Origin of the sequence: Actinophytocola sp. (assembly GCF_036378875.1) — a bacterium.
Lineage (GTDB): Bacteria > Actinomycetota > Actinomycetes > Mycobacteriales > Pseudonocardiaceae > Actinophytocola.
Map to the genome: position 1 here is coordinate 56090 of NZ_DASUVO010000171.1, position 54630 is coordinate 110719.

Below are 54630 nucleotides of genomic sequence, written 5' to 3' on the forward strand. Positions count from 1 at the left end.
ACATCAAGCAGCGCGAGCGGACCAGGCACATCCCGATCATCTTCCTGACCGCACTCGACTACGACGCCCGACTCGCCTTCCGCGGCTACCAGATCGGCGCGGTCGACTTCATCACCAAGCCGTTCGACCCGTGGGTCCTGCGTTCGAAGGTCGCGGTGTTCATCGACCTGTGGCAGAAGAGCGCGGAACTGACCGCCCAGGTCGCCGACCACATGGCCATGCAGGACGCGGTGAAGAAGGCACTCGCCCTGCTGGGCTCCAACGAGATCGACGGCGCGGCGTCGGTGCTGAGAGCAGCAGAGGCAAAACACGCCGTGCCCCGGATGCGGTAACCCCGCGAGTCGCGCGTTCAGCCCCTGCGAGTTGCGTTTTCGTGTACGCCCGGTGTTCCCCAAAACGAAACTCATAGGGGCCGAAAACGAGACTCGCAGGGGCCAGAAGCGAGACTCGCGATGGTCTTGGTTGCATAGAATCTCGCCATGGGATCGGCCGACATCAAGGTCAGCAACTCCGAGCGGGACGAGGCCGTCTCGACTCTGGGCATGCACCTGTCCACCGGGCGCCTGGAGCTGGTGGAGTACGAAGAACGCTGCGGACAGGCCATGATCGCACGCACCAGGGGTGAGCTGGAGGCGTTGTTCACCGACCTGCCGGCGCCGCACCCGGATCTCAGCTCCGCGATCCCGCCGAGCCAGCTGATCCAGAAGGCCGGCCAGCTCGTCAGCCCGCCGACCAGGGGCAAGAAGACCGAACTGGTCGAGACACCCGCCAGCAACGCACTGGAAGTCGTCGCCGGGCTGGCCCTTCTCTTCGGCGTCCCCGCCGCCATCCTGCTGACCATCTTCCTCGGCCAGTGGTGGGTGTTCATCCCGGTCGGGGTCGTCCTGTTCGTGGCGGGCGGGTTGTCGGAGGCGGTCAAGCAACCACACACGAAGCCGTAGTCGCCACTTAGCGCCTGTCACGTCCGGTGAGCGAGACCCCACTGTCGCGCACGCGCGCGGCCGGGCAAGATACGGCCCATGCCCAACGCTCCGCTGCCCCCGGGCGACCAGTTCGGCGTCTCGGTCGACGTCGAGCAGCACGGCGACGCCGTCGTCCTGCACGTCGCCGGAGAGCTGGACCTGCTCACCACCCCGACCTTCGCCGAGGCGTGCTCGCAGGAGCTGCGGAGGCGACCGCCTGTGCTCGTGATCGACCTGACCGGCGTGACTTTCCTTGCGTCCGTTGGCATGTCGGCGATCGTGGCCGCGCACGAGGCGGCAGGCGAGCACACGAAGGTCCGCGTGGTGGGCGGTAACCGCGACACCCTCCGGCCCATCCGGGTGACCGGCCTGGACAACCTCCTGTCCGTCTACCCGGAACTGTCCGCCGCGCTCGAAGACGCGTAACCGACCAACTCCGCCACCGCGCCACCGGGCAGCCGAAGCTCGGCCGCGGGGTTCTTGCTGTCCCGAATCGCGTCGCGCGCGCCGTTGATCTCCACGCACATCGACTGGTCGTTGCTGAACGTGCTCTTGCGCCAGGTGCTCATCGGTCTCTCTCAACCCGTGCTCTTGCCGCCTCGATCACGGTGATCGACTCGTCGGCCGGCAAGGCCATCCGGTGCGCGCCGTCCCACACGGCGGACAGCATGGCCACGTCCTCGTCCTTCTCCACTACGTGTCCCCCCAGCAGACTCTCGACATACGCCGAGTCTGGCTCATCGTCCTCGGGAAAACCCAGCAGAAACAGTGGACCCGACATGGCACCGTAAGGTCCGGCGTGCTTCGGCAAGATCTGGATGTCGACGTTGCCGCGCTCGGCCATCGCGACGAGGTGGTGGAACTGCTCGATCATCACGTCCGGCCCGCCGACCATGAGGTCCAGCACCCGCTCGTCCAGCAACGCGTGCAGCCGCAGCGGGTTCGTCGGGCGCAGGAGCAGCGACTGCCGGTTCTTCCGCTCCGCCGCCGACGTCTCGGCGTCCCACCGCCCCTTCCAGGCCGGCCGGTTGGCGAGCGCGAGAGCCTTCGCGTACGCCTCCGTCTGGAGCAGCCCGGTGATCACGACCGCGTCGATGACGCGCTCCACCGCCGCTTCGCTCTCGTCCAGCCGGAAACGCCGATACTTCGGTTGCAGACTGCCGGCATGCTCGATCGTGGAGATGTCCGCGTCGGCGACCTCGTAGAGTTCCAGCGCCCGCAGTTTGTCGCCGTTGGACAGTCGGAGCGCGGCCAGAACCGCGCTGAACAGGTGGAAGCCCGGGAGGTTGTCGCCTTTCAGCAGGCGCTTGACCGTTTGCGGCGACGTGCGGACCGTGGCCGCCAGTTGGTCCGGGGTCAGGCCCGACGCTTCCACGAATGGCCTCAGGTAGCGGCCTAACCTGCGCTTCCCCCGCGTGGTCCCGATTGCCATGGGCGCACTCTAGTGACCTTGTCGGCTTTGGAGATTTTCTCTTTTACGCGCGCTTGCGCTAGGCCGGCATGCCCATGCTTCTCTGGAGGACCACGGTCGTGCCGTCGGACGTGCCGTCGATCGTCAGGTGTTCCACGCAGGCGCGCATCAGCCGGATGCCCTGCCCGCGGTTGGAGTGCCCGTCGACGGTCGGGGGCACCCATGAGCCGGTGTCCCGCACGGAGATCTCCACGTGGCGGATGCCGTCGGCCGCACGGCTGATCGTGCCGTCGACCTCGATCGTCTGTTGGCCGGGTGGGTCCTCCTGCCCGATCTGGTAGCCGTGCTCGATGCTGTTGCTGACCGCCTCGTTGACCGCGAGCACCAGGTCGTCGGTGTGGGCCGGGGACCACTGGTTGGCTCTCAGCCAGGCACGTACCCGGTCACGCGCGACCGAGGGGGAGATCCAGTCGGCTGCGAGGACCAGGGCCAGGGTCGGCACGCCAGGGGCGCGGGTGGGGTCGTTACCCAGCTGACGCTCGGAGCTTGGCGGCACGGTCGCTATTGTCCCAGCTTCCGGCGCTACCGCAGATCGCCGGCGGCGATCGCGTCCTCGACGGTGTGGTAGAGCGCGAGAATCTGGTCCAGGCCAACGATTTCGATGGGCCGGATCACGGGTCGCTGCTGATCCACCACGATGCGCAGCGGGCCTGGGCCCTGGGCGGTTTCCCGCAGCGTGCGCAGGCCGGTGGAGCCCAGGAACTGCACGTTCGACAGGTCCAGGACCAGCGGCCGGCCGGCGAGGGCGCGATAGGCGCCCGAGATCGCCGCGGCCAGCCGAGGTGAGGTGAGACCGTCGACGTCCCCCTCGACTGTGAGGATGAGCACGTCCTCCCGGTCGTCGGTCCGGACCGTCATGAGTTGTTCCTGGTCAGGCCGAGCGCCGAGGCCACCATCCGGGGTTCGCTCGTCACTTGCGGGTTTCACGAGATCAAACATTACCCGGGGCATACTGCCGGCATGCGGATCGACGCGTTGGTGTTCGACTTCGACGGGCTGCTGATGGACACGGAGACCACTTCGTTGCGGGTGTGGCAGTACCTGTGGGAGTGGCACGGGCTGGAGCTTGACCTGGGGACCTTCTTCGCGCCGCACGGGGGAGACGTCACCGCCGAGCGCTACGCCGCGCTGGCCGCCGCCGTCGGGCCGGACTACGACCAGGCCGCGAGCCATGCCGCACGCATGGCCTACCGGGACGAGGTGCACGCCGCTCTCGAGCTGTGCGCCGGCATCGGCGAGTGGCTCGACGAGGCCCGTGACCTGGGCTTACGCCTCGCGGTGGCCAGCAGTTCGCCCCGCGACTGGATCACCGACCACCTGTCCCGCATCGGCTACCTCGACCGCTTCGAGTTCCTGGCCTGCGGCGACGAGGTGGAGTCGGTGAAACCCGAGCCGGACGTCTACCTGCTGGCTCTGGCACGGCTCGGCGTGCCCGCCGACCGCGCGCTGGCGTTCGAGGACACGGTGCACGGCGTCGCCGCGGCCAAGGCGGCCGGACTTCGCTGCGTCGCCATCCCGCACCCGCACGCGGAACCGGCCCTCTTCACGGCCGCGGACGTGCTGCTGACCAGCGCCGCCGACCGTCCACTTGCCTCGGTGATCGCTCCACCACGGTGAGGTGAGGTTCGTTCTCGTTTGGCCGGCGGCCCTGCCGGGTACTGCTCAGATGCTGACGACACAGGAGGTTTTCCTATGATCGGCTTCATCGTCGCCGGGCTGATAATCGGCGCCCTCGCGCGTCTGATCAAGCCGGGTAAGCAGAACCTCGGCATCATCGCCACGCTGCTGCTCGGTCTGGTCGGTTCCGTCATCGGCGGAACGATCGCCAACCTGCTCGGCACGGGCGACATCATGGAGCTCAACGTCCTCGGCTTCATCGTCGCCGTGATCGCGTCCGTGCTACTCATCGGCGTGGCCGAGTCCGTCGCGGGCTCGCGGCACAAGGTCACCCGCTAACCAGGACGGTTCGGAGTTCGCGCGTCCCGGCCACGTGGTCTGCCCACGCGGCCGGGACTTCTGCTGGTGTGACCGTCTCGTGTGGCACGGTCAGCGCGCCTTCCGCGACCCTGGCCGCGACCACGCCCATGGCGTCCGCGCGTTGCTGTCGCGTCAGCTCGTTGTTGGTGTAACCCAGGAGCCGCAACGACTTGCTCCGCAGCAGCGCCGACGTGACCGGGCTGGTCTCCCCGGCCGAACCACCCAGGTTCACCCAGCGACCACCGGCCCGCAGCGACCGGGCGGCCGCCGCCGCCGGTACCCCGAACAGCGGGTCCAGCAACAGGTCGGCCGGTCCGTCCACGGCGGACGCGAATCTGGCCGCCAGCTCGTCCACATCGGACGTGTCGAGTGCGACCACGGCGTCCGCGCCCGCCTTCGCCGCCCTGGCCTGGCCGTTCGCCGAACGCGCCGCGGCCACCACGCGCCGGGCACCCGCCACGCGGGCCAGTTGGACCGCCGACTGGCCGACGACGCCCCCCGCGCCGAGCACGATCACCTGCTCGCCCTCGGTCAGCTCACCACGCCACGTCATCGCCATCTGCGCGGCCACGGCCGAGAACCCGAGCGCGGCGACGAGCACCGGATCGATGCCCTCGGGCAGCGGCACCACATCGTCCTCCGCCACCGCGACGGTGGCCGCCATGCTGCCGTTGCCGGGCCGCATCCCCGCCGTGGTGGAGAACCAGACCGTCCGCCCGGCCACCGTGCCGACGCCCTGCACGCCCGGCACGTACGGGGTGGCCGGCACCCCGAAGTACGACGTCCCCGACGCGCAGAGCAGGTCGAGCGCCGAGATCGGCGCGGCCGTCACGTGCACCAGTACCTCGCCGGGACCCGGAGCCGGCTCGTCCCACCCGACGACTTTCGGCAGCTCACCGGGAGTGTGGAGGGACAGTGCCCAGGTCATGACGCCGCCGCTCCCGCTCCGTGGCACCGGAACGCTCCGCAGGCTCCGCTACTCCGGCGCCCTCCGCGGGCTCGGCGCCGTCCTGATTGCTGATGATTCGCTCCGCAAGCTCCGCTCATGTCGCGATGTCCGGGTACGGCAGGGACAGGTGGGCGAGCTTGCGGGCGTACTCCAGCTGGAACCCCAGCGGCTCCTCGTGGTCCCGCTCGAACATCGCGATGAACAGCGTCAGCGTCAGGAACGGGTGCGCGCCCATCTCGAACAGCTTCGGATAGTCGTGACTGGACAGTGCGGTGCGCTCGTCGTCGTCGAACCGCAGCCACGTCGACGACTCACCGGTGTGGCAGGCGAGGATCCGGTTGGCCTCGTTCGCCTCCCACCACTCGACCGTCCCCTGTGGATCCTCGCGGTAGCGCTCCACGAGTGCAGGGTCGCGGTCGACCGTGAACAGGAACTTGTTCAGCAAGTACTTGCTCACGACGGAACTCCCTTCGGGTACCAGGTGAAGTAGGCCTCCATGGTGTGGAACAGGTCGTAGGTGTCGACGTAGTCCGCCTTCTGACCTTCGCCGGCCACGCCCATCATCAGCATGAAGTCCATGAACCCGTGCGTTGCGTTGCCTGGCAGGTGCAGGCTGTCGAGCGTCACCTCGCCGCAGCAACCCTCGATGTCGCCCCGCGAGATCCATTCCACGGCCCTGCGGTCGAACTCAGGATCCGGTCCGTGCGCCCCGAACTGGCGCGGACCACCCAGCTCCAGCGACAGGTGACCGGTCCCGATCACCGCGACCCGCTGGTCGGACGGCCACGACTCGACCAGCTGCCGGATGGTCCGTCCCAACTGGACGAACCGCTTCGGCTGCGGCAGCGGAGGGGCGAAGATGTTGGTGTAGACGGGAACGATCGGCAGGTCGTTCTGCGGCCGCAACGTGATGATCGGGCACGTGATCGAGTGGTCGATGCGCAGCTCGTTGGAGAACGCGAGGTCGAAGCCCGCGTCGAGGCCCTCCCGCAACAGGTAGGACGACAGGTCCTCCTGCCCACGCATCACCATGCGAGGCAGGCCGAACTCGCGTTCCTCGTTGTACCAGTTGGCGTCGTAGAACGGCGCCTTCCCGATGAGGAACTGCGGCATGTTGTCCAGCCACAGCTGGTGGAAGTGATCGGAGCCGACCATCACCAGCACGTCCGGTCGCGCCTTCGTGAGCGTCTCCCGGAACGCCTCCACCTTCCGCACCCACTCGTCGGCGAACGGCGGCCGCTCCTCGTCGCTGGCCGTGCTTGCCTTGTAGTAGAAGGGATGGTGCGTGGACGCGATCACGGCGACCAGTTCAGCCATGTGCACCTCCATAAGGTTCGGGTGGGACGGACACGTTGTTCAAATCCACCGACAGGAAGATCTCGTTCGCGACCGGGTTGCGTAGTTCCTCGGCGAGCTGTCCGATCAGCCCGGCCGTGCGGGCCAGCAGCGCGAAGCCGCGGAGCAGTTCGAGCGGCAGACCGAGATCGGCGAGCGCGGCACCGCACACCCCGGCGCCGTTGAGCGGCAGCGTCTTGCCGAGCACCCGCGCGTGCACCCGCCCGATCGCCGCGAACAGCGACAGGTGCGGGCCGAACAGGTTCTCCTCCTGTGCGATCTGGAAGAGCCGTGGCGTGCGCGGGTCGCCGTCCTTGTGCACGTGGTGACCGAGTCCGGGAATGCGCCTTCCCCGGTGCATGGTGAGCACCTTCAGCGCGAGCAGGTCCCAGCCGTCGTCGTCGAGCGGCAGTTGGGTCTCCCTGAGCTGTTCGTGCAGGAACCGGCCGCAGTCCTCTGTCACCCCGAGGAACCGCGACCCACCGCCGAGCAGCCCCGCCGCGAGTGCGCCCTGCACGGAGTCCGGCGCCGACAGGTAGGTCAGCCGGGTGACGATCGCGGTCGGGGTGAAGCCGTGGTCGGCGAGCGCGGCCAGCACTGCCTCGAACACCCTGGTCTCGCCGCTGCTGGGCCGGCGCTGCGTGGCGAGCCAGAACGCGAGCTCACCGAACCCGACCTCGCCCATGACGTCCTCGGCGAGGTCCTTGCCAAGCAACGTGATCTTGTCGCGCGACGAGGCCCCGAGGGCGGTCGGGTAGTCAACCATCCTTTTCCCCCAACCATTTCCGGATCTCGTCCCCGTGCTCGTCCAACTCGGGCGGGGGTAACGCGTAGCTCACCGGTGTCCGGGAGAACCGGATCGGGTGGCGGGTCGTCGGCACCGCGCGCTCGCCCTCCCCGACGGTCACGATCGGCTCCAGCTCGAACCGCTCCGCCATCGCGAACCCGCCGTCGATCGTGTTGATCGGCCCGCACGGCACCCCGGCCGCGACGAGCAGGTCGAACCACTCGACGGCCGACCTCGTGCTCAGCTTCTCGGTGAGCAGCGGGCGCAGCTCCTCCCGGTTGGCCGTGCGGTCCGCGTTGGTGGCGAAACGGGCGTCGTCGGCGATCTCGGGGATGCCGAGCACCTCGCACAGCTTGCGGAACTGCCCGTCGTTGGCCGCGGAGACGATGAGGTCGTTGTCCTTGGTGGGCAACGGTTCGTACGGGAAGACACTCGGGTGCGCGTTGCCCATGCGGTAGGGGACCACGTCGCCGGCCACGTACGCGGAACTGTGGTTCACCAGTCCCGTGAGGGCGGAGGAGAGCAGGTTGACCTCGACCCGCTGGCCCTCACCGGTCGCGTCGCGGTGCCGGAGCGCGGCGAGGATCCCGATCACCGCGTGGTTGCCGGCCATCACGTCGAACACCGAGATGCCGGCACGGTAGGGCGGTCCGTCGGGGTCGCCGGTCAGGCTCATGAGCCCCGAGATGGCCTGGACCATGAGGTCGTAACCGGGCACGTCCCGCCCGGCGCCGGTGCCGAACCCGGTGATGGAGGAGTAGATGACCCCGGGGTTGGCCGTGCGGACGTCGTCGTATCCGAGCCCGAAGCGGTCGAGACCGCCGGGTTTGAAGTTCTCGATGACGACGTCCGCGCGCCTGGCCAGCTCCCGTGCGGCCTCGGCGTCGCCCTCGTCCCGTAGGTCGAGCGCGATCGACCGCTTACCCCGGTTGATGCCGAGGTAGTAGGTGGAGGTCCCGTCCCGCACCGGCGGCATCCAGGTCCGGGTGTCATCGCCCCTCGGCCCCTCGACCTTGATCACGTCCGCCCCCATGTCAGCCAGGAGCATGGTGGCGTACGGCCCGGCGAGAATCCGGGAGAAATCAGCAACGAGCACCCCGTCCAGCGGACCCTTCATGAGCCTCCGTCCGTTCAGCGGACACTTGTCCGTGATCCTGGGCGGGGTCGGGGCCGCTGTCAAGTGCGCTGCGCGCGTCGCTCACTCGGTCATGCGGGATTCGAGCAGCTCGGTGATGCGATCCCAGGCCGGTGAGGACGCGTCGTCCTGGGAGCTCGCGATCAGCCGGGCGACCGCCGGGTCCGGGGCCGGGACCAAACCGGACTCGCGTTGCGTGAGCCACCTCAGGGTGCGGTCGGCCAGGGCGACGAGCCGGGGATCGTCGGGAGACCACCAGTAGGCCGCGTCGTACTCGAGGTAGATGGCGCGGAACTCCGGGTCCTCGATCGCGTCCTGGCGGTCGGCGAGCCACGTCGCCGCCTCCTTCGGGGAGACCGACTGCAACAGGATCCACAGGTCGCGTTCCACCAGGACCGCGCGTTCGCTGACGCCCATCGCGCTCAGCCGCTCGAGGTGGTCGGCCGCCTCCGGGGTGACGAACAGCTGGTCGCCGCCGCGCAGCTGGGTCAACCGCTTGCGTGTGCGGCGAATCTCCTCGGCCTTCGCCCGCAGGTCCCGGTCGATCTCCGCGATCGCGGCGTCGAAGCGTTCCGGGGAGGCGGCGAGCAGCTCCTTCACCCGCGCCAGCGGCACACCGGCGTCGGCCAAGGTCTTGATCTTGACCAGGTCGATGGCGTGCTGGGCGTTGTACCGGCGGTAGCCCGACGAGTCGCGCGGCGGCTCCGGGAGCAACCCACGCGAGTGGTAGTGGCGGACAGCCTTGATCGTCACGCCCGCGTAGCCGGCGAGCTGGCCGATGGTGATCACCGGACCATTCTCACGTCCACGCGACCGGCAGGCGGTGCACGCCGTGGATGTCGTTGCCATGCCGCAGCGGCACCTCCTCCGGCGACACGGCGAGGCGCAGCGTCGGGAAGCGGCTGAGCAGCGCCGGGAACGCCACCCGCATCTCGATACGCGCCAGCTGCTGGCCAAGGCACTGGTGGACGCCGTGACCGAAAGCCAGGTGCCCGGTGGCCTGTCGCCGCACGTCCAGTCGGTCCGGGTCGGGGAACCTCGCGGGATCCCGGTTGGCCGCGCCGATCGCGAGCGTGACGGTCTCCCCGGCCCTGACGAGCTGACCGTCCAGCTCGACGTCCTCCAGCGCCGCGCGTGCGCCGGTGTGCGCGATGGTCAGGTACCGCAGAAGTTCCTCGACGGCACCGTCGATCAGGGCCGGTTCCGCGCGCAGGGCGCTGAGCTGGTCGGGGTGGCTCAGCAGCGCGAACGTGCCGAGGGCGAGCATGTTCGCGGTCGTGTCCAGGCCGGCGCCGAGCAGGAAGCTGGCCACCCCGGCGAGCTCGTCGTCGGTGAGGTCGCTCGTGGTCAGGTCGCTGAGGAGGTCGTCGGTGGGGGCCGCGCGCTTGGCCTTGACCAGCCCACGCAGGTACTCCGCGATGGCGCCGAACGCCGCGTACTGCTCCTCCGGCGTCACGTCCACCCCACTCAGGGTCGCCGCGTCACGCTGGAACGACTCGCGGTCCGCGTACGGGACGCCGAGCAGCTCACAGATCGTCACCGCCGGCACCGGCTGGGCGAACGCCGACACCAGGTCGACCGGCGAACCCAGCGCGGCCATGGCGTCCAGCTGTACCGCGGTGATCTCCTCGAGCCGCTCGGTGAGCTGACGCATCCGGCGAACGGTGAACTTGCCGGCCAGCAGCTTGCGGTAGCGGGTGTGCTCGGGCGGGTCCATCGCGGTGAGCGTGCCGACCGGTGCGGGCGGCATCTCGCCGACGTCGGCGAGCGGGTAGTGCATCAGCTCGTGCCGCGAACTGAACCGCGAGTCGGCGAGCACGGCACGGGCCTGCGCATGACCCGTGACCAGCCAACCTTCGTGCTTGTCCGGGAAGGTCATCCGACGCACCGGCCGCGCGCGCAGCTCGGCCAGCTCACTGGGCGGATCGAAGGGGCAACCCGTCGGGCGGGTGGTGGGAAGTGAAACGGCGTCCATGCACCCATGCTCGGACCCTGCCCCAGGGTCAAGGTCAAGCCCCAAAGGTCAGGACTGCTCAGGAGGCCGCAGTGCGGGTCACGTGGGGGACCTGTGCCAGGCGGGCGTAGTCCGCGCTGATCTCGCCCGCGGCCTTGAGCAGCAGGGGGAGATGGTGGCCGAGCAGGTGGTCGAGTGGGGTCTCGGCGGCGTGGGTGTTCACGTTCAGCGCACCGACCACGCGGCCCGCGCCGTCGCGCAGTGGGGCGGCCACCGAGCGGATTCCCAGCGTCAGCTGCTCGTCCGTGAGTGCCCAGCCGCGGGCCCGGACCTCCCGTAACTCCGCGTCCCGTTCGGCGCGGTCCGGTTGCCAGCGTGGCGTGAGCCCCGAGCGGCTCGGTTCCGCCAGCACCTCGTCCACCGCGGGCGGATCGAGGGCCGCCAGCAGGACCTTCCCGAGTGAGGTCTGCAGTGCGGGGAACCGGGTGCCGATCTGCACGGCCAGCGCCACGATCTTCGGCACCGCCACCCGCGCCACGTACACGATGTCCGAGCCGTCCAGCTGCGCGATCGAGCACGACTCGTTCGTCGCCGTCGACAGCTCTTCCATGTGGGGTCTGGCGATGTCCCACAGGCCCTGCGAGCGGACGTACGCGACGCCGAGGTCCAGCACCCGCGGCGTCAGCGCGTATCCCGCGCCCTCCGCGCGCACGTAACCCAGCTCGGTCAGCGTGAGCAGGATTCGCCGGGCCGTCGGCCTGGCCAGGCCCGTCGCGGACGCCACCTCGGTCAGGGCCATGACCGGACGGTTCGGCTCGAACGCGGCGATGACCTCGAGGCCGCGTGCCAACGCCTCGATGAAGTCCGGTCCGGTGCCTTCTCTCGGCATGTGCGCTCCTTGACTTCCCGGTGGTGCGGGATCAGAGTAACGCCCATAGACAGCCGGCATACGGACAATTGTCCGATGAGGAGTTCGATGATGAACGAGTCAAGGCCTGTGCTCATGCGTGGCGGTACGGTGCTGCCGATGGACGACGCCCACTCGGTGCTCACGAACACCGACGTGCTGGTGCTGGGGGACAGGATCGCCGAGGTGGGGCCGAACCTCACCGCGCCGGACGGCGCGCAGGTGGTCGACGCCACGGACGGCATCGTCATGCCGGGGATGATCGACACGCACCGGCACATGTGGCAGACCGCCATGCGGGCCTACGGCGCGGACTGGACCCTCACCCAGTACTTCGTCTGGTACTACCTCGACCACGGCAAGCTGTTCCGCCCGGAGGACATCCACGCTGGCAACCTCCTCTCGGCGATCGAGGCCATCGACGCGGGAGTCACCACCGTCGTCGACTGGTCGCACGGCCTCCAGACCACCGACCACGCCGACGCCGCGGTGGACGCGCTCGAGTCGGTGCCCGGCCGGTTCGTGCTTGCCTACGGCAACATCCAGCAGCCGCCAGCGGAGTGGTCGGCGGCGCCCGAGTTCCGCGACTTCGTGAACAGACGCATCACCGGCAGCGACATGCTGGGCTTCCAGATGGCGTTCGACGTGCTCGGCGAGCCGGGCTTCCCGGAGAAACCGGCGTTCGAGGTGGCCCGCGACCTCGGCGTCGCGGTCACCACCCACGCCGGCGTGTGGGGCGCGACCAACGACGAGGGCATCCGGCAGATGTACGAGAACGGCTTCATGACCCCGGAGACGGTCTACGTGCACGCGTCGACGCTGTCCACCGACTCCTACCAGCGGATCGCGGCGACCGGCGGCTCGGTCTCGGTGGCGACGGAGAGCGAGCAGAGCGCGGGGCAGGGCTACCCGACCACGTGGGCGATCCGTGCGTTCGGCATCCCGGTGTCACTGTCGATGGACACGAGCGTCTGGTGGAGCGGCGACCTGTTCAGCGCCATGCGCACCACGCTCGGCGCGGACCGGTCGCGGGCACACCTGGAGGCCCACGCCAAGAACGAGACGGTCACCCACCACGCCCTGCGCGCCGAGCACGTCGTGGCGTGGGCGACCCGTGGCGGCGCGGACGCGATCGGTCGCTCGGACCTCGGCTCGTTGGAGCCGGGCAAGAAGGCCGACGTGGTCCTGATCAAGAACGAGCACTCGCCGGTGTCGTTCCCGCTGCTCAACCCGTACGGCCAGGTCGCGTTCCAGGCCCAGCGCGGCGACGTGCACACGGTGCTGGTGAACGGCCGCGTCGTCAAGCACGAACACCGCCTGGTGGACGTCGACCTGGCCGCTGCCCGCACCGCCGTCGAACGCACCGTGGAGCACCTGCGCTCCTCGATGGGCGACGAGGCGTGGCAGCAGGGCATGAACCCGGAGATCCCGGAGTCCACGGTCCTGGAAAACCCGTACCAGTACAGCGACTACCGCAGCGAGGCGACGCACACGAGTTGACCGAGGCGCGGCTTGGTCCCGGCGTCAGTCGGCCGGGATCTCGTAGACGAGTTCGAAACGGTCGGCGACCATCACCATGTCGTTGACCTCGACCGCCGCGCCGGTCGTCGTGTAGGCGACCCTGGTCACCGTGATGACCGGCGTGCCGGTCGCGAGCCGCAAGGCGGAGGTTTCGTCGGGTGTCGGCATGCGCGCGCTGACCGTCTCGGTGAAGTGCGCGAACCGGTGCCCGGCCTCCTCCAGCCGCGCGTAGACGCCGCCTGGCCCAGGGTTCTCCTGTTCGATCGCGGTACCCGTCGTCAGGCTGCGGGGTAGACGTGACACGGCGAGCTGGACCGGCATGTCGTTCCTGTTCATCACGCGGTCGCGTACGCAGACCTCGGTGCCCGGTTCGACTCCCAGGACGTCGGCAATGCGGGCGACGGCGGGCTCGAAGTAGACCCTGGTGGCACTGGTCGCCTTGAACCCGCCTGTGGCGGCATCGCCCAAGAAGGCTGCCTGGTTGGCTTCTCGACTGGCGCGGGACAGCCGCTCCGTGCTGAGCCTGGTCACGGGCGGCAACCGCCTGACGAACACACCCTTGCCGTGCTCGGCGGTGACGATGCCCTGACTGCGGAGCAGGCCGATCGCGTCCCGAACGGTCGGGCGGCTCACGCCGTAGGCGTCCACCATCTCTCGCTCTGACGGGAGCTTGTCGCCAGGGCCGTACTCACCAGAGTTGATCCTCGCGCGGATGTCGTCGGCAACCTGCCGATAGGCGGGCACACCGCTGTAGCGATTGATCAATGCGGGCACCTCCGCGCGCTGGTCAGCACGTCTTGACGAGAGTTCCGAGGCTACCCGCTGCGTGACCGATCGAGTGATCCTCCCAAGCTGGTATTGACCAGCTAACTGACCTGCTGAAACATGGACAGATAACTGGTAAGGACGAGTTATCCAGTGATGATCGACTGAGCTCGGTGAACGGCAAAGGGTGGCGGAGATGGAAGCTCTGCGAGGTCGGCCAGGAACGCGCCCTCCACACCCAGGCGAACGGTGCGCCTGCGGAGAGGCCGCCAGAGTGGTGTTGATCAAGGCTATGGGTGATGTGCCGACCTGTCGGGGACCGGCCGACTACGCGGAGGCTGTCGCACACGACGCGTCCGTGACTCGCCAGGTCGTGCTTCGGGCATTCCGGCAGTAGCCCGGGCGGGCCCCGCGTGATCGTTGGCCTAGTGGCCGCCGGTGGTGGCGCCGCCGTGGCCCGCCATCTCCTCGTCCTGTTCGACGGTGCCGCCCAGTTCGCCCTGGAGCTTGGTGATCTCGTCGTTGGAGGAGCTGGTGAGGATCCACCGCTCACCCACCAGGTAGGGGGAGCCGTAGAGGATCGCGTACTCGAACCAGCCGTCCTGGGCCTCGGCGGTGGTGAAGTCGAGGAGCATGTACTTGGTGTCGCCCGTCTTGCAGGCCGCCTGCCGGAAGTCGGTGGTCGTGCCCTGGAACTCCGGGGTGCAGCCGATGGTCGCGGCGAGTTCCTCGACCGTGTACGGCTTGGTGGGTTTCGGGGCGGGCCAGGACGACGTGGTGGCCACCGGTGCCGTCTGGGCGGGCACCGAGCAGCCGGCGGCGGCCACCAGCGCGCACAGGGCAGCGGCGAACCCGAGCAGACGCGTGGTCATACCCTTCTACACGGACAGGAGCCGCCGAGCGTTCATTCGAAGTCGCAGCCGGGGTTGGCGGCGTCGCGGGAGAGCGGGCTGCCGGCTGGGTTGACGTACAGCACCAGGAGCACGACCGGGGTGCCGCCGAGGTTACGTCCGATGTGGACGTGCGCCGGGTCCTCGACCAGCGCGGTCCCGGTGGGATGCGTGAAGGTGGTCGTGCAGTCGGACATCGTCCGGGTGAGCGTGCCTTCCTTCACCGCCCCGTAGAGAGTGCCGTCGTGGAAGTGCCAGCCTGTGCTCCCGCCCGGCTCCACGGTGATCTCCCGCAGCACGTAGTCGGTGTCGCCGATCGTCCACCGGGCGAGGATCGTGCCGGTCACCCCGCGCGGCGGCGTCGCGGTCGCGGTGCCGGGCACGAGAACGAGCAGGACGGCTGCCACCAGTCCGATGGCTGCTCTGCGCAACATGGCAATCCTCCAGGGCTCGCGGGTATCGCCACGTTACCCTCTGCGATGTGGCGACCATCACGCTGGTGATCGAGATCGACGCGCCGGCCGAGCGGGTGTTCGAGGCGCTCGTCGACCTGCCCGGGTACGGCCGGTGGCTTTCGGACTCCACTGACTACGCCGGCACGACCAAGATCAGCACAGACCCGGTCACCGTCGGCACGACGTACGTGGAGCGCAGCCGCACGGGTGTCCGGCGCGGCACGGTCACCGAGCTGGCCGCGCCGACTCGCGTGACGTTCCACCAGCCGATGACGATGAGGCCCCGACTGCTGGGGGTGATCGACATCCGGGTGACCTACACGCTCTCGCCCGTCGACGGCGGGGTACGGGTCGAGCGCGTCGTCACGGCCGACCTGCCGTGGCAGCTCAAGCCGGTCGAACCGTTGGTGCTGTCCCGTTTCCGTCGCGAGAGCCGGCGGACCATCGACGCGTTGAAGGCCTTCGCGGAGTGAGCTACTGGTACGGTGCCGCCATGGTCGCAGGTGCGGTGGTGTGGCGCGGTCCGTCTGACTGACGGCCCAACCGAACCGGGCCGTCTTCGGACGGTCCGCTGATCCTGCCGAAGACGGCTCCCCCGTATCTGGGAGTCCTTGTGGCACACCATGTTCACTGGTTGTCCAACCGCCATCCCCGCCCCGCCCACCTCGTCGTTGCCGGCGACGACCTCCGTGCCGACCGCGCGCTCACGCTCGTGCGGCGCGGCAGGGCCGTGTTGTGGCGCGGCGACTACCGCAACGCGCGCCAGCTGCTCGCCGCGATGAGGCGGCGCCTCGACCGGCGCCCGGTCCCGCCCGGCGACACGCCGGCCGAGACCTTCCACCGCCACCGCGCGGTCACCGCGGACCGGGCGCGCCTGCTCAACCGGCTCGTGCTCGAGCTGGGGCCCGGCTACCGAATCGACCTCCCACACGCGCCCGACGTGTCGCTGGCGTGCCGGCAGGCGTACGGCCCGGATCCCGGTCCCGCCCTCGTCCCGCTCGCCGAGCTCCTCGGTGTGCTCGGCGCACACCAGTGGCGCGCGCGGGGTGTCCTGGTGCCCGCGCTGGACGCCACGATCCACCCGCACTACGGCGTGTTCGCGCCCACCCGCCAGGACTACGTCCAGCTGGTGGCCGACGCGCCGTGGCCGGGGGCGACGACGGCCTTCGACGTCGGGACCGGCACCGGCGTGCTGGCCGCCCTGCTCGCCCGCCGTGGCGCGGGACGGGTGGTGGCCACGGACATCGAGCCCCGCGCGGTCGCCTGCGCCCGCGACAACACGCGCCGGCTCGGCCTGACCGGCCGAATCGAGGTGCGGCTGGCCGACCTGTTCCCTGCCGGGCGCGCGGACCTGGTCGTGTGCAATCCGCCGTGGCTGCCGGCCACCCCGGCCGCACCGCTCGACGCCGCGGTCTACGACCCCGAATCCCGCGTGCTGCGGCGTTTCCTGCACGAGGTGTCGGCACGGTTGACGCCCGGCGGGGAGGCCTGGCTGGTCCTCTCCGACCTGGCGGAGCGGCTCGGGCTGCGCCGCCGCGGCGAGCTGACCGGCATGTTCGCCGACGCGCGACTCACCGTGGTCGACCGCCTCGACACCCGCCCTCGGCCCCGCCGGCGAGCGGACTCGCTGTCGGTCTACCGGGCGGCGGAGATCACGTCGCTGTGGCGGCTCTCGGCGGCCTCCTCGGTCTGACGGGCCCGGCCGGGGATGAACGCGGCGATCGCGAGTGCCGCGAGCGCCGCGCCGCTGCCCAGGGCCATGATCAGGCGGAAACCGCCCTGGGACGGCACCTCGGCCGGGCCGAACGGGATCGTCAGGTGCGCCAGGATCACGCCGGCCACCGCGCTGGAGATCGACGTGCCGATGGCTCGCATGAGCGTGTTGAGGCTGTTGGCCGCCGCCGTCTCCGAGATCGGCACGGCCCCCATGATCAGCGCCGGCATCGACCCGTACGCCAGACCGATGCCGGCGCCGATCAACGCGGACACGATCAACAGCTGCCAGATGGCCGACATGAACACGGCCCCGAGCCCGTACCCGGCGGCGACCACGACCGCGCCCACCATCAGCGTCGTCTTGGGGCCGCGTGCCCGGGAGATCCGCGCGGACACCGGCGAGGTCGCCATCATCACCAGGCCGGCCGGCACCAACACGAGTCCCGTGACCAGCAGCGACTGGCCCAGTCCGTAACCGGTCGCCGCTGGCAGCTGCAGGAGCTGCGGCAGGACCAGCGACATCGCGAACATGGCGAACGCGAACACGACCGACGCCAGGTTCGTGACGAGCACCTGCCGGCGCGCGGACGTCCGCAGGTCGACCAGTGGCATGCGGGTCCGCAGCTCGAACCAACCCCACAGCAGCAGCACGAGCACGGCCGCGCCGAACAGGCCGAGGGTCAGCCCGTCGGTCCAGCCCCAGTCGGCGCCCTTGGAGATCGCCAGCAGCAGGCAGACCAGTGCCGTGGAAAGACCGAGCGCGCCCACCACGTCGAACCGGCCGCCGGTCCGCACGCTCGACTCCGGCACGAAGGTCAGTACGAACCCGATCACCACGACACCGAGCCCGGCCGCGGTCCAGAACAGCACGTGCCAGTCGGTGTTCTCGATCAGCAAAGCCGACGCCGGCAGGCCGAGCGCGCCGCCGACACCCAGCGACGAGCTCATCATCGCGGTCGCCGAGCCGAGCTTCTCGGCCGGCAGTTCGTCACGCATGATGCTGATCCCCAAGGGAATGACGCCGGACGCGAGGCCCTGCAGCACCCGGCCGGCGAGCATCGGCACCAGGCTGTCCGACAGCGCGGCGACGGTGGAGCCGGCCACCAGCAGGCACAGGCTGAGCAGGAGCATGGCTCGCTTGCCGTACATGTCGCCGAGCCGTCCGACGACCGGGGTCGCGACGGCGCTGGCGAGCAGCGTCGCGGTGATCACCCACGTCGTGTCGGCCGGTGAGGCGTGCAGCAGCCCCGGCAGCATCGGGATGAGCGGGATGACCAGCGTCTGCATCAGCGACACCGTGATGCCGCCGAGAGCGAGCACCGCCACGACGACATTGGGCCGCGGCGCGGCGCCGGCTAACGACATGTGAAGCCTCCCCAGAGTCGGTACTCAGAGATTAAGTCAGCTGATTGACTTACTCTAGATCACATGGGCAGACTGTGAGTGACCGAACACCGACTGCTGCGAAATGGAGAACTCCGGTGACCCAAGAGGCGTTGCGGTACCCGATCCCGGCCGAGGCCGCCCTGGAACCGCCGGCCGAGTGGGCGAGGCTGCGGGACGAGTGCCCGGTGGCGCGGGTGACGCTGCCCAGTGGCGACGAGGCGATGCTCGTGACCCGGTACGACGACGTCAAAGCCGTGCTGTCCGACCCGAGGTTCACGCGGACGGGACCGGGGCGGGGCGCGCGGGTGTCCGCCGCCGAGGAAGGCGGGGTGTTCAACAGCGAGATGGCGTCCGTGCTGCCCCAGCACGGCGAGGAGCACCTTCGCTGGCGGCGGATGATCGGCAAGTGGTTCACCGCCAAGCGGATGAACGCGCTGCGGCCGGGCATCGAGGCCATGGCAGAGCAGCTCATCGACGACATGGTGGCCAAGGGCGCGCCGGCGGATCTCAAGGCGGCACTGGGTTTCCCGCTGCCCGTGTGGGTCATCTGCGACATGCTCGGCGTGCCGGACACCGACCGCGAGCGGTTCGCGCGCTGGTCGGACATGTTGCTGAGTATGACCCGCTTCACCCAGGAGGAGATGGCCGCGGCGCAGCTGGAGTTCGGCGGCTACATGTTCGCCCACATCAACGCCAAGCGGGAGCAACCGGGTGACGACCTGCTCAGCGCTCTGCTGCGGGAGACCGACGTCAACGGTGAGCCGCTGTCCGACATCGTCCTGATCTCCACGGGCATCGGTCTGCTGGTCGCCGGCCACGAGACCACCGCCAACATGATCGGCAAGATGGTCGGCATGCTGTTGGCCGACCGGAGCCGGTGGGAGGAACTGCTTGCCGACCGGTCCCTGGTGCGCACCGCTGTCGAGGAGACGCTGCGCATGGACGCCAACTCGGGCTTCGGCATGGTGCGGTACTTCGACGAGGAGGTCGAGATCGCCGGGACGACGCTGCCGAGCGGCACCACCGCGGTGTGCAGCATGGCCGCCGCGAACCGCGACGAGCGCCAGTTCGCCAACGCCGATCAGCTGGACCTGCACCGCGGCCCGAACCCGCACCTGTCGTTCGGCGCGGGCGCGCACGCCTGCATCGGCCAGCCGCTGGCACGCACCGAGCTGCAGGCCGTGCTCGACGTGCTGCTGCGCAAGCTCCCGTCGCTCGAACTCGCGGTCGACGTGGATGATCTACGTCGAGTCGAGGGGCTCGTCGTGGGCGGGCTCAGGGAACTACCAGTGCGGTGGTGAGATGTGGGCACAGTCAACGACGCCACGACCCAGTCGACACGGGCCAGTGCGACCCGTGAGCTGATCCTGACCGCGGCGGAGCGGCTGTTCGCCGAGCACGGCGTGCTCGCCGTGTCCAACCGGCAGGTCAGCGAGGCCGCCGGGCAGGGCAACAACACGGCGGTCGGCTACCACTTCGGCACCAAGGCCGATCTGGTGCGGGCGATCGCCCGCAAGCACTCCGCGCCGATCGAGGAGCTCCGCCAGCGCATGGTGGCGGAGATCGCTGACAGCACGGACGTGCGGGACTGGATCGGCTGCCTGATCCGGCCCGTCACAGAGCATCTGGCGGCGGTGGGCAGCCCGACCTGGTTCGCCCGGTTCGGTGCGCAGGTGATGACCGACCCGTCGTTGCGGCAGATCATGGTCGACGAGTCCCTGTCGTCACCGTCGCTGGTGCGGATCGTCGAGGGGCTGTACCGGTGCCTGCCCGACCTGCCGGACGACGTCCGTGCCGAACGCGCCGACATGGCCCGCCAGCTGCTGGTGCACATGGTCGCCGAACGCGAACGCGCACTGGCCGACGGCACGCCGACCCCGAGGGCCACGTGGGCCGAGGCGGCGGACGGGATCGTCGACGCGCTCGTCGGCATGTGGCAGGCGCCGATCACCACGTACAAGCGAGAAGGGGATGAACCATGAAGGTAAGCGTGGACCAGGACAAGTGCTGCGGCGCCGGCACGTGTGTGCTGCTCGCGCCGGACGTGTTCGACCAGCGGGACGAGGACGGCATCGTGGTCCTGCTCGACGAGACGCCGGGCGAGGACCTGCACGACATCGTCCGTGAGGCGGCCAGCGTGTGTCCTGGTGTCGCCATCACGGTGAACGAGTGAGTACTCCGGACGGCGTGCTTGTCGTGGGGGCTTCCGCGGCGGGTCTCGCTGCCGCGGAAGCCTTGCGCCGCAAGGGGTACCAGGGCCGTCTGACCGTGCTCGGCGCTGAGCGGCACCTGCCGTACGACCGGCCGCCACTGTCCAAACAGGTCCTTTCCGGTTCCTGGCAGTCCGACAAGGCGCAGCTGCGGCAACCGGACGCGCTGTCCAAACTGGACGCCGAGTTCGTCCTCGGCGACCCTGCGGTCGGGCTGGACACGGCGGCCCGCGCGGTCGCCACGGCGTCGGGGCGGGTGTTGAACGCGGAGGCCGTCGTGCTGGCCACCGGGTTGCGGCCGCGGACCCTGCCAGGGCAGGACGGGCTGGCCGGGGTCCACGTGCTCCGCACGCTCGACGACGCCCTCGCGTTGCGGGCGGATCTGCTGTCCTGTTCGCGCGTCGTGGTCGTCGGGGACGGGGTGCTCGGCGCCGAGATCGCCGCCACCGCACGGGGTATGGGTCTGGCGGTCACCATGGCCGGCCCGCAGGAGGCGCCGCTGGCCTACCAGTTCGGTCCGCTGGTCGCGGACCTGCTGGCCGATCTGCACGTCACGAACGGGGTCGAGCTGCGGCTCGGCTCGGGTGTCACCGGCCTGTCCGGAAAGGACGGTCGGGTCGCCGGCGTGTGCCTCGAGAACGGCGAGGTGCTGCCAGCCGACGTGGTCGTGGTGGCGTTCGGCGCGGCGCCGGTGACGGACTGGCTGTCGGGCAGCGGCTTGTTGTGCGACAACGGGATCGTGTGCGACTCCCGGTGTCGCGCGGCCGACGGGATCTATGCCGCCGGTGATGTGGCGCGTTGGCACCACGAGCCGTTCGACGCGTTGCTGCGCCTGGAGAACCGGACCAATGCCACCGAGCAGGGAGTCGCCGTCGCCGGGAACATCCTCGGCGCCGACCAGCCGTACGCGCCCGTGCCGTACTTCTGGACCGACCAGTTCGACGTGAAGATCCATGTCCACGGCACGCTGTCCGCCGACGCCGATGTGACCATTGTGGACGGTGACCCGGCGGACCGCCGCTTCGTCGCGACCTTCCGGCAGGGCGGCATGGTCACCGGCGTGCTCGGTTGGAACATGCCCAAGCAGGCCCGACTCCGCCGCCAGGAAGTCGTCGCGGCCTCAGCACTCGTTGGAGGGAAGCCATGACACCCCTTACGTCAACCTCGAGATCAACTCAGGCCGAGTGCTTCGCAACCGCACCTCAGGGGAACGTGACGCAAGCCAGCCACAGGTGCGTGACCAAACAGGACCGTTCGTCCTCGACGAGGCCAACACATTGAACTCCGGGAGGCGGGTCCGATCATGACCACCATCGAGGTGTTTCCGGGTGCGCGGGCGGACACGTGCCCGTTCGACCCGCCGCCGGCCATCCGGTCGTTGCAGGAGCAGGCGCCGCTGGTGCGCGTCCAGTTGCGCAACGGCGTCCCGGCGTGGCTCGTGACCCGGTACGCGGAACAGAAGGCGCTGCTGTCCGACCCGAGGGTCAGCTCGGACGTCACGCGGGCCGGCTACCCGATCGAGATCAGTCCCTCGGCGGGCGGTGGAGACGCGCCGGTGAGCTTCATCCTCATGGACGACCCCGAGCACGCCCGGCTGCGCCGGATGGTGACCGCGCCGTTCATGATCAAGCGGATCGAGGCCATGCGGCCGGGCGTGCAGAAGATCGTGGACGAGCTGATCGACGACATGCTGGCCGGCCCGAAGCCGGTGGATCTGGTGGCCGCGTTCGCGCTGCCGGTGCCGTCGCTGGTGATCTGCCAGTTGCTCGGCGTGCCGTACGCCGACCACGACTTCTTCCAGGAGAACAGCAAGACCCTCATCAACCGCGACGCGACCGGTGAGGAGCGGATGGCCGCCGGTGGCCGGCTGTTGGGCTACCTGGACGCGCTGCTCGGCGAGAAGATCGCCAACCCCGGCGACGACCTGCTGTCCGGCCTGGTCGAGCGGATCGGGAAGGGTGAGCTGACCCGGCCGGAGGCGGCGCAGATGGGCGTCCTCATGCTGCTGGCCGGCCACGAGACGACCGCGAACATGATCGCGCTGGGCACGTTGGCGCTGCTCGAACACCCCGACCAGCTGGCGCTGCTGCGGGATTCGGACGACCCGGAGCTGGTCGCGTCCGCGGTCGAGGAGTTGTTGCGGTACCTGAACATCACGCACAACGGCCGGCGGCGGGTGGCCACGGCGGACATCGAGATCGCGGGCCAGGTGATCCGCGCCGGCGAGGGCGTCATCATGGCCAACGACATCGCCAACCGCGACCCGTCGGCGTTCCCCGACCCGGACCGCCTCGACCTCACCCGGCGGGCCCGACACCACGTGGCGTTCGGCTTCGGCGTGCACCAGTGCCTGGGACAGCCACTGGCGCGCATGGAACTGCAGGTCGTGTACAGCACCCTGTACCGCCGCGTCCCCACCCTGAGCCTGGCCACCGAGATCGACGCCCTGCCGTTCAAACACGATGGCTCGGTCTACGGCGTCTACGAACTCCCAGTGACCTGGTAACCCGCGCGAGTCCAACACTCAGGACCCGCGAGTTCAACGAAACCTTGGGCGAGTGCCCAACGTTTTGTTGAACTCAGCGGTCTGTCGCGTTGGACACGCGGGTCTGGGGTGTTGGACACGCGCGGGTTAGACGGCGGACCAGCCGTTGTCTACTGGGAGGACTACGCCGTTGATGTTGCTCGCGGCGTCCGAGGCCAGGAACACGATCGCGGCCGCCTGTTCGTCCGCTTCCGCGATTCGGCCCACGTTCGGCATGTACGGGCCAAGGGTCTGCGGGCCGTAGCCCTCCGGCATGCCGCCCATGCTGGCCGAGATGTTGGTCATGGTCCCGCCGGGGGCGATCGCGTTGACGCGGATCCCGGAGTTCCGGTACATGATCGCGGTCGACCGGGTCAGGCCGACGATGCCGTGCTTGGACACCGTGTAGGCGGTGCCGGACGCGCTGCCGCGCAGGCCCGCCTCGGACGCCGTGTAGACGATCGCGCCCTTGCCCTTGGCCAGCATGTGCGGCAGCACGGCGCGGGTCAGCTGGAAGGGCGCGGTCAGGTTGACCCGGATCAGCCGCTCCCACTCCTCGTCCGTCACGTCGGCGGTCGCGGTCATCCGGTCCATGATGCCCGCGTTGTTGACCAGCACGTCCAGGCCGCCGAAGGTGTCCACGGCCGTCGACACGACCTGCTCGACCATCGCCGGGTCGCTCAGGTCGCCGGTCACCGCCACCGCGGTGCCACCCGCCGCCTCGATCTCCGCGACGACCGCCTTGGCGCCGTCCACGTTCAGGTCGGCGACCACGACTCGGGCGCCCTCCTCGGCGAACCGCAACGCGGCCGCGCGGCCGATACCCGAACCCGCGCCGGTCACGACGACGCTGCTCCCACTCAGTCCAGTCATGGCCCGGCCCACCTCTTCTGTCGCGTTGCGCCTTCTTGTCGCAGTGTGCCATAAACTTGTGACATGACAAGATGGCGCCATGTCTGGGGATGACGTGGCGCGGGTCGGCAGGCCACCACTCACGGAACGTCGCAAGGCGGCTACCCGCCTGGAGGTGGCCCGCGAGGCCGTGCGCCTGTTCACAAGCAAGGGGGTCGCCGGGACGTCGGCGGAGGAGGTCGCGACGGCGGCCGGCATCTCGGTCCGCACGCTCTGGCGGTATTTCCCCAGCAAGGAGGCCTGCGTCTGGCCGTTGCTGGCCGCCGGCATCCAGACCCTGACGCGGTCGCTGCGCGAGTGGCCGCCCGGACGGGGCATCGCCGACGCCTTCGAGGAACGGGCCGCCGACGAGACGACCGCCGACCTGCCCGCAGTACTGGCGCTGGTCCGCCTGACCAGGACCGAACCGGGCCTGCGCGCGGTGTGGCTACAGGCTCACGACGACGCCGAGTCGGTGATCGTCGCCGCGCTGGCCCGGCGCAGCGGCCTGCCGGAGGACGACCTGGGTGTCAAGGTCCGCGCGGCACTGGTCAACAGCGCGCTTCGGGCGGCGGTGGAACACCACGCGCTGCGACCAGAAGCCGACGAGAAAGACCTGGTAGAAGCCGTGCACGAGGCATTGCGGATCGCCGCGGGCGGAGTACCGGACTGACGTCCTCTGTAGACGGACGAGCTACTCGACGACGCTCTTCATGAAGTCGACGATCGCCCCGAGCCCGTCGCCGATCCAGCCGAGGATCTGCTGGACGCCGTCGCCGAGCACGGTCGGGTGCGCGAGCAGGGTGTAGATCAGGACGGCGGTCGCCGCGAGAAGGAGGACTTTTTTGGCCTTCATGCGAGCCCGCACCTGATGTCGCCGGCGGAGGTGGACATGCGGTTCCTTCCCATTCGGTTGCATCGACGGTAAGGGATGGTGCCCACAAGTGATCAATCGCCCCATCAGGTGACAACGACGATAACCCATAAGCTAGTGCGCCGTGGCACGCGAACCGGCGATCACCTTCCGCGGCGCGCTGCGGATCCTGGGGCACTACGACCGGCCGTGGCTCGACCGCCTCGACCGCCTGCTCGGCGGCGTGATCCTGGCATCGGGGTTGACGCCGCTCAGCGCGCTGTGGGGCTGGGTCGACCAGAAGAACGAGGCCACGGGCCTACTCCGAAAGGCACTGGACACGGTGTCCGGCCGCCTGACGAAGACCGGCGGCCTCGCCCGCCACGAACTGGTCATCGCGGCACATACCACCCTCGTGCTGGCCGCGTTCTTCGAAACCCTGCGCGAGATCGACGATGAGGCCAAGTTCACCAAGACCGAGAAGGTCACGCTCGGCACGGGGGAGTCGCCGGTGGCGGACGAGCCGCTCGTCCGCCACCTGTTCACGGCTCCCGTGCCGACACCGTCCGCGTTGGTGGCGTTCGAGGAGAACGTGCACGATGTTGGGGCTTGGGCGGGCGTGAAGGCTCGCGAGCTCGGCCTGACAGTCGGCAACGAGCTTCTTTGCCGCAGGGCGGTCGCAGAGCGGTACCGGTCGGACTACCTGAGGCTCCTGACCGCCGTGCCGGAGTTCAAGATGTGGGCCGACCTGGTTGAACACACCGCCACTCGAACAGCGCTCACCCGGCTGGAGGAACTACTCACGCAGTCCGTGCAGTCGTCCATGCCCAGGGACGTGCGCGCCCTGATCGGTGAGGTCAACCGCGCGGAGTTGGACCGTCCGGTGATCGACGTCGATACCGATGGCTACGGCGTCGACGCCGTCTTCCCGACCGTGGAGCGCATCTTCCTCATCCCGCGCTTCCGCAAGGCCTCTGCGAACCAGATCGACAGGATCGGCGAGGAGCACAGATGGAGGTACTTCGAACAGCAACATGACCTCGATGATGTGCTGGCCCGCCACTTCAGCACTCCCGACTCGACGCGGCTCCCGCTGTTGCTGCTCGGCCATCCCGGCGCCGGGAAGTCGTTGCTGACCAAGGTGCTCGCCGCCCGGCTGCCGGATGCCACCTACACGGTCGTGCGGGTGCCGTTGCGCCGGGTGGATGCTGACGCCCATGTCTCCACCCAGATCAACGAGGCGCTCGTCGAGGCCACCCATGGGCGGGTGAACTGGCCGGATCTCGCCGAACAGAGCGCCGACACGATACGCGTGGTCCTGCTCGACGGCCTGGACGAGTTGCTCCAGGCCACGACCAACGACCGGGGCGGATACCTCACCGACATCGTGGAGTTCCAGCGTGTCGAGGCCGCGATGGGCAAGCCGGTCGCGGTCGTGGTCACGTCGCGGACGCTGGTCGCCGACCGTGTGCGGATCCCGCACGACACCACGGTGCTGAAGCTGGACGAGTTCGGCGACGACCAGATCCGTGAGTGGCTGCGCGTGTGGCACGAGGTCAACCCGCGGATGCGGCGCGTCGCGTCGGAAACCGTACTGGCGCAGGGAGAACTGGCAAGACAGCCGTTGCTGCTGCTCATGCTCACGCTCTACTTCGCCGACCCGGACGTGGTACCGGGCATCGATCTGTCCACTGTGGAGCTTTATCGACGGCTCTTCGACACGTACGCCCGCCGTGAGGTGACCAAGCAGGCTGGCCGGGTGCTGCCGGACACGGAGCTGGCGGACGCCGTGCGTACCCAGCTGGACCGGCTGGCGACGGCCGCGCTGGGCATGTTCAACCGCGGCCACCAGTGGCTCACCGAGGCCGAGCTGAGCGCGGACCTCGCCGGGCTCGGCGAACCCGCGCCAGTGGGAAAGCGCCTGCTCGGCGAGTTCTTCTTCGTCCACGCCCCGGAGGCCGCCGCGAGCGAGGTGCGGCGAAGCTACGAGTTCCTCCACGCCACGTTCGCCGAGTACCTCGTCGCCACCAAGGTGGTGGAGGTGCTTGCCGAGGTCGCGGAAGGTGCCTTCGGCCGGCGGCGGGTCCACGACCCGGACGACGAGCTGTTGTTCGCGCTGCTGTCGCACCAACCGCTGGCCGTGCAGCGGCCCATCATCGACTTCGTCCGCGATCACCTGGACGCCATGGCCGCTGAGGACCGGGCGGACGTCGTGCGGACGCTGGACCTGCTGATCCCGGCCTACCGGCACCGACGGCCCGCGACCCGGTACCTCGACTACCGCCCCCAACGCCCGGACACAGTGCGAGCCTTGGCCGCGTACTCGGCGAACCTCGTGCTCCTGCGCGTGCTCACGGACCCGGACGGGCTGGAGCCGGCGACACTGTGGCCCGACGAGCCGGGTGCGTGGCCGGCGATGGTGAACCTCTGGACGGCGGGCCTTGACGCCGAAGGCTGTCGCGCCATGCTCACCACCGTCGTTCGGGTCGATGGCCGGATTCGCCAGGAATCCTCGTGGCGAGAGCTTCTGGTGTTCGACGAGCTGAACGCCGCGCACCTGCGTGGCGACACCGAGACAGAACGGCGGCTCCGGTTCGGTCATGCCGCGCTCGGCGAGCTGGTCTACTTCGACGAGGTCGAACCGACAACCTGGGTGGACAGTGCACTCAGCAACCTGCTGAGCATCGCGCTGGGCAGCTGGAATGCCCCCGTCGACGTGCCGGAGTCCGCGACGATCCAGGCGACGGCCGCGGTGGCGGAGGTCGCGTGTGGTGTGCTCGCGGTCCACGGCACGCGGTGGAGCCGCGACCAGATGGAAGCCTTCCTCCGCTGGATGATGCGGCTCGGCACGCCGGTCGTCCCCTCCCCGCTGCCTCTGGCGCTCGCTGAGCACACACATCCCGGACTGCTCAACGACCTCCGGTCCGACCCGGACGACAACTGGAGAACGGAATGGCGTGTCGTATTGCGGGCCGCCGCGCCGGAGAGCCTCCAGCAGGTTCCGATCGCCGAACCGGCCGCGTATCTGGACGAGGTCGTGCCGAAGCGGTGGCCGTTGAAGCGAGGGCATCCGCCGATCACCTGGTGAGGAGGCTGTCTCCCGAGTCCGTGTGCGTTGGTTGCAGGATGGCTTGGGCGTCGGCGCCGGCGAACCACAGGCCGATCGCGAAGGCGGCTGTCGACTCCAGCAGTGCGGCGCGCTCGGGGCCGCCGGCGTCGAGTGGTGTGCAGCCCAGGTCGGTGACCAGTGGCGCCACGACCTCCTTCGCTGATGCGGGCCCGCACATCGGCACCGCCAGTGGCCGGCCGCCGAACACACGGGACGGTTGACGCCACACGCTGTCGTGGCACAGGTTGAAGGCCTTGACCACACGCAAATCCGGGCGGGCGGCCGTGATCGCGGCGTACGGGTGCTCGACGCCGAAGCCGGGGGTCACCGCGTTCGTGCAGTCGATGACGACCGTGTCCGGTGCGATGTGTGCCAGGACCTCGACCGCTGCCGTGGCCGGCACCGCGAGCAGTACGACCGGGCCGAACCGGCCCGCGTCCGCCAACGAGCCAGAGCGGCCGCTGGCCATTACGTCGTGGCCGGCCGCTCGCCAGCCCGCGCCCAGCGCCGTGGCCATGTTGCCCGCGCCCAGGATCCCGATCCGCATTTTCGTCCTCCTCCGTGCTAGACAAACGGCACGGTAGGGAAGTCGATGCCTACCAACCGGTGCCCAACGGGGGAGCTATGGACTACCTGGCCGACTGCCGGGCGCGCATCGCGTTCGACGTACTCGCGCACACCTGGAGCGGGGTGGTGCTGTGGGCGCTGCGTCACGGGCCACAGCGGCCGGTCAGTCTGCGCAAGCGGATCGGCGGCATCAGTGCCAAGGCGCTCAACGAGACGTTGCGGCGCCTGGAACACAGCGGCCTCGTCGCGCGTCAGGCCTACCGGGAGGCGCCGCCGCGCGTCGAGTATCACCTGACCGAGCTTGGCGCGACGCTCATCGGTCCGATCGGGGCACTCGGCGAGTGGGCCCACCGCCACGGCGACGAGGTCACCGTGGCGCGGGAAGAGCCGTGAGAACCGAACTCGCGCCGCGTCCGTCTCCAACGGTGAGGAGTGCTCACTGGGGAGAGGAACCCGCCATGGCCAGCCGATTCGCCACCAGCCAACCACTCGCCGCCCGACCGGTCGCGGTCGCCTTCGACGTTCTGATGTGGACGGTTCAGGTGCTGCTGGCCGCCTACTTCGTCTACAGCGCCTCACTGCTGTTCGGTGACGGTCTCGTCGGCAAGTTCCACGAGATCGGCTTCGGTCAGTGGCTGCGGTATCTCACCGGCACCCTTGAGCTCGCGGGCGCCATCGGCCTCGTGATCCCGTTCCTGTCCGGACTGGCCGGCCTCGGCCTGGCGGGCGTCATGGCGGGCGCGGTCGGCACCGAGCTCTTCCTGCTGCCGAACGGCGACGCGTTCCTGCCCGCACTGCTGGGTGGACTGGCCCTGACGGTCGCGGTTGTCCGCCGCAAGTCGGTACGCACCGCGCTGACCAGGGCCGCCGGTCTCGTCAAGCGCTAGCGGGGCGGCTGGATGAGGCCGGTCACGGCGGCCACCACCGCGTCCCTGCGCCCGGCGCTGGACTGGCAACCGAACTCCGGTCGCAGCGCCTTCAACGACGCGGTGGCGGCGTCCCAACTGATCACCAGCGCGATCACCATGGCCATCAGTTCCGCCGCCGGGATGTCGGCGCGGATCTGGCCCGCTTCCTGAGCCTCCGCGATCGCGGAGAGCCTCTTCCGGTACTGCTCGACCTCGACGTCGACGGGCTGCTCTCGCTCCAGACCCGCCCACAGGTACAGCCGCCGGATGTACGGCCACTGTTCCAACCGGTCGAACAGTCTGCCGGCGTAGCCGGGTAGGTGATCGGAGTCGAACGGGATCGACTCCGCCACCTTGAGCAAGCTGTCGGCGACGACCATGTCGAACAGCTCTTCCTTGGTCCCGAAGTGCATGTAGATCGACCGCTTGTTGGCCGTGGCGTTCTCGGCGATGCGGTCGACCCGGGCACCGGCCAGGCCGTGCGTGGCGAACTCGTCGACCGCCGCCTGCATGATTCGCCGCTTGGTCTCGGTGGCGTCGGGTGGCATGCGTTCATCGTACATAACCATCCAGATATTTACATGGCGAAAAAATCTGTACCCGACTCAACTTTGAGTCCGGTATGGTTCCGCATGGCGTCCTTGCGTGAGCGGAAGAAGGCCGAGACGCGGCAGCGCATTGCCGACGTGGCCACGGTGATGTTCATCCAGCGCGGGTTCGACAACGTCACGATCACCGAGATCGCCGAGGCGGCCGACGTGTCGAAGGTGACCGTGTTCAACTACTTCCCACGCAAGGAAGACATCTTCTTCGACCGGTTTCCGCAGGTCCGCGAGCTGCTCACGGCGGCGGTCGACGGGCGTGCCGATGGCGAGTCGCCGGTGGTCGCGCTGCGGCGGCTGTTCGTCGACCTCGCCGAGCAGGGCCACCCGATCGGCGGGTTCCGGGACCGGTACCTCCCGTTCTGGCGGACGGTGCTCGGCTCGGCCGCGCTGCGTGCTCGTGCCCGCGAGGCGGTCGAGGAGTTCGAGGCGCACCTGGCCGGGCTGCTCACGGGCATCGACCCGCACCCCCGGCTGACGGCGGCGTTGGCGATCGCCGCGTTCCGCACCGTCTTCACACACACCGCCGCCCGCATGCTCGCCGACGCGACCGCCGACGAGGTGATCACCGACCACATCGCCGCGGTCGAGCACGCGTTCGACACCCTGGCTGGAGGCCTGACATGACCACGATCCGAACCGACGGCGCGTCGCTGTACCACGAGCGCCGGGGCAGTGGTCCGGCGTTGCTGATGATCTCCGGTGGTGGCGGCGACGCCGGCTACTACAGCGAGGTCGCGGAGCGGCTCGCGGACACCTACACCGTGCTCACCTACGACCGGCGCGGCAACTCCCGCAGCACGGTCGACGACCCGGCGAGCCCGCTCGACATGGCGGAGCAGACCGCGGACGCGCTGGCTGTGTTGCGGCACAACGACTTCACGTCTGCGCTCGTGTTCGGTGGCAGCGGCGGCGCGCTCATCGCACTCGACCTGGCCGCCCGGCACCGCACCGTCGTCGAGGGGCTCATCGCACACGAGCCGCCGGTGTTCGCGCTGATGTCCGATGTGGAGCATGACCTGTTCGCCGAGATCGCGGAGATCACCCGGAGCGAAGGCGCCTGGCCGGCGTACGTCCGGTTCATCGCCACGATCGACCGGGTGGACAAGCCCGGCCTGCTGCACCGCCCACTCGGGCGCAGGTTGGTCGGTGGGCTCGCACGGACGGCCGTGCGCGTGGCCGGACTGGGTCCGAGGTCGCTGCGGGAGATGAGCCGGGTCATGGGCAACGCCGAGTACCTGATGTCCAACGAGGTGGCCCCGTTCCTGGCGCACACGACGGACTTCGCGGCGCTGGCGGGCATTCCGATCGTGATCGGGGTCGGTGCCGAGAGCCGGCAGTACTACATGGCCCGCGCGGGTGAGGCGGTGGCCGAGCGCCTCGGGGTGCCGGTGGTGGAGTTTCCCGGCAAGCACGCCGGTTACGTCGCGTCCCCGGAGGTGTTCGCCGTCCGGTTGCGGGAGGTGCTGGCCGGGTTGCGCCAGCCCGCCTGATTGGATGCGCGGATGGAGTGGAGCTCGTCGGTGGAGATCGCCGCGCCGCCTGAGGTCGTGTGGCGGGTGTTGAGCGAGGTGGAGGCCTGGCCGGAGTGGACGCCGTCGGTCCGCGCCATCGTGCGGGTCGACCCCGGTCCGCTGCACGTCGGCCAGCGGCTGCGGATCAGCCAACCCAAGGTGCCGACCACGGTGTGGCGGTTGACCGAACTGGTCGAGGGGCGCTCGTTCGTGTGGCAGGCGGGCGCTCCCGGCGCACGAACCACCGCGCACCACACCGTCGAACCGTCCGAACACGGCTCGCTGGCCACGCTGCGCCTCGGCATGCACGGCCCGGTCGGCGTGCTCGTCGGCGCGCTCATGAGCGGCATGAACCGCCGCTACCTACAGCTCGAGACCGACGGGCTGAAGCGGCGCAGCGAAGCTCAGTAGGCGAACCGCTCGAGCCCGGTGACGCGGAGCAGCTCCAGCGCCGACGCGGCGGCTGTGCCGGGTTCCGCCGAGTACATCAGGACCGTCTGGTCGGACTCCGGCACCAGCAGGACCTCACAGTCGAGCGTCAGCGGGCCAAGCTCCGAGTGGTTGACGGTCGTCCTGCCGGACCGCTGCCGTCCGGAACGCCCCGCGCGCCACAGGCTGTCGAACCGCTCGCTACCCGCCCGCAGGTCGGCGATGAGACCGGCCAGGTCGGGGTCGTCCGGGTAGCGGGCCTGCGCGGTCCGCAGGCAACCGACGCAGTCCGCGGCGGAGTCCGAGTCCGGTGACATCGCGACGCGCCCGATGCCGGAGCCGAGAAACCGTTGCCGGATCAGGTTCCGCCGGCCCGGCGGAACGGCCGAGAAGTCGCCGAACAGCGCGGCGGCGAGCGGGTTCCAGGCGAGCACGTCGGACTTGGCGGACAGCACGAGCGCGGGCAGGTCCGACATCCGGTCCAGCAACCGCAGCACGCTCGGCCGCACCAGCGTCGGGACACGGCCGGCCTGCGGGGGAGCGGAACCGGCGAGCCGGAACAGCGTGTCGCGGTCGTCTTCGGACAGTCGCAGCGCCCTGGCCAGCGCGCTGAGCACCTGTGTGGACGGCTTGGGAGCACGGCCCTGCTCCAGCCGGATCACGTAGTCGACGCCGAGCCCGGCGAGCTGTGCCACCTCTTCGCGGCGCAACCCCACCACCTGCCTGCGCGGACCGGCGGGCAGACCGACGTCGGCTGGCGTGACACGAGCCCGCGCGGTCTTCAGCACGGCGGCGAGTTCAGCTCTGTCCACTCCCGCCATCCTGCCCGACGTGCGGCGGCGGGGGGTGGTACTGGCGATCCCTGGCGTTCTGCCGCGCCAGAAGTGAGGCTGGGAGCCATGATCCTGTCACTGGGTTTGCACCCGAGCGCCCTCGACTACAGCCGCCACCCGGGCCTCGACGAGGAAACGCTGAAGGCTCGCATCGCGGTGGGGGAAGCGGCGCTGCGCGAGGACGGGTTCGACTTCGTGACGTGCCAGGTCTCCGCCGACCCGGACGAGGCGGAGGAGCAGGTCCGCGAGTGCCTGGCCGGCCGACCGGTCGAGGCCGCGATGATCGGCGGGGCCGTGCGGATGATGCCCGAGCACACGCTGCTGTTCGAACGGCTCGTGAACCTGCTCGTCCAGCTCGTCCCCGGCATCGTCTTCTGTTTCAACACCTCACCGGAAACCACCGTCGACGCGTTGCGCCGCGTCACTCGCGGCTCGTGAGCGTGTCGATGGCGGCGAGACGGACGTCCGGGTCCTGGTGGGCACGCAGGCGCCCGATCAGCCCGCGCCACCGCGCCGGCCAGTTGGCCTCCTCGCCGGCGGCGCCCGTGACCGCGACCGCGAGCATCGGTTGGTGGGCGACGAGCGCCTCGGCCAGGTCGTACAGATGGGTCTCCGGGACGTGGTGAGCCCGCCGACCAACGGCGGTACGCAGGGCGTCGTGGGCGTACCAGGCCCAGCGCGGGGTGTCGGCAAGCTCGGCCACACGCACCAGGGCTCGTATGTCGTCGGCGGTCGCGGCGAGATCGACAGCGGAGATGGCCAGGTCCAGCGCGGGCCGGCGCAGCGTCGGTGAACCGGCGAGCGCGTCGGCCAGCTCCGCCGCGGCCCGGCGGAGCGTTGGCATGCTGAAGGAACTCCAGTGCACGACCTTCGCCAGCTCCAGGATCCGTTGGCGGGCCGGCAGATCACGGTCTTCCGCCGGCGGGTCGGCCGCGTCCGCCGCGTCGATGAGCTGGGCGGCGACCGCCAGCAGCGGCGACGAGTCCTCGGACGTGGCGCACGCGGTGATGAGCGTCGACAGTGCGGGGTGCCAGGTTGCGGTGCCGGCAAGGTCGGTCACATGGCTGACGAGCAGCGCCGTGCTCGCGGTGTCCCAACGGGTCCAGGCGGGCAGCGCGGCCAGGCCGAGTCGGGCGGTGTCCGGGAGCTCGGCGCCGGCCACCGTGCGGACCAGGCCGGCGTAGCGGGACCGGTGCCGCTCGGCGATAACCTGTGGGCGGACGTCCAGGAGTGCCGTCGCCACCGCGTGTTCGGCGCTCGCCGACTCGGTGAGCAGCGGCCAGACCCGCTCGTCGTCGAGCTGCCGGGAGGCGGCGGACACCAGCGCTCGGCGCACGTCGTGGTGCTGGTCGGGCTCGGCCCACGCCGCGGTCAGGAGGTCCACCGCGCCCGCCGCGTGGTGGGTGGCGAGCAGTCGCACCGCCTCCTTGCGGGAGGTGACCTTCCTGGCCGTCAGTGCCGGGGCGAGTGCCTCGGCCAACCGGTCCGGCGGCACGAACCGGGCGCAGCGGGTCGCCGCGTAGACGGCCACCCGTGCCCGGTCGTCGTCCACGTGGGCGAGCAGGTCGGGCAGCACCTCGGCCGGCTCGTCGGTCCGCGCCAGCGCGCCGAGCGCCGCCTCGACCACCGAGACGTCCTCGTTCGTCAGGAACGCACGGAGGCGGTCGGCGCTACCGGGGAGCGCACCCAGCCCGGTGACCGCCTTGACCCGCTCCCAGATCTGGGCGGTCGGCGCGGTGGCGACCCGACCGAGCACGTCGGCGTACATGGCGACCTGGCGCGGCAGCCAGCGTTGGAAGCCGCCGACGAACCCCGGCACGTGCCGATGGCTCTTCTTGAGGAACCGGCCGTGCAGCGGCTTGCCGAACACCTCGTCGAGCAGGTCCGTGCGCCGCCAGCCGATCCCGTGACACACGCTTGGCAGCACGATCGTCGACCGGTCCGTGCGGAAGACCTCGGCGAGCCGCTCGTCCCTGGTGGCCGGCGGCGCCAGCCACAGCTCGATCGCCCTGCGAACCACCTGGTCGTCGGCCGCCTTCCTGGCCCGGCCGACCATGTCCTGCAGGCCGGGCATCGTCCACGCCCGCCGGCCGAGCCCCAGAGCGAGTGAGAGGGCGAGTTCGAACCTGCCGCGCCGTGCGTCGCGTTCCAGCCGGGGTCGCAGTGCCTCGAACACCTGGTGCTCACCCCCGCGCGGCAGGTGGTGGTCGAGGCTGCCGAGGTCCAGCCACGGCCTGCGCTGGCCGAGCGCCGACAGCCCGCGCAAGCCGGTGTCCACCAGCTCCGACTGCCTGGTCAGCACACCCTCTCGGATCAGCCCGACGGCAAGCTCGCGGACTGCCTGCTGGGTCGGTGGGGAGCAGTCCCGCGCCTGTGTCGCGTCGGTCATCAGCTTGGTCACCAGCGCGAGGTCCGCGGTCCGGAACAGCCACGGTGGAGTCCGGGCGAGCGCGCTCAGCGCGGGCTGACGCACCGGGTCCTGGTCGTTGGCCAACCGGGACAGCAGGCCGAGCATGTCGCCGAACACGTCGGGGTCGCGACTGGCCGCGGCGCCCTCGATGAGGCACTGGTACGCGTGGGCGCGCTCGTCGGGGGAGGACCGGCGGGTGGCGTCGAGCAGGGCTTCGCGGGCCTCCGGCCACGGAAGCCAGGCGGTGACCTCGAGCCGGAAGACCGGGCTGTCCGCCACGGCGTGCGTGCCGAGCCAGCGCCGCCCATGCTCCGCCCGTGCCGCCGCCGGGAGCAGGCCGAGGATGCTCGTGGGCAGTCCGATGTGGAGCGGAGGATGGTCGCCGACGGCGGCGGTGTACACGACGGTCCGCCGGCCGGGTGGCAGTACGCGGAGGAACCTGGGCAGCTGTCCCGTGTCCAGAACCCAGCCCAGCGCGGACAGTTCGGCGTCACTCGCGCCGAGCAGCGACCGCCACAGCGTGCGGCCGCCCGGCGGGTTCTCGCAGCGCGGGTGGGTCAGCACCGCGAGCAGCCGGGAGGCGTCGTGGCGGCCCAGCGCGCCCATGACGCGGCCGAGCGAAGCCGGCAGCGGTGCGTACGGCACGACCCTTTCCAGCACAGAAAGGACCCGGTCGGGGTCGGTGAGGGCGGTGACCGCGAGCCCGCCGCCGATGTTGTGCAGCAACCGGCTCCAGTCCGTCTTCGGGGTCGTGGCGAGCGCGGTGTCCACGTGATCGAGGAACACGCGGGGATGGCGAAGCCCGAGCCGCCGCCAGCCGGTGACCGCGTAGGCGAGGTCCGGCAGTTCGGCCGCGACGGTCTCCGGCGTGCACATGGGAAGCAGCGCCGCGGCCTCGTTATCACCGAAGCGCGCACGGGCGACGGGCAGCAACGCCTCCGCCAGTTCGGTCGCCCTGCGCCGGCGCACCTCCTGGTAAAGGGTGGCGCGCATGGCGGACGCGAGCTCGGGCAGCTTGTCGACCAGCACCGCGGCGGGCAGGTTCAGCCGGACCGCGCTGATCAGCGCGTAACGCAGCACGTTCGTCTCGACACCGGACAGGCAGCGTTCGACGTGAGCGCGTTCCCCGGCGATGCCAGCCAGCAGCAACCCGATCCGCCGGGCGAACTCGCCGCTCCCGTGCAGGTCGTCGAGCAGACGGGTCAGTTCGTCGGTGCCGGCGACCCGCCGCCCGTGCACGGCGAGCAGCCGCTGACGGTCGCGAAAGGACAGTCCGTCGATCGCCTCGAGCAGTCCACGTGCGGTGGTCATGGCGAGCGATTGTGCCCGCTGTCACCGTCTCGCACAGTCGATTTACCCAAACTCGTCGTTGGCGCTACATCGATTCCGGTGCGGCGATGCCCAGTAGCTCCAGTCCATCGCGCAGGGTGGCGGCCGTCAGGTGGCACAGTGCGATCCGGTTGGCGCGCACCGGTTCGGCCGCACGGAGTACCGGACACTCCTCGCAGAAGGCGGTGCAGGCGCGGGCAAGCTCGTACAGGTAGTTGCAGAGTCGGTGTGGTTCAAGGGTTGCCGCTACCTCGGTGAGGGCGGTGGAGAAGCCGTCGATGGCGAGCACGAGCGTGCGTTCGGTTGGATGGAGCGGGACTTCCGGGTCGACGGCGTGGGTCGTCGCGCCGGCCTTGCGGAGGATGGAGCGGACGCGGGCGTGCGCGAACTGGAGGTACACGCCGGTGTTGCCCGCGAAGGACACCATGCGGTCGACGTCGAAGGCGTAGTCCTTCGTCCGTGAGGTCGACAGGTCCGCGTACTTCACCGCACCGATCCCGGTCTGCTCGGCGATCCGGTCGAGCGTGGCCGGGGCCAGACCGGGATTCTTTTCCGCCACAACGGTTCTGGCGCGAGCGACGGCTTCGTCGACAAGGTCGGTCAGCCGCACCGTGTCGCCGGCGCGGGTTCTGAACGGGCGCCCGTCGAGCCCGAGCACCATGCCGTAGGCGACGTGGGCCACGTCGACCGTGTCGGGCAGCCACCCGGCCCGGCGGGCGGCCTCGAAGACCAGCGCGAAGTGTTGGGCCTGGCGGGCGTCGGTGACGTACAGCAGCTGGTCGGGGGCGAGCTCGCGGACGCGGTAGCGGATGGTGGCGAGATCGGTGGTGTCGTAGCCGTAGCCGCCGTCGCTCTTGCGGACCATCAGGGGCACGGGTTCACCCTCACGACCGAGGACGTGTCGGGAGTACACCACCAGCGCGCCGTCGCTCGCCACGGCGATGCCGGCGGCGACGAGATCGGCGACGGTGTCGGCGAGCATCGGGTTGTAGAACGACTCGCCGACCGAGTCCGCCGGCGTGAGCAGCACGCCGAGCCGTGCGTAGATCGCGTGGAACGCCTGCTCCGACTCGGCGACGATGTCCCGCCACCGGGCGAGCGTCGCCGGGTCACCGGCCTGGAGCGCGACGACGCGGCGGCGGCAGCGGTCGGCGAAGTCGGCGTCGGCGTCGAAACGCGCGCGGGAGGCGCGGTAGAGCTCGTCGTACGGGGCCGTGGCGGGCACCTCGTCCATGTACTGGATCAGCATCCCGAACTGCGTTCCCCAGTCGCCAAGGTGGTTCTGCCGGACGACGTCGCCGCCGAGGAACGCCAGCACCCGGGCGAGACAGTCGCCGAGGATGGTCGTGCGGAGGTGCCCGACGTGCATCTCCTTGGCGATGTTGGGCGCCGAGTAGTCGACGATCGTGCGCCTGCCGGACAAGGGCCTGCCGACGCCGAGGCCGGGACCCAGCCGGGCCGCCATCTGTGTCCACATGGCACGGTCGCCGAGGGTGATGTTGAGGAAGCCCGGCCCGGACAGTGCGACCGAGCCCACGGTGAGTGTCGACGCCAGGTCGGTGGCGAGGTCGGCCGGACGGACGCCGGCGCGTTTGGCCAGCGCGAGCGCCGCGTTCGACTGGAAGTCCGCGTGCTCGGACCGTCGCACCAGCGGGTCCGCTCCGGCCAGTTCCGGGCGTGTGCTGGCGATGGCGGTGGACACCGCGCCGGACACCTGGTCCAACAGCGGTACCACCTCGACGGTCTGCACGGTGGCGTCCTCCTTGCTCGGGTCTTCATCGTCCCAGCCCTGGTCCACTGCTTTTTGTGACAACAACGGCGGTCCGTACGCCTAGGCGGTCGTGGCAGGTGAACTGTTGGCGGTGGTGCGTGAGGCAAGGGGCGGGAGCGAGGAGGCGTTCCGGGAGCTGTACCGGGAGGTGCAGCCCGGTCTACTGCGGTACCTGCGCGGGATGGTCGGCGCCGACGCCGAGGATCTGGCTTCGGAGACGTGGCTGCAGATCGCGCGCGACATTCGGTCCTTTAGGGACGAAGGGGTCGGGTTCCGTGGCTGGGCGGTCACGATCGCCCGACACCGTGCCCTGGATCACATGCGCCGCAACAGGAGACGCCCGGTCACCGACGTGTCGGCGGACGTCCTGACCGAGATGGCGGACTGGCACGACACGGCCGAGCAGGTGATCCGTCTCGAGTCGACACACGCCACGATCGCGTTCATCGCGACGCTGCCACGGGATCAGGCCGAAGCGGTGCTGCTGCGGATCGTCGTCGGGCTGGACGTCGAGGCCGCTGCGCAGGTGATGGGCAAGCGAGCCGGTGCCGTGCGGACCGCCACGTGGCGAGGTCTGCGCAGGTTGTCGCAGCGTTTGGCACCGGATTCGGCGGACGGTGTGACGAACGCGGTGCGCCCGACGCCAAGGAGAGCGAGATGAGCAGTTACCGATCACGTGGTGTTCCACGTCGCCTCACGGCGGTGTTGTGTGCGGCGACCGCCCCCGCCCATCCCGAGGAGATAGCCGGAGAGGGGGTGGTGGTGGCCGCTTTCCAGGCCGCTCAACTCACTCCTGTACCCGACACTCGGAGACCGTCCATGTTCAAGTCCTTCCTGGCGAAGGGACTCACCGTCAAGGCTGCGATCATTCTCGCCGCCACCGGTACCACCGGCGTCGCGCTCGCCGCCGGCTCCGGCGCGCTGTCCGTGCCGTGGGGCGAGTCGCCCGCCACGCCGCCGGCGAACTCCCGCGCGGCCACGCCTTCGGCCCCGCCGTCGGTCACCCCGACCGGACGTCCGTCCGACGTGGGGAAGCCAGCCGACGCCGGCACTCCTTCGCCGTCCATGGCCGGCCTGTGCCAGGCCTACGAGTCGCAGGTGCGCGAGAACCCGGGCAAGGCCTTGGAAAGCGCTGCCTTCACCGCGCTGGTCGACGCCGCCGGTGGTGCCGACAAGGTGCCGCAGTACTGCGACACCCTCCCCGACGAGCACCCGACCGGCAAGCCAAGTGACCTCCCAACGCCGACCACGTACGGCAGCGAGCCGGCGTCCCGTCCGGCACCGCCAAGTCACCCCGAAACGCCGGGCAGTTCCGTCCGCGCCGCCGTCCCCAGCGGGCCGAAACAGAACTGACCGGAATGGAGTGGGTTCGGGCGACTCCACGCGCTCGAACCCACTCCCGCCTGACAACTGAACGAAATACGTGAGGGGCGTGTTTGTGAAGAAGATCGTGTCCGGCGTGCTCGCGAGCACCGCCGTCGTTGCCGCGTTCGTGGCGACGCAGCAGTCGTCCGTGGCGGCCGGTCCGCGCGGCGATCAGGCGGCGCCCGCGTCGCACCGGCCGGACAACCTGCCCGGTCCCCTTACCGCGCAACGCATCGAGCTGCGCAAGCAGGCGATCGACAAGGTCGCCCGGGGCGTGGCGAAGGCGAACGCGGAGGGCGTGGTCGAGGTGGCGCCAGGCAAGTTCGCCGAGACCGAGACGGCCCGTCAGGACAGGATCTTCACGATCCTGGCCGAGTTCGGTGACCAGAGCGCCGGCCGGTACGGCACCGTGCCCGGCCCACTGCACAACGAAATCCCAGAACCCGACCGTGGCGTCGACAACTCGACGGAGTGGACGTCCGACTACAGCAAGGCGTTCTACGAGAACCACTTCAACGGCGACGGCGAGTCGATGCGCACGTACTACGAGGCGCTGTCGAACGGCCGGTACTCGGTGACGAACACCGTCACCGACTGGGTCAAGGTGCCGTACAACGCCTCCTGGTACGGCGACAACGCCCGCGAGAACGACGGTGGCGCCTGGGATTTCATCGCCGACTCCGGCACGGCGTGGTGGGACTCGCGGATCGCCGCCGGCGAGACCCCGGCCGAGATCGACGCCTATCTGGCCCAGTTCGACGTGTGGGACCGCTACGACTGGGACCACGACGGGAACTTCGACGAGCCGGACGGCTACCTCGACCACTTCCAGGCCGTGCACGCCGGTGAGGGCGAGGACGCCGGCGGTGGCGCGCAGGGCGAGGACGCGATCTGGTCGCACCGCTGGTACGTCAACGGCGACGACTACGGTCTCGCCGGCCCACAGATCGGTGCCACACAGAACAAGTCCGGTGGCGCACGAATCGGCGGGTCGCGGTACTGGATCGGTGACTACACGACAGAACCCGAGAACGGCGGTCTCGGCGTGTTCTGCCACGAGTTCGGGCACGATCTCGGCCTGCCCGACTTCTACGACACCACGGGCAACGGCGAGAACTCGACGGCGTTCTGGACACTGATGAGCTCCGGCTCGTGGCTGGGCCACGGCGCGGCCGCTAACGAGGGCATCGGCACACACCCCGGTCTCATGGGCGCGGAGGAGAAGCTGTTCCTCGGCTGGCTCGACCACGACACGGTGGACCTGGGTTCGTCGGGCACCTACACGCTCAACCCCGCGCAACTCCAGGTCGACGGCAAGGCCCAGGCGGTCCGCGTCAACCTGCCGGACCGCACGACGAGCACCACCTACGCCACACCGCCGTCCGGCACCCACGCGTGGTGGACGGGCTCGGCCGACAACCTGAACCAGTCGCTCACCCGCGAGATCCCGGCGGCGGCACGGATCACGGTGGCCGCGAACGCCTGGTACTCCATCGAGGCCGGCTTCGACTTCCTCGTCGGTGAGTACTCTGTGGACGGTGGAGCGAACTGGGCCCGCGCCGGTGCGCTCGTCGACGGTGACTCGGCGAACAAGTGGGTCTCGACGAAGTTCTCCTACGACCCGGGCGGAAAGCCGTCGCTGTTCCGGTTCCGCTACCAGAGCGACGGCGGTGTGCACCTGGCCGGCGCGTTCCTCGACGACATCACGGTACGCAGCGGGGGCACGACCCTGTTCTCCGACAACGTCGAGCAGGGTGCGAACGGCTGGACCGCGGGCGGGCTGTGGAAGATCTCGACCGGCACCGAGACCGGCACGTTCCCGCGTTACTACCTGGTGGAGAACCGGGAGTACGTCGGCTCCGACGCGTTGCTGGCCGAGGGGCCCTACCAGTTCAGCAAGGGCCTGACCGCGCCGAACTGGGTCGAGTTCTTCAAGTTCCAGAACGGAATGCTCGTCTGGTACGTCGACAACTCCTACGGCGACAACAACGTGAGCGAACACCCCGGAGCCGGCGCGGCGATGGTGGTTGACGCGCGGCCCGCGCCGTTCAGCTATCCCGACGGGACGCGGCCGAGCAACCGCCGCCAGCCGTTCGACGCCACGTTCGGCCTGGAACCGACGGACGAGACGTGCCTGCACAAGGAAGTGTTGTCCGGCAAGGGACAACAGCAGACGGTCGCGACCTTGGCCGCGTGCGCACCGTCCACACCGGGCATCCCGACGTTCGACGACACCAACCCCGACGCCTACTACAGCGCGGCCAATCCACAAGGGAGCGTGAAGGTGGCCGGCCACGGCGTCCGGATCACGGTAACCGGCGACGCGGGTGACGACCTGACCATTTCGGTGGTCAACCCGGCTGCCGGCTGAGACGGCTCACTCAGCCGGTAGCCAGCGGCGGTGGTTCGGTTCTCCGGGGATCCGAGCCACCGCCGCTCCTTTTGGCCTCGGCCGGCGACGGTGATGCCGGCGCCGTTCTCACGCCCATGTGAAATGTTCCCCGATTCTCCTCGGTCTGCGAAATTTATCGCGAGTCACGGCAGGTGACAACTCTCTGACGGAGCGTGCCGAAAACGGAAATCGTTGCGGCCGTAACGTTCCGTGGAATCTGCCGAAGTTAGGTGGTAACGCGCCTTGTCGACCGTGTAAGGAGGCCGGGCGATGGTCCAGCACGACATCGTGTCCCAAATACTGACCTTTGGAAAAGATCTCGACGTCATCGCGGAAGAGCTCGCCGACGACCCCGCCGCGGTCGTGCGAAAGGTGGCGCCGGGACGCGCGCGGTACGGCGCGGAGATGGCCGTCGGCGCGCGGGCCGAGCGGTTGCCGGCCGTCGAGGTGGCCACCCGGCGCGCGCTGGAGGACTACGTCGGGCCGGCCAGGCACGCGGTCGAGAACATCATCCAGAACGGACCGGAGGCCCGCATCACCCCGGCCGAGGGGATCGCGCTCGAGGCGATCGTCCTGCCCATCGGCCGGCCGGCGATCCTCATCCAGGACGGCAGCTTCTTCCCAGCCGCGGGCGCGTGGAAGGACGAGCTGGAGAAGCACCGCACGTCGATCGAGACGGTCTTCACCGGCGTCGGCCGCATCGAGGTCGCCGGACACCCCGACCTGGCATGGCTCGGCACCGGCTGGCTCGCCGCGCCGGGAGTGATCATGACCAACCGGCACGTCGCCGCCGAGTTCGCCCGCGCGGACGGCGCAGGCTGGAAATTCGCCTCCGGAATGTCGGCGTGGGCGGATTTCAACGAAGAACTGTCGGCGCGCACACCAATGGAGATCAAACTCACCGAGGTCATCGGAATTCACCCGGATTTCGACCTCGCGCTACTTGCCTGTGCCCCTTGCGACTTCGCGCCGCTGCGCATTTCCGCGACCGGCACGAAGGCTGGCGCGAAAGTGTATGTCGTGGGATATCCGGCCGCCGATGGTCGGCGTAACGACCCGGACGAGATGCAGCGGATTTTCGCCGGCGTCTACAACGTGAAACGGCTGCAGCCCGGCGAGGTCCGTTCCGTCGGCGGGACGCGCCTGGTCCACGACTGCTCGACCCTCGGCGGCAACTCGGGGTCCTGCGTCGTCGACCTCGAGACCGCGGAGGTCGTCGGCCTGCACTTCGGTGGCCGCTACCTCCAGGGCAACAACGCGGTGCCGCTGTGGGAGCTCGCCGACGACCCGCTGCTGCGGTCCGCCGGCGTGACCATCGCGGCCTGACAGCAGGAGAAAAGCGATGCGGCAGCACACCATCGTCTACGTGCACGGAAACGGGAACAAGCCGCGTGCGGACCGGCTCCGGTTGGAGTGGGACCGCGCCCTGTTCGGCCGGAGCCTCGGCCCGGCGTCACGCATGGCCTACTGGGCGTCCGTGCGCTACTCACGACCACTGGAGGAACTGCCCGAGGCGGCGGCCGTCGAGGTACCGCTCCTCGTCGAGTCGCCGGAGCAGTTCATCGCCGACACACGATTGTCGGCGCTGAAGGAGGTCGCCCCCACCGAGAACGTCGCCGAACACCACGAGCCGCTCGAGCCGTGGCTGCGCCGCATGGCCTACGCGGCCGAGGCGCTCGCCGGTGACGAGGGCACGCTCGAAGCACTCCCGCTGCCCCGCGCCGCCCGCATCGCCGCCTTCCGCGCGCTGGTGAAACGGTCCTTCGAGGACGTGCACGCGTACTTCTTCGGCGGCGACAGGGACCGGATGAAGGCGGTGGTCCGCGAGGCTCTCCGCGGCGTCGACGGCCCGGTGGTCGTGCTCGCGCACAGCCTCGGCACGATCATCGCCTACGACGTGCTGCGCGAGCTGGACGCGGGGGAGCTGGCCGTGCCGCTGTTCGTGACCGCCGGCTCGCCGCTCGGGGTGACCGAGGTGCAGGACCTGATCACGAACCCGCTCGAGGTGCCCTCGGTCGTGAGCAGGTGGCTCAACGTCTCCGACCTGCGTGACCTCGTCGCGCTCGACCACACCGTCCGTTCGGAGTTCCGGCCGCCCGAGAAGTGCCAGGACGCCTTCGTCAGCAACACGAGCGACAACCACCACGGGATCGCCGAGTACCTGCGCACCCGCCCGGTCCGCGACTCGGTCCTCCCGCTGTTCGGCGCGGGCCCCGAGTCGGCCGTCGCCGCCAGGGTCGCCGACCGGACCGACGCGCGGCGGGCGAACATCAACCTGCTCAACCAGCGTGGCGGGCTGGCCAGGGCCGACGACCCGCGCCGGGTGGTCGCACGGCTCGACCGGCTCGGCCGGCACTACCCGGACCTGCCGAAGGTCGACGCGAACGCACTGGCGGCGGGCGAGCTCGCGGCGGTCACCGCGGCCGAGGACGCCCTGGAGAAGATCGTCCTCACCGACGACCTGCTCGGCATCGGCTACCTGGAGGGCGGGGTCGCCGCGTCCCGCGCCGTCGCACGGGTCGTCATCCGTGACGAGCGGGACAAGGTCGTCGGCTTCGGCACCGGCTCGATGGTGTCGCCGCACCTGTTCCTCACCAACCACCACGTGCTCGGTGACGCCGCCACGGCCGTCCACAGCCGCGTGCAGTTCGACTTCCAGGACGCGTTCGACGGCAAGCCGCTCGCCGTCACCGAGTTCGGCCTCGACCCGGACCGGTTCTTCCTGGCCGACCAGACACTCGACTTCGCGCTCGTCGCGGTCCGGGCCGCGCCGGCGGAGCTGGCCAGGTTCGGGTCCAACCGGCTGATAGGCGCCGAGGGCAAGGCCATCGTCGGCGACTTCGTCACGATCATCCAGCACCCCGGCGGCGAGAAGAAGCAGATCGCCTTGCGGGAGAACCGGATCGTGGACGTACTGGACCGGTTCCTGCACTACGAGACCGACACCGAGCCGGGTTCCTCGGGTTCCCCGGTGTTCAACGACCAGTGGGAGGTCGTCGCGCTGCACCACGCCGCGGCGCCAACGAACAAGCACAAGGAGCTCGGCGGCTGGGTGAACGAGGGCTTACGGGTGAGCAGGCTGCTCACCTTCCTGCGCGGCCGGGAGTATCCGGCGGCGCAGCGGGCGCTGGTCACCGAACTACTCGGCGAGGACGAGACGGCCGAGGCGATCCACATCGACCCGGACTACGGCAACAGGGCGGGCTACGACCCGGACTTCCTCACCGACCACCACGTGTCGCTGCCCGAGCTGCCGGCGGACCTCGAACGACTCGCCGCGGTCAACCGCATGGCGAACGGCGACAAGCCGTACATCCTGCCGTACCACCACTTCAGCGTCGTGCTCAACAAGGAGCGCAAGCTGGCGTTCTTCACCGCGGTCAACATCGACGGGGCCAGCAGCCAACGGCTCGCGCGTGAGCGTGACCGCTGGACCCTCGACCCGCGTGTGCCGGCCGATGAGCAGACCGGCGAGGCCGTGTACCGCGACAACCCGCTGGACCGAGGGCACCTGGTACGCAGGCTGGACCCGGCGTGGGGCACGACGAAGGCGATCGCGAAGTCGGGCAACGACGACACGTTCCACTTCACCAACTGCGCCCCGCAGCACGCGGACTTCAACCAGAACGACACGACCTGGGCGGGCCTGGAGGACTACATCCTCAACAACGCCGGCACCCAGGACCTGCGGGTGTCCGTCTTCACCGGCCCGATCTTCGCGGAGGACGACGACGCCTACCGCGATGTGCTGCTGCCCAGGCAGTTCTGGAAGGTCGTGGCCATGGTGAAGGAGTCCGGCGAGCTGTCGGCCACCGCCTACCTGCTCAGCCAGGCCGCACTGCTGGACGACCTCGAAGCGGCGCAGGCCGAGTTCTCCTACGGCGCGTACCGGACGTTCCAGGTCCGGGTCAGCCGCGTCGAGGACCTGACGCGCCTGTCGTTCGGCACGCTCCGCGACGCCGACCCACTGGCCAGGATGGAAGCCATGCCGAGCCTCCGGGAGATCAACCAGCTGCGACAGATCGTGCTGTAACCCCGCTCCTGCCCCTTCCCGCGAACAGGCCCCGCGCTCGTGATCGGACCGCTATGGTCTGCCCGTCATGAACGCGAGTCCCCACCGTGAAGGAGCATGACGTGGCTGTTTCCGCCGAGCTTGCCAAGCAACTGGACAAGGACTACGAGAACCTGAGCGTGGCCGAGATCCTCGACGCGCCGGTTGCCGCCCTGTCCGGGGTCAGCGCGGGCGACGCCGAGAAGCTGGAGGCGGCCTTCGGCGTCAAGACCGTCCGTGATCTGGGCACCAACAAGTACTTCCGGCTCGCCGCGGCGTTCGCCGAACTCGACTCGCTGGCGAAGTGAGCGAATGAGGTCCGGGTGCCGGCGGTGGCATCCGGACCTCATTCCATTGTGCGGTGACCCTGGTCCGGCTCGTGTACCGAGACCGCGTAGTCGCCGCCGGTGAACGGGTCGCGGTCCCACGTCGCGAACCGTTCGACCAGGCGTAGCCCGGCGGCCGCCGCGTGGGCGTCGTAGTCGGCGAGGCCGTAGCCGCGGTCGAGGCTGAAGCCCGCGACCAGCAGCCGGCCCACGTGCCGTGCAACCCCCGCCACCAGCGCCGCCTGCGTGCCGGGCGGGGTGAACAGCGGCACGTTGCCGGCCATCACCACGACGTCGAACGTCCGCCCCAGCTCGAGGCCGGCGAGATCCCCTTCGACCCACGTGACCCCCGGCGCCCGCCGGTGCGCGGTGGCCAGCATGGACGCGTCGACGTCCACCCCGACCACCTCGACGCCGTGCCGGTCCAGCTCGATCGCCACCCGGCCCGTGCCGCACCCCGCGTCCAGCACGCTCACCGGCCGGTACGCCCGAACGAAGGTCGCCTCGCCGTGAACGTCGGCGCCTTGCGCGGCCAGCACGTCGAAGCGGTCCTGGAAACGGTCACCGTCCCACTGGATACGTGTCACCCGGCCACTTTACGGCCGATCGTGGGTGACGCCGCTTCACAGTCATACATTACCGGGGTATGGTATCGGTTCATGTCGAGCATTGGGGGCAACATGATCGAGGTAGAAGGGTTCGTCGCGACCGGCTTCGAGGCGGTGCGCGAGACCTTCCAGGGTTTCGTCGACGACGGCCGGGAGAACGGCGCCGGGCTGTCGGTCTGGCGGAACGGACAGGAGGTCGTCCAGCTGCGTGCCGGCTGGGCCGACGCGGAGCGGCGACACCCGTGGCGTGCGGACACGTTGGTGCAGCCGTACTCGCTGTCGAAGCCGTTCGCCGCGCTGACGGCCCTGGTCGCGGTGCGGGACGGTGCGCTCTCGCTGGACGAGCCGATCGCCGACCACTGGCGCGAGTACGGCCGGCACGGCAAGGATCGGACCACGCTGCGCCACGTCCTCACGCACCAGGCGGGCCAGCTTCGGTTCCCCGACTCGGCGGCCGGGCTGGATCTGCTGGACGACGCTGGCCTGCGGGAGAGCCTGGCCGCGGCGCCGCCGGAGTTCGAGCCGGGTGCCTCGCTGGGGGAGCACGCGCTGACCTACGGCCACCTGATCGACGGCGTGCTGCGGGCGAGTGCCGGGACGTCGCTGGGGGAGGTCTTCAACGACGTCGTGCGCCCCGCGCTGGGGCTCGACGCCTGGTTCGGCGTGCCGACGGACGAGCTGTCTCGCGTCGCCGAACTGGAGTACGTGAGCCCGGACGTGCCGCGGCTCCTCCCGCTCCGGCAGTGGGTGGCGGGGCCGCCCGGCATCCTGGACCTGGCCGAGATGAACTCGACGCCGTGGCGTCAGGCCGTGTTCGGGGCGGTCAACCTGCACGTCACCGCCAGCGCCGTCGCCGGTTTCTTCGCCGACCTCGCTGGCCCGGACGGCGCGGTGCGGCGACTGCTCGGGCCGGACCTGCACGCCGAGTTCATCGCTCCGCAGGTCCGTGGCCACGACATGGTCTTCGACACGACGATCACGTGGACGCTCGGCCTCATCCGCGACGACGTGAAGATCGCCAAGGGTGGGCTGGGTGGCTCCGCCGCGTGGTGGTCGCTGCGGCACGGCCACGCGTGTGCCTACCTGACCCGCCGGCTGGGTGACATGTCGCGTGCCGGCGAACTGGCCGCCGCGCTGGGCGATGACCTGAGCATCTGACCACCCCATCCGGGCGGCCTCGTGCGGTCGTCGGGCGCGGACGCCGATACTGGCGGCATGACGACGCAGCCCACCCGGCGCCGAGCGGACGCGGAACGCAACATCGCTTCGATCCTGACCGCGGCGGGAGAGATGTTCGGCCGCGGTGGCACACCCGCGATGGGCGAGGTCGCCACCGCGGCCGGCGTGCGGCGGGCCACGCTGTACGCGCACTTCCCGTCCCGCGAGGACCTCATCGACGCCGTCGTGGAACGCGCGATGGTCGAGACCGACGCTGACCTGACCGCACTGCACCTGGAGCGCGACGCCGCGGACGTCGCGCTGACCCGGCTCGTACGCACGTCGTGGCCGGCCCTGGACCGACACCGCCGGCTGCGTGCCGTGGCACTGGCCGAGATCGGGGCCGAGCGGCTGCGCCGCCACCACGACCGAACCCTGCACCACCTGGAGCAGCTCATCGGCCGCGGCCAGTCCGAAGGCCGGTTCCGCACCGACCTCCCGCTCGACTGGCTGATCACCACGTTCTACGCGGTGCTCCACGCCGCCGCCGACGAGGCCGACGCGGGTCGGGTGGCCCCCACCGACGCTCCCGACCTGCTCGTCACGACCGTGCTGTCACTGCTCGCACCGCCTGAGTGACGGTCAGGGTCGAAGGACCCTGTTCCGTCCCGACCTTGGACCAGTTCGCGGCACACGCAACCGGGATGAGGATGTGCCGAGGTAGGTGTGGACAAGGGGAGACATGACCGAGACGCAGCCGCGAAGGTTGGGACCCGAGGAGAGGGCGGAGGCGCTCCGGCTGCTCGGCAGCGTGCCGTACGGCCGGATCGTCTTCACCGAACGCGCCCTGCCCGCGATCAGCCCCGTCAGCCACATCGTCGACCGAGGCGACGTGATCGTGCGCGTGTACGCCGAGTCGGCGGTCCTGCGTGCCATCGGCCAGATCGTGGCGTACGAGGCCGACCACGTCGACGAGAACGCCACAGTGGACTGGAGCGTCGTCGTGATCGGCGTGGCCGAGAAGGAGGAGCGCGCCGAGGAGATCGCACGCTACGACCCGCTCCTGACCCCGGCGCTCGCCCCGGGGACGACCCACCTGATCCGCATCCGACCCGAAGTGGTGACCGCCCAGCTGTCCACTACGCGATGAAGGAAGCCTTCCTCACCGTGTGTGTGAGGAAGGCGTCCTTCATCGCGAGCCTGGGGGCCGGCCACGGGCCGACCGGGGCTAGCAGCTCGACTTGTACAGCGCGGCCTGGCCTTCCGGGGTGTCCACATTGTCCTTGGTGACGATGGTGAAGCCCGTCTGCACGTCCTTCTCCGTCTTCTCGCCCTTCAGTGCCGCGATGGCCTGGTCGACGCCGACCTGGCCGATCTTGCCGGGCTGTTGTGCCACGAGGGCCTGCACCGTGCCGTCACGGAGCGCCTTCACCTGGTCCGGGCCGGCGTCGAAGCCGACGATCTTGACCTGGTCCTGCTTGTTCGCCTGGCGCACGCCGGTCGCCGCGCCCTCGGCGGAGAACAGGTTCGCCGCGAAGATGCCGACGATGTCCGGGTCCTTCTGCAGTGCCGCGGTCACGATCTGCGCGGCCTTCTGCGGTTCGTTCTGCGAGTACTGCACGCCAAGGTCGGTGTACTTCGAGTCGGCGGCCACCGCGTCCTGGAAGCCCTTCGCCCGCGCGTCGGTCGTGCTGATGCCGGGCTGCACGCTGACCACCAGCACCTTGCCGCCCTGTGGCGCCAACTGCTTGATGGCGTCGAAGGCCGCCTTGCCGCCGCCGACGTTGTCCGACGCGATGGCCGACGCCGCGATCGACGGGTCCTCGAGTGTGGTGTCCACCAGCACGACCTTGATGCCCTGCTTCGTCGCCTGCTCGATCGGGCGCTGCATGGCGGACACGTCGGTCGGCGCGATCAGGATGGCGTCCGGGCGGGCGGAGATCACCGACTGCAGCACCGGTGTCTGCAGTGTCGGGTCGAACTTCTGTCCACCTTGGATGTCCACAGTGGCACCGTTCTTCTTGGCCTCCTCCTCCACGGCGCAGCCCATGGTGATGTAGAACGCGTCGCCGGTGACACCCTGTACGAAGGCGAGCTTGTACGACCCGTCCGAACCCGAGCCGCTGCTCGATCCGCAGGCCGCAAGGAAGAGCGCCGACGCTGCCGCTATCGCCACAACCGTTGTGCGCTTGGTCATGGAGTTTCCTTTCTAGAGCCGCCGCCCCCGAACTGGGGGAGGAGTTTGGGGCGGGCGCGAGACCCGCGCAGTGCCGCCGCGCGGCGGGCCTGGTCGACGTACACCGCCGCGATGAGAACCCCGCCGACGACCACCTGCTGCCAGAACGGCTGGACCCCCAGGATCACGAAGCCGTTCTGCAGCGTCGACGGGATGAACAGGCCGATCACCGTGCCGAACACCGAACCGACACCGCCGAACAGCGAGGTGCCGCCGATGACGACGCCGGCGATGACGTTGAGGTTGGTGTTGGTCTGACCGGCGATCGTCGTCGACTGGAAGAACGCCAGGTTGAGGATGCCGGCGAACCCGGCGGTCAGCCCCGCCAGCGCGTACACCTTGATCAGGTGCCGGTCGACCTTGAGGCCCACCCGGCGGCCGGCCTCGGGGTTCGAGCCGATCGCGTACGTGTGCAGCCCGAACCTGGTGCGGTGCAACACCATCATGCCGAGCAGCACGACGACGAGCGCGACCACCGACAGCGTGGGCACCTGCCCGACGAGGTTGCCGAAGCCGATGTTGTCCACCAGGACGTCAGGGGCGTCCCGCAGGTCGATGCCGTCGGTGATGATCTGCGCGATGCCGAGGGTCGCGCCCATCGTCCCGAGCGTGACGATCAGCGGCGGCACCTTCAGTCTCGCGATGAGCACGCCGTTGAGCAGCCCGCAGAGCAGCCCGCACGCGCTGGCCACGCCGATGCCGAGCAGCGAAACACCCCAGCCCTGCCCGCCGGCCGCGACCATGACCTTGCTGGCGATCACCCCGCTCAGCACGAGCACACTGCCCACCGACAGGTCGATCCCGCCCGTGATGATCACGAACGTCATGCCGACGCCGAGCACCGCGAGGATCGACGTGTTCACCACGATGCCGCGGAGGTTGAACACGGACAGGAACGAGTTCGGCTCCAGCGCACCGAAAATGGCGATGATCACCGCGAGGATGAGCACGATCTGCAACGCCTGCAACCGAAGCAGCCGCTGCACCCGGCTCGCCGGCACGTCCTCGACGGCCGTCGACGACGCGCCACGCTGCGCGACACTGGTCATACTGTTCCGCCTCCCCGGGAATTAAATGTGCTGGTCGCCTTGGGGAAGGAGAGTTCTGTCTGGTCACGTACTTGTGACTGGTTCGCGTCACGTTCCCCTGAGGTGCGGCTGGGAAGCCCGGGGTCTTTCATGAACTGACACCTGCCCCGTTCTCAGGTTCTGTCGCGCCGGTCATCGCGCCCACCAACTCCTCCATCGACGTGCGTGCGGTGGCGAACGTCGCGACGCGCTGTCCCCTGCGCAGCACCTGGATGCGGTCCGACACCTCCATCACGTGCGGCATGGAGTGGCTGATGAACACGACTCCGATGCCCTCGTCGCGCACCCGCCGGATGAGGTCGAGCACGTTTCGGGTCTGTACCACGCCGAGCGCCGCGGTCGGCTCGTCGAGGAAGATCACCTTACTAGCCCAGGCCGCCGCCCTGGCAACGGCGACACCCTGCTTCTGGCCGCCGGACATGGAGCCGACCGGCCCGGACAGGTCGCGCACGGTGGCGCCGAGGTTGTCGAACGCGGTACGGCTGCCGGCCCGCATCGCCTTGGTGTCCATGAAACCGAACATGCCGAGCAGGCCGGGTCGCATGATCTCCCGTCCCAGGTACATGTTCTGCACCGGCGACAGGTGCGGGGCGAGCGCGAGGTCCTGGAACACCGTCTCGATGCCGAGGGCTCTCGCACTCGTCGGCGAGTTGAGGTGAACGAGGTTGTCCTCGAACAGGATCGTGCCCGCGTCCGGTGTCTCGATGCCCGACAGCAGGCGGACCAGCGTGCTCTTGCCGGCGCCGTTGTCGCCGATCAGCGCGACGACCTCACCCGCGTCGACGTCGAAGTCCGCTTCCGACAACGCTTGTACGTGCCCATAAGCCTTGCTGAGGCCTTGTGCGGCCAACAAAGTCATCGACGTGCCTCCCGCCATGGCCGGGCCCGGCCACTGACGGCGGCGAGGCAGTCGTCCAGCCTCGGTCGCGCAACGGTGTCCAGGAACTCCTGCCGCTCCTGCCCTTCGAGGCCGACGGCCTCCTTCCAGATCGCACGGCCGGCGATGAACCCGGACGCACCGCCCTCGTCGCACGAGATTCGCAGCACGTCCTGGAACTCCGCGAAAGCCACGCCAGCCGACAGTACCGCCCACGGACCGCGCACAGTGGACGCGATTCGCCGGCATCCCTTCGCAGAGCCCGGATACTCCAGTTTGAGCAGGTCCGGGCCGATCTCGTCGAGCTTGCGGGCCGCCTCCACGATGAGGTCCTCACGTTGTGACGGCGTCAGCGGTTCCTCGCCGGGCAACTGGTAGATGAGGTTCTCCACCACCGACGGCACTCCCGCCGCCCGGCAGTCCTCGACGACCGCCCGGACGACGTCCAGCACCTCCTCGGCGAGATCGGGCTGCCCGGTCAGGTGCGGGCGGCCTGGCCGCAGCTGCACCAGGAACTTCACCGCGTGGCCACCGAGATCCCGGACCCAGGCGGCGTCCTGCTCCGGCAGGCGCGAGGCCCTCGGCTCACCGTTGTAGTTCCCGCGTGACTCCGGTTCGGCGGCGACGAGCAGACCGCAGCCTTCGTCGAGCGCGCCGGCGTCGAGCACCGAGGGCACGCCGATCGTCGGGTCGAGGAGGATCCCGCTGGCCGCAGGCGTGAGCGCGCCGGCGACGTCCACTTTGGCCGCCCGCAGCGCTTCCGGGGTCGCGTCCTTCCCGACCGCCGCGAACATCCGGCGCAGCGTGTTGCGCTGGTCCATCGCGATGATCGAGAACACGCCGTCCTCACCGGCGATCGTGTCCAGGCTAACTGTGGTCACGGTTGTCCCGCCTCCCCGGAATTCAATGTGTTGGTTGCGTTGAGGACGGATGGTTCTGTTTGGTCACGTACTTGTGGCTGATGCGCGTCACGTTCCCCTGAGGTGCGGTTGCGAGCCGCGAGGGTTGGTACCGGGAGTGTCATGTGTTACTCCTTGGATGGGGGGTTCGAGGGCGGCCCGCCGCAACGGGTCCGCGAAGCTCAGGAACTCACCCGGGTTGCCGGCCGCGGCCCACGCCGCGAACAGGGCCGCGCCGAACGCGCCGGGCTGGGCCAGCGACGAGAACCGCAGCTCGGGCAGCAGGCGCCTCTTGGCCTCGCGGACGCTGGTCATCCGTGTCCAGCCGCCGGCCGCCACCGCGGCCCGGTGGACGCCGACGACGTCGTTCACGCCCCGCAGCAACGACTCGGTCACCTCGCTGATGTGTGCGAGCGTCGCAGACCAGACCGCGGCGGGGCTGGCCCCGTCGGACAGGGTCACGGTGACGTCCTCGTCCGTGCTGCGGGCGCCGGACACCGTGACGCGGCGCGGGTCGCCGGTCAGCATGTCCAGCCGGGCCCGGCCGGACGGGTCGTCGGCGCCGAGCATCGCGAGGACCCGGCGCATCACCAGCCCGGCCCGGATCCCGCCGATCAGCACGGACTGTCCATCCAGGACATGACGGCCGGCGTCGATGCCGCGCCCCACCAGCGTTTCCCGCTCGTCGTCGGTGAGCGGGCGCGGCACGGAACGCAGCAGCACGTCGGCGGTGCCGCACGAGTTGAACAGCTCGTGGTCACCGGTCGCGCCGACGCCGGTCGCGGCCACCGGATGGTCGTGCCCGACCACCGTGATCGCGGCGCCGACCAGCCCGGCGGGTACACCTGGCCTTTGTGCGACCACACCGGCGGAGTGCCCGGCCGGCAGCGAATCCGGCAGCAGCGAGCCGACGCCCAGAAGGGCGAGTGCCTCGGGCCACTGCTTTCCCGTGGCCTGGTCCAGCAGCCCGGTGCGGGACGCGAGCGACGGTTCGCTCACCCGGGCCGCGCCGAGCGAATGCGCCACGTACTCCGGGATATTGAGCCAGCACGCGCCTGGCGGCAGGGGATCGCTGCGCCACAACAGCTTTCCAATAGTCCATTGTGGACCAACGGGTAGGCCGGTGCGACGCGGGAACTCTTCGCGGAACACGGGGTCGAGCGCGGCCAGCTCGGCCGCACCCCGCTGGTCGTACCAGGCGATGACCGGGGACACCACCCGCCCCGCGCCGTCGAGCACCACGCCACTCTCCGCGAAGCCCGCCAGACCCAGTCCGATCGCCCGAACTCGTTGTCCCGTGGCGGTTTCAGCCGCGGTCAGTGCCGCGTCGATCGCGACGAGCGCGTCGGCGAGCAGTGCGTCGGCGGTGGTCTCCGGACCGTGCCAGGTGGTCCGGTCCCGCGCGAACCCGAGCTCCCGGCCGTCGGTGCCGATCACCAGCGCCTTGGTCTCGGTCGTGCCGATGTCGAC

59 protein-coding genes (2 of these 59 only partly in view) are annotated in these 54630 nt (G+C 69.8%); 30 read left to right on the top strand and 29 right to left on the bottom strand.

What is annotated here, in order from left to right; all coding sequences use genetic code 11:
- The 3 genes from VF106_RS48095 to VF106_RS48105 all read left to right on the top strand — a co-directional run.
- Positions 1-332: the 3' portion of a response regulator gene (locus tag VF106_RS48095; protein WP_330846828.1), read on the top strand. 199 nt of this gene lie to the left of the window's left edge; only the last 332 of its 531 coding nucleotides appear in the window; its start codon lies off the left edge, out of view; the stop codon is at positions 330-332.
- A 147-nt stretch (positions 333-479) separates the two neighbouring features.
- Positions 480-941: a DUF1707 SHOCT-like domain-containing protein gene (locus VF106_RS48100; protein ID WP_330846829.1), complete on the top strand. Its 462-nt coding sequence runs from the start codon at positions 480-482 to the stop codon at positions 939-941.
- 78 nt (positions 942-1019) lie between these two features.
- Positions 1020-1388: an STAS domain-containing protein gene (locus tag VF106_RS48105; RefSeq protein WP_330846830.1), complete on the top strand. Its 369-nt coding sequence runs from the start codon at positions 1020-1022 to the stop codon at positions 1386-1388.
- Here VF106_RS48105 and VF106_RS48110 read toward each other — a convergent pair.
- Genes VF106_RS48110 through VF106_RS48125 form a run of 4 tightly spaced genes read right to left on the bottom strand, consistent with a single transcriptional unit; the run spans position 1352 to position 3291 of the window.
- Positions 1352-1531: a DUF397 domain-containing protein gene (locus VF106_RS48110; protein ID WP_330846831.1), complete on the bottom strand. Its 180-nt coding sequence runs from the start codon at positions 1529-1531 to the stop codon at positions 1352-1354. The two genes, VF106_RS48105 and VF106_RS48110, sit on opposite strands and share 37 nt — an antisense overlap.
- The gene (locus VF106_RS48115) at positions 1528-2394 is read right to left on the bottom strand and encodes a Scr1 family TA system antitoxin-like transcriptional regulator (protein ID WP_330846832.1); all 867 of its coding nucleotides are present in this window, start codon (positions 2392-2394) and stop codon (positions 1528-1530) included. The genes VF106_RS48110 and VF106_RS48115 overlap by 4 nt, the downstream gene beginning before the upstream one ends.
- Positions 2395-2452: 58 nt before the next feature.
- Complete coding sequence (locus VF106_RS48120) at positions 2453-2929, bottom strand: ATP-binding protein (RefSeq protein ID WP_330846833.1); 477 nt, start codon at positions 2927-2929, stop codon at positions 2453-2455.
- 26 nt (positions 2930-2955) lie between these two features.
- Entirely contained in the window at positions 2956-3291 is a 336-nt protein-coding gene (locus VF106_RS48125) for an anti-sigma factor antagonist (protein ID WP_330846834.1), read from the bottom strand.
- Between the two features lie 102 nt (positions 3292-3393).
- Here VF106_RS48125 and VF106_RS48130 point away from each other — a divergent pair, with 102 nt between their 5' ends.
- Positions 3394-4050 carry an HAD family hydrolase gene (locus VF106_RS48130; protein ID WP_330846835.1) on the top strand — a complete coding sequence of 219 codons (657 nt, stop codon included), beginning with the start codon at positions 3394-3396 and terminating at the stop codon, positions 4048-4050.
- 75 nt (positions 4051-4125) lie between these two features.
- Complete coding sequence (locus tag VF106_RS48135; RefSeq protein WP_330846836.1) at positions 4126-4389, top strand: GlsB/YeaQ/YmgE family stress response membrane protein; 264 nt, start codon at positions 4126-4128, stop codon at positions 4387-4389.
- Here VF106_RS48135 and VF106_RS48140 read toward each other — a convergent pair.
- From VF106_RS48140 to VF106_RS48175, 8 genes are all read right to left on the bottom strand, one after another.
- Positions 4379-5338: a zinc-binding dehydrogenase gene (locus VF106_RS48140; RefSeq protein ID WP_330846837.1), complete on the bottom strand. Its 960-nt coding sequence runs from the start codon at positions 5336-5338 to the stop codon at positions 4379-4381. The two genes, VF106_RS48135 and VF106_RS48140, sit on opposite strands and share 11 nt — an antisense overlap.
- Before the next feature lie 115 nt (positions 5339-5453).
- Positions 5454-5816 (bottom strand): hypothetical protein, encoded by a 363-nt coding sequence (locus tag VF106_RS48145; RefSeq protein WP_330846838.1) that lies wholly within the window; start codon positions 5814-5816, stop codon positions 5454-5456.
- Positions 5813-6676: a DODA-type extradiol aromatic ring-opening family dioxygenase gene (locus VF106_RS48150; protein WP_330846839.1), complete on the bottom strand. Its 864-nt coding sequence runs from the start codon at positions 6674-6676 to the stop codon at positions 5813-5815. The genes VF106_RS48145 and VF106_RS48150 overlap by 4 nt, the downstream gene beginning before the upstream one ends.
- A complete protein-coding gene (locus VF106_RS48155) occupies positions 6669-7460 on the bottom strand; it encodes a citryl-CoA lyase (RefSeq protein WP_330846840.1) in 792 nt (263 codons plus the stop codon). Before VF106_RS48155 ends, VF106_RS48150 begins: the two co-directional genes overlap by 8 nt.
- Positions 7453-8598 carry a CaiB/BaiF CoA transferase family protein gene (locus tag VF106_RS48160; protein ID WP_330846842.1) on the bottom strand — a complete coding sequence of 382 codons (1146 nt, stop codon included), beginning with the start codon at positions 8596-8598 and terminating at the stop codon, positions 7453-7455. The genes VF106_RS48155 and VF106_RS48160 overlap by 8 nt, the downstream gene beginning before the upstream one ends.
- 81 nt (positions 8599-8679) lie before the next feature.
- Entirely contained in the window at positions 8680-9405 is a 726-nt protein-coding gene (locus VF106_RS48165; protein ID WP_330846843.1) for a MerR family transcriptional regulator, read from the bottom strand.
- A gap of 10 nt (positions 9406-9415) precedes the next feature.
- Positions 9416-10591, bottom strand: a complete 1176-nt coding sequence (locus VF106_RS48170) for a cytochrome P450 (RefSeq protein ID WP_330846844.1) — start codon at positions 10589-10591, stop codon at positions 9416-9418.
- A gap of 58 nt (positions 10592-10649) precedes the next feature.
- A complete protein-coding gene (locus VF106_RS48175; RefSeq protein WP_330846845.1) occupies positions 10650-11459 on the bottom strand; it encodes an IclR family transcriptional regulator domain-containing protein in 810 nt (269 codons plus the stop codon).
- 87 nt (positions 11460-11546) lie between these two features.
- On the opposite strand from VF106_RS48175, the gene VF106_RS48180 reads away from it, so the two are divergent.
- On the top strand, positions 11547-12977 hold the full coding sequence (locus VF106_RS48180; protein WP_414639241.1) for an amidohydrolase family protein: 1431 nt from the start codon (positions 11547-11549) through the stop codon (positions 12975-12977).
- Between the two features lie 24 nt (positions 12978-13001).
- On the opposite strand, the gene VF106_RS48185 is transcribed toward VF106_RS48180, so the two are convergent.
- The 3 genes from VF106_RS48185 to VF106_RS48195 form a co-directional block, all read right to left on the bottom strand.
- The gene (locus VF106_RS48185) at positions 13002-13763 is read right to left on the bottom strand and encodes a GntR family transcriptional regulator (RefSeq protein ID WP_330846847.1); all 762 of its coding nucleotides are present in this window, start codon (positions 13761-13763) and stop codon (positions 13002-13004) included.
- Positions 13764-14188: 425 nt separating this feature from the next.
- The gene (locus tag VF106_RS48190) at positions 14189-14635 is read right to left on the bottom strand and encodes a hypothetical protein (protein ID WP_330846848.1); all 447 of its coding nucleotides are present in this window, start codon (positions 14633-14635) and stop codon (positions 14189-14191) included.
- A gap of 32 nt (positions 14636-14667) precedes the next feature.
- Positions 14668-15087: a cupin domain-containing protein gene (locus tag VF106_RS48195; RefSeq protein WP_330846849.1), complete on the bottom strand. Its 420-nt coding sequence runs from the start codon at positions 15085-15087 to the stop codon at positions 14668-14670.
- A gap of 47 nt (positions 15088-15134) precedes the next feature.
- Here VF106_RS48195 and VF106_RS48200 point away from each other — a divergent pair, with 47 nt between their 5' ends.
- Entirely contained in the window at positions 15135-15581 is a 447-nt protein-coding gene (locus tag VF106_RS48200) for an SRPBCC family protein (RefSeq protein ID WP_330846850.1), read from the top strand.
- 140 nt (positions 15582-15721) lie between these two features.
- Positions 15722-16801 carry a methyltransferase gene (locus VF106_RS48205; RefSeq protein ID WP_330846851.1) on the top strand — a complete coding sequence of 360 codons (1080 nt, stop codon included), beginning with the start codon at positions 15722-15724 and terminating at the stop codon, positions 16799-16801.
- On the opposite strand, the gene VF106_RS48210 is transcribed toward VF106_RS48205, so the two are convergent.
- Positions 16744-18189 (bottom strand): MFS transporter, encoded by a 1446-nt coding sequence (locus VF106_RS48210; RefSeq protein ID WP_330846852.1) that lies wholly within the window; start codon positions 18187-18189, stop codon positions 16744-16746. The two genes, VF106_RS48205 and VF106_RS48210, sit on opposite strands and share 58 nt — an antisense overlap.
- A gap of 116 nt (positions 18190-18305) precedes the next feature.
- Here VF106_RS48210 and VF106_RS48215 point away from each other — a divergent pair, with 116 nt between their 5' ends.
- The 5 genes from VF106_RS48215 (at position 18306) to VF106_RS48235 (ending at position 22926) form a co-directional block, all read left to right on the top strand.
- The gene (locus VF106_RS48215) at positions 18306-19511 is read left to right on the top strand and encodes a cytochrome P450 (protein ID WP_330846853.1); all 1206 of its coding nucleotides are present in this window, start codon (positions 18306-18308) and stop codon (positions 19509-19511) included.
- A 3-nt stretch (positions 19512-19514) separates the two neighbouring features.
- Positions 19515-20192, top strand: a complete 678-nt coding sequence (locus tag VF106_RS48220; protein WP_330846854.1) for a TetR/AcrR family transcriptional regulator — start codon at positions 19515-19517, stop codon at positions 20190-20192.
- Positions 20189-20383, top strand: a complete 195-nt coding sequence (locus tag VF106_RS48225) for a ferredoxin (RefSeq protein ID WP_330846855.1) — start codon at positions 20189-20191, stop codon at positions 20381-20383. The genes VF106_RS48220 and VF106_RS48225 overlap by 4 nt, the downstream gene beginning before the upstream one ends.
- Positions 20380-21567, top strand: a complete 1188-nt coding sequence (locus VF106_RS48230; protein ID WP_330846856.1) for an NAD(P)/FAD-dependent oxidoreductase — start codon at positions 20380-20382, stop codon at positions 21565-21567. The genes VF106_RS48225 and VF106_RS48230 overlap by 4 nt, the downstream gene beginning before the upstream one ends.
- Positions 21568-21723: 156 nt before the next feature.
- The gene (locus VF106_RS48235) at positions 21724-22926 is read left to right on the top strand and encodes a cytochrome P450 (RefSeq protein WP_330846857.1); all 1203 of its coding nucleotides are present in this window, start codon (positions 21724-21726) and stop codon (positions 22924-22926) included.
- Positions 22927-23052: 126 nt separating this feature from the next.
- Here the strand turns inward: VF106_RS48235 and VF106_RS48240 are convergent, their stop codons facing one another.
- Entirely contained in the window at positions 23053-23817 is a 765-nt protein-coding gene (locus VF106_RS48240; RefSeq protein ID WP_330846858.1) for an SDR family NAD(P)-dependent oxidoreductase, read from the bottom strand.
- Between the two features lie 79 nt (positions 23818-23896).
- Between VF106_RS48240 and VF106_RS48245 the strand changes: the two genes are divergently transcribed.
- Complete coding sequence (locus VF106_RS48245) at positions 23897-24508, top strand: TetR/AcrR family transcriptional regulator (protein ID WP_330846859.1); 612 nt, start codon at positions 23897-23899, stop codon at positions 24506-24508.
- Positions 24509-24529: 21 nt separating this feature from the next.
- Here the strand turns inward: VF106_RS48245 and VF106_RS48250 are convergent, their stop codons facing one another.
- On the bottom strand, positions 24530-24691 hold the full coding sequence (locus VF106_RS48250) for a hypothetical protein (protein WP_330846860.1): 162 nt from the start codon (positions 24689-24691) through the stop codon (positions 24530-24532).
- 142 nt (positions 24692-24833) lie between these two features.
- Between VF106_RS48250 and VF106_RS48255 the strand changes: the two genes are divergently transcribed.
- Positions 24834-27776, top strand: coding sequence for an NACHT domain-containing protein (locus VF106_RS48255; protein ID WP_330846861.1), 2943 nt, complete (start codon positions 24834-24836; stop codon positions 27774-27776).
- Here VF106_RS48255 and VF106_RS48260 read toward each other — a convergent pair.
- Positions 27766-28344: an NADPH-dependent F420 reductase gene (locus tag VF106_RS48260; protein WP_330846862.1), complete on the bottom strand. Its 579-nt coding sequence runs from the start codon at positions 28342-28344 to the stop codon at positions 27766-27768. The genes VF106_RS48255 and VF106_RS48260 overlap by 11 nt on opposite strands.
- Positions 28345-28421: 77 nt before the next feature.
- Here VF106_RS48260 and VF106_RS48265 point away from each other — a divergent pair, with 77 nt between their 5' ends.
- Both VF106_RS48265 and VF106_RS48270 read left to right on the top strand, forming a co-directional pair.
- Complete coding sequence (locus VF106_RS48265; RefSeq protein WP_330846863.1) at positions 28422-28757, top strand: winged helix-turn-helix transcriptional regulator; 336 nt, start codon at positions 28422-28424, stop codon at positions 28755-28757.
- A 65-nt stretch (positions 28758-28822) separates the two neighbouring features.
- Positions 28823-29251, top strand: a complete 429-nt coding sequence (locus VF106_RS48270; protein ID WP_330846864.1) for a DoxX family protein — start codon at positions 28823-28825, stop codon at positions 29249-29251.
- Here the strand turns inward: VF106_RS48270 and VF106_RS48275 are convergent.
- Positions 29248-29820 (bottom strand): TetR/AcrR family transcriptional regulator, encoded by a 573-nt coding sequence (locus VF106_RS48275; protein ID WP_330846865.1) that lies wholly within the window; start codon positions 29818-29820, stop codon positions 29248-29250. The genes VF106_RS48270 and VF106_RS48275 overlap by 4 nt on opposite strands.
- A gap of 84 nt (positions 29821-29904) precedes the next feature.
- Here VF106_RS48275 and VF106_RS48280 point away from each other — a divergent pair, with 84 nt between their 5' ends.
- From VF106_RS48280 to VF106_RS48290, 3 genes are read left to right on the top strand one after another with little or no spacing between them, the layout of a single operon-like run.
- Complete coding sequence (locus tag VF106_RS48280) at positions 29905-30501, top strand: TetR/AcrR family transcriptional regulator (RefSeq protein ID WP_330846866.1); 597 nt, start codon at positions 29905-29907, stop codon at positions 30499-30501.
- Positions 30498-31367, top strand: a complete 870-nt coding sequence (locus VF106_RS48285) for an alpha/beta fold hydrolase (RefSeq protein ID WP_330846867.1) — start codon at positions 30498-30500, stop codon at positions 31365-31367. The genes VF106_RS48280 and VF106_RS48285 overlap by 4 nt, the downstream gene beginning before the upstream one ends.
- A 12-nt stretch (positions 31368-31379) precedes the next feature.
- Positions 31380-31799 carry an SRPBCC family protein gene (locus tag VF106_RS48290; RefSeq protein WP_330846868.1) on the top strand — a complete coding sequence of 140 codons (420 nt, stop codon included), beginning with the start codon at positions 31380-31382 and terminating at the stop codon, positions 31797-31799.
- Here the strand turns inward: VF106_RS48290 and VF106_RS48295 are convergent.
- Positions 31793-32638 (bottom strand): helix-turn-helix transcriptional regulator, encoded by an 846-nt coding sequence (locus VF106_RS48295; RefSeq protein ID WP_330846869.1) that lies wholly within the window; start codon positions 32636-32638, stop codon positions 31793-31795. The genes VF106_RS48290 and VF106_RS48295 overlap by 7 nt on opposite strands.
- A 78-nt stretch (positions 32639-32716) precedes the next feature.
- Here VF106_RS48295 and VF106_RS48300 point away from each other — a divergent pair, with 78 nt between their 5' ends.
- Positions 32717-33088, top strand: coding sequence for a hypothetical protein (locus VF106_RS48300; RefSeq protein WP_330846870.1), 372 nt, complete (start codon positions 32717-32719; stop codon positions 33086-33088).
- On the opposite strand, the gene VF106_RS48305 is transcribed toward VF106_RS48300, so the two are convergent.
- Positions 33072-36371 (bottom strand): hypothetical protein, encoded by a 3300-nt coding sequence (locus tag VF106_RS48305; protein ID WP_330846871.1) that lies wholly within the window; start codon positions 36369-36371, stop codon positions 33072-33074. The genes VF106_RS48300 and VF106_RS48305 overlap by 17 nt on opposite strands.
- A 64-nt stretch (positions 36372-36435) precedes the next feature.
- Positions 36436-38205 (bottom strand): arginine--tRNA ligase, encoded by a 1770-nt coding sequence (argS, locus tag VF106_RS48310; protein ID WP_330846872.1) that lies wholly within the window; start codon positions 38203-38205, stop codon positions 36436-36438.
- A 25-nt stretch (positions 38206-38230) separates the two neighbouring features.
- On the opposite strand from argS, the gene VF106_RS48315 reads away from it, so the two are divergent.
- The 6 genes from VF106_RS48315 (at position 38231) to VF106_RS48340 (ending at position 46276) form a co-directional block, all read left to right on the top strand.
- Entirely contained in the window at positions 38231-38821 is a 591-nt protein-coding gene (locus VF106_RS48315) for an RNA polymerase sigma factor (RefSeq protein ID WP_330846873.1), read from the top strand.
- Between the two features lie 158 nt (positions 38822-38979).
- Positions 38980-39513, top strand: coding sequence for a hypothetical protein (locus VF106_RS48320; RefSeq protein WP_330846874.1), 534 nt, complete (start codon positions 38980-38982; stop codon positions 39511-39513).
- A gap of 85 nt (positions 39514-39598) precedes the next feature.
- The gene (locus VF106_RS48325) at positions 39599-41896 is read left to right on the top strand and encodes an immune inhibitor A domain-containing protein (protein ID WP_330846875.1); all 2298 of its coding nucleotides are present in this window, start codon (positions 39599-39601) and stop codon (positions 41894-41896) included.
- Positions 41897-42187: 291 nt separating this feature from the next.
- Complete coding sequence (locus VF106_RS48330; protein WP_330846876.1) at positions 42188-43243, top strand: trypsin-like serine peptidase; 1056 nt, start codon at positions 42188-42190, stop codon at positions 43241-43243.
- A gap of 16 nt (positions 43244-43259) precedes the next feature.
- Positions 43260-45950 (top strand): DNA/RNA non-specific endonuclease, encoded by a 2691-nt coding sequence (locus VF106_RS48335; protein WP_330846877.1) that lies wholly within the window; start codon positions 43260-43262, stop codon positions 45948-45950.
- Between the two features lie 101 nt (positions 45951-46051).
- A complete protein-coding gene (locus tag VF106_RS48340; protein WP_330846878.1) occupies positions 46052-46276 on the top strand; it encodes a hypothetical protein in 225 nt (74 codons plus the stop codon).
- Between the two features lie 38 nt (positions 46277-46314).
- Here the strand turns inward: VF106_RS48340 and VF106_RS48345 are convergent, their stop codons facing one another.
- Positions 46315-46881: a class I SAM-dependent methyltransferase gene (locus VF106_RS48345; protein WP_330846879.1), complete on the bottom strand. Its 567-nt coding sequence runs from the start codon at positions 46879-46881 to the stop codon at positions 46315-46317.
- Between the two features lie 72 nt (positions 46882-46953).
- Here VF106_RS48345 and VF106_RS48350 point away from each other — a divergent pair, with 72 nt between their 5' ends.
- From VF106_RS48350 to VF106_RS48360, 3 genes are all read left to right on the top strand, one after another.
- Positions 46954-48060: a serine hydrolase domain-containing protein gene (locus VF106_RS48350; RefSeq protein WP_330846880.1), complete on the top strand. Its 1107-nt coding sequence runs from the start codon at positions 46954-46956 to the stop codon at positions 48058-48060.
- 57 nt (positions 48061-48117) lie between these two features.
- Entirely contained in the window at positions 48118-48699 is a 582-nt protein-coding gene (locus tag VF106_RS48355; RefSeq protein WP_330846881.1) for a TetR/AcrR family transcriptional regulator, read from the top strand.
- A gap of 103 nt (positions 48700-48802) precedes the next feature.
- Positions 48803-49210, top strand: a complete 408-nt coding sequence (locus tag VF106_RS48360; protein ID WP_330846882.1) for a pyridoxamine 5'-phosphate oxidase family protein — start codon at positions 48803-48805, stop codon at positions 49208-49210.
- Positions 49211-49288: 78 nt separating this feature from the next.
- Here the strand turns inward: VF106_RS48360 and VF106_RS48365 are convergent, their stop codons facing one another.
- The 5 genes from VF106_RS48365 to VF106_RS48385 form a co-directional block, all read right to left on the bottom strand.
- Positions 49289-50257, bottom strand: a complete 969-nt coding sequence (locus tag VF106_RS48365) for an ABC transporter substrate-binding protein (protein ID WP_330846883.1) — start codon at positions 50255-50257, stop codon at positions 49289-49291.
- Positions 50254-51345, bottom strand: coding sequence for an ABC transporter permease (locus VF106_RS48370; protein ID WP_330846884.1), 1092 nt, complete (start codon positions 51343-51345; stop codon positions 50254-50256). Before VF106_RS48370 ends, VF106_RS48365 begins: the two co-directional genes overlap by 4 nt.
- 127 nt (positions 51346-51472) lie before the next feature.
- On the bottom strand, positions 51473-52243 hold the full coding sequence (locus VF106_RS48375; protein WP_330846885.1) for an ATP-binding cassette domain-containing protein: 771 nt from the start codon (positions 52241-52243) through the stop codon (positions 51473-51475).
- The gene (locus VF106_RS48380; protein WP_330846886.1) at positions 52240-53142 is read right to left on the bottom strand and encodes a hypothetical protein; all 903 of its coding nucleotides are present in this window, start codon (positions 53140-53142) and stop codon (positions 52240-52242) included. The genes VF106_RS48375 and VF106_RS48380 overlap by 4 nt, the downstream gene beginning before the upstream one ends.
- Positions 53143-53229: 87 nt before the next feature.
- A protein-coding gene (locus VF106_RS48385) for an FGGY-family carbohydrate kinase (protein WP_330846887.1) crosses the window boundary here: on the bottom strand, positions 53230-54630 show its 3' portion. 24 nt of this gene lie beyond the right edge of the window; the window shows 1401 of its 1425 coding nt (coding positions 25-1425); the start codon falls outside the window, past its right edge — the gene reads right to left on this strand; it ends in the stop codon at positions 53230-53232.

What these genes read in the sequence shown, in the direction of transcription:
- VF106_RS48115 (WP_330846832.1), bottom strand. Translation starts at nt 2,394, where the DNA reads ATGGCAATCGGGACCACGCGGGGGAAGCGCAGGTTAGGCCGCTACCTG.
- VF106_RS48280 (WP_330846866.1), top strand. Translation starts at nt 29,905, where the DNA reads ATGGCGTCCTTGCGTGAGCGGAAGAAGGCCGAGACGCGGCAGCGCATT.
- VF106_RS48365 (WP_330846883.1), bottom strand. Translation starts at nt 50,257, where the DNA reads ATGACCAAGCGCACAACGGTTGTGGCGATAGCGGCAGCGTCGGCGCTC.
- VF106_RS48135 (WP_330846836.1), top strand. Translation starts at nt 4,126, where the DNA reads ATGATCGGCTTCATCGTCGCCGGGCTGATAATCGGCGCCCTCGCGCGT.
- VF106_RS48270 (WP_330846864.1), top strand. Translation starts at nt 28,823, where the DNA reads ATGGCCAGCCGATTCGCCACCAGCCAACCACTCGCCGCCCGACCGGTC.
- VF106_RS48190 (WP_330846848.1), bottom strand. Translation starts at nt 14,635, where the DNA reads ATGACCACGCGTCTGCTCGGGTTCGCCGCTGCCCTGTGCGCGCTGGTG.
- VF106_RS48350 (WP_330846880.1), top strand. Translation starts at nt 46,954, where the DNA reads ATGTCGAGCATTGGGGGCAACATGATCGAGGTAGAAGGGTTCGTCGCG.
- VF106_RS48320 (WP_330846874.1), top strand. Translation starts at nt 38,980, where the DNA reads ATGTTCAAGTCCTTCCTGGCGAAGGGACTCACCGTCAAGGCTGCGATC.
- VF106_RS48105 (WP_330846830.1), top strand. Translation starts at nt 1,020, where the DNA reads ATGCCCAACGCTCCGCTGCCCCCGGGCGACCAGTTCGGCGTCTCGGTC.
- VF106_RS48355 (WP_330846881.1), top strand. Translation starts at nt 48,118, where the DNA reads ATGACGACGCAGCCCACCCGGCGCCGAGCGGACGCGGAACGCAACATC.
- VF106_RS48375 (WP_330846885.1), bottom strand. Translation starts at nt 52,243, where the DNA reads ATGACTTTGTTGGCCGCACAAGGCCTCAGCAAGGCTTATGGGCACGTA.
- VF106_RS48275 (WP_330846865.1), bottom strand. Translation starts at nt 29,820, where the DNA reads ATGCCACCCGACGCCACCGAGACCAAGCGGCGAATCATGCAGGCGGCG.
- VF106_RS48250 (WP_330846860.1), bottom strand. Translation starts at nt 24,691, where the DNA reads ATGAAGGCCAAAAAAGTCCTCCTTCTCGCGGCGACCGCCGTCCTGATC.
- VF106_RS48175 (WP_330846845.1), bottom strand. Translation starts at nt 11,459, where the DNA reads ATGCCGAGAGAAGGCACCGGACCGGACTTCATCGAGGCGTTGGCACGC.
- VF106_RS48180 (WP_414639241.1), top strand. Translation starts at nt 11,547, where the DNA reads ATGATGAACGAGTCAAGGCCTGTGCTCATGCGTGGCGGTACGGTGCTG.
- VF106_RS48210 (WP_330846852.1), bottom strand. Translation starts at nt 18,189, where the DNA reads ATGTCGTTAGCCGGCGCCGCGCCGCGGCCCAATGTCGTCGTGGCGGTG.
- VF106_RS48195 (WP_330846849.1), bottom strand. Translation starts at nt 15,087, where the DNA reads ATGTTGCGCAGAGCAGCCATCGGACTGGTGGCAGCCGTCCTGCTCGTT.
- VF106_RS48265 (WP_330846863.1), top strand. Translation starts at nt 28,422, where the DNA reads ATGGACTACCTGGCCGACTGCCGGGCGCGCATCGCGTTCGACGTACTC.
- VF106_RS48130 (WP_330846835.1), top strand. Translation starts at nt 3,394, where the DNA reads ATGCGGATCGACGCGTTGGTGTTCGACTTCGACGGGCTGCTGATGGAC.
- VF106_RS48305 (WP_330846871.1), bottom strand. Translation starts at nt 36,371, where the DNA reads ATGACCACCGCACGTGGACTGCTCGAGGCGATCGACGGACTGTCCTTT.
- VF106_RS48160 (WP_330846842.1), bottom strand. Translation starts at nt 8,598, where the DNA reads ATGAAGGGTCCGCTGGACGGGGTGCTCGTTGCTGATTTCTCCCGGATT.
- VF106_RS48100 (WP_330846829.1), top strand. Translation starts at nt 480, where the DNA reads ATGGGATCGGCCGACATCAAGGTCAGCAACTCCGAGCGGGACGAGGCC.
- VF106_RS48170 (WP_330846844.1), bottom strand. Translation starts at nt 10,591, where the DNA reads ATGGACGCCGTTTCACTTCCCACCACCCGCCCGACGGGTTGCCCCTTC.
- VF106_RS48335 (WP_330846877.1), top strand. Translation starts at nt 43,260, where the DNA reads ATGCGGCAGCACACCATCGTCTACGTGCACGGAAACGGGAACAAGCCG.
- VF106_RS48370 (WP_330846884.1), bottom strand. Translation starts at nt 51,345, where the DNA reads ATGACCAGTGTCGCGCAGCGTGGCGCGTCGTCGACGGCCGTCGAGGAC.
- VF106_RS48330 (WP_330846876.1), top strand. Translation starts at nt 42,188, where the DNA reads ATGGTCCAGCACGACATCGTGTCCCAAATACTGACCTTTGGAAAAGAT.
- VF106_RS48225 (WP_330846855.1), top strand. Translation starts at nt 20,189, where the DNA reads ATGAAGGTAAGCGTGGACCAGGACAAGTGCTGCGGCGCCGGCACGTGT.
- VF106_RS48285 (WP_330846867.1), top strand. Translation starts at nt 30,498, where the DNA reads ATGACCACGATCCGAACCGACGGCGCGTCGCTGTACCACGAGCGCCGG.
- VF106_RS48240 (WP_330846858.1), bottom strand. Translation starts at nt 23,817, where the DNA reads ATGACTGGACTGAGTGGGAGCAGCGTCGTCGTGACCGGCGCGGGTTCG.
- VF106_RS48155 (WP_330846840.1), bottom strand. Translation starts at nt 7,460, where the DNA reads ATGGTTGACTACCCGACCGCCCTCGGGGCCTCGTCGCGCGACAAGATC.
- VF106_RS48360 (WP_330846882.1), top strand. Translation starts at nt 48,803, where the DNA reads ATGACCGAGACGCAGCCGCGAAGGTTGGGACCCGAGGAGAGGGCGGAG.
- VF106_RS48245 (WP_330846859.1), top strand. Translation starts at nt 23,897, where the DNA reads ATGTCTGGGGATGACGTGGCGCGGGTCGGCAGGCCACCACTCACGGAA.
- VF106_RS48290 (WP_330846868.1), top strand. Translation starts at nt 31,380, where the DNA reads ATGGAGTGGAGCTCGTCGGTGGAGATCGCCGCGCCGCCTGAGGTCGTG.
- VF106_RS48110 (WP_330846831.1), bottom strand. Translation starts at nt 1,531, where the DNA reads ATGAGCACCTGGCGCAAGAGCACGTTCAGCAACGACCAGTCGATGTGC.
- VF106_RS48140 (WP_330846837.1), bottom strand. Translation starts at nt 5,338, where the DNA reads ATGACCTGGGCACTGTCCCTCCACACTCCCGGTGAGCTGCCGAAAGTC.
- VF106_RS48295 (WP_330846869.1), bottom strand. Translation starts at nt 32,638, where the DNA reads ATGGCGGGAGTGGACAGAGCTGAACTCGCCGCCGTGCTGAAGACCGCG.
- VF106_RS48125 (WP_330846834.1), bottom strand. Translation starts at nt 3,291, where the DNA reads ATGACGGTCCGGACCGACGACCGGGAGGACGTGCTCATCCTCACAGTC.
- VF106_RS48300 (WP_330846870.1), top strand. Translation starts at nt 32,717, where the DNA reads ATGATCCTGTCACTGGGTTTGCACCCGAGCGCCCTCGACTACAGCCGC.
- VF106_RS48150 (WP_330846839.1), bottom strand. Translation starts at nt 6,676, where the DNA reads ATGGCTGAACTGGTCGCCGTGATCGCGTCCACGCACCATCCCTTCTAC.
- VF106_RS48235 (WP_330846857.1), top strand. Translation starts at nt 21,724, where the DNA reads ATGACCACCATCGAGGTGTTTCCGGGTGCGCGGGCGGACACGTGCCCG.
- VF106_RS48260 (WP_330846862.1), bottom strand. Translation starts at nt 28,344, where the DNA reads ATGCGGATCGGGATCCTGGGCGCGGGCAACATGGCCACGGCGCTGGGC.